Source organism: Thalassovita sp., assembly GCF_965218685.1.
Taxonomy (GTDB): domain Bacteria; phylum Pseudomonadota; class Alphaproteobacteria; order Rhodobacterales; family Rhodobacteraceae; genus Thalassobius.
In genome coordinates this window covers 1646153-1703536 of the sequence record NZ_OZ244657.1, presented here as the reverse complement: position 1 = coordinate 1703536, position 57384 = coordinate 1646153, and the positions used below count along the sequence as shown (strand labels likewise).

Here is a 57384-nt window from a genome sequence, read left to right as displayed (position 1 = left end):
TGATCGAAACCGCCCGGCATGGCCTTGTCAGCGCCGATTTCGTCCGCAACACCGCGCCCGATCTGCTTAGTGCGTCGCAAAACGGGCTGCCAGTGGCCTTGCGAGATTCAGACCTGTTGATTGATCTTGTGCCCGACGCGCCCGACGGCACCGCGCTGATCCTCCGTACCGACAGGCGTCTGGGCTTTGATCCTGCCTCGAAGTGGGAATTGCACCTCAGCGCCACCCGCGCGCATGGGATCTTTCAGCCACAGATCGGCACGCAAACCATCACCATTCCCCATCAGGCGCCCGAAAGGTTTTATGCCCGTCCGCACGTGCCCAAACCCGCACCCCCGTGGCTTGAGGCTCTGCGCAGCCGCCAAACCGACATGATCGTGCTTGGCGTGCTTCTGGTCGGGATGCTTGCCGCGCTGCTGCTGCGTCAAAGCCAGATGGCAGGCCGCCGTGTGCTGACACCCGTGCGTCTGGCCACGCTGGCGATTGTTCTGGGCTTTGTGGGCTGGTGGGGTCAGGGGCAGCTGTCCATCGTCACCGTCCTGGGCACCCTGCGCACCGCGCTCGAGGGCGGCAGCTTTGCCTTCCTGCTGTATGATCCGTTCTCGCTGGCCGTTTGGGCGGCGGCGATCGTGGGCTTTGTCCTCTGGGGGCGCGGGCTGTTTTGTGGCTGGCTGTGCCCGTTCGGTGCCTTGCAGGAATTCGCCCACCATCTGGGCCGTCTGCTGCGCCTTCCGCAGATCCGTTTGTCCAAACGCTGGGACGGTGCCCTGAAAAAGGTGAAGTACGTCGTGCTGGCCGGACTGATCGGCGTCACCTTCCTGGTCCCCGACCAGATCGACAAGGCGGCCGAGGTTGAGCCCTTCAAAACCGCCATCACCACCTATTTTGTCCGCGAATGGTACTATGTCGCCTATGCCGCGTTCTGGCTGTTGTCAGCCACGGTTCTGTTCAAGGGCTTCTGCCGCTATGTCTGCCCTCTGGGCGCCGTTATGGCGATCGGAGGTCTGATCCGAGGCCGGGACTGGATCGCCCGCCGGTCCGAATGCGGCTCGCCCTGCCAGCTGTGCCGGGTCAAATGCCAGTACCAGGCGATCACCCCCAAGGGCGACATCCAGTATTCCGAGTGTTTCCAATGCCTTGACTGCGTCTCGATCCACGATGACGCCACCCGCTGCGTCCCCCTGATCATCGCCGCCCGCCGCGCAGAAAAGGTCTGAACCGCCCTTTTCTGAAGCGGCAGTAGCCGGGCCGGGCATTAACGGATACCAACCCCGGAGTTGCGCTCTGCCATGTCATCTGGACGCGGACGCTTCCGCCGTTTGCTGTCGGTTTTGACAGCCTGAATGTTCACGGCCATTTCACCACGTTTCACATCAAAAAAGGCCCCCTGACTTTGGGGGCCTTTTGTTTTGGGGTTTATGTTTGGTTGTTGTCTCAGCAGGCCTCGACGGCGCGTTTGGTGAGAACCTTTGCGATGTGGGCGCGGTAGGCGCCGGTGCCGTGCATGTCGGTGATCATGTCATCGGCTGGCAACGACAGGCCTTCAATCGCAGCGGGGCTGAAGTTGGCCGACAGCGCTTCTTCGGCCTCGGACCAGCGGAACACGCCGTCATTGCCGGCCCCGGTCACGGCCACGCGCACGCCGCCAGCATATTTGGCCACGAAGACGCCGCACAGCGCAAAGCGCGAGGCGGGTTGCTCGAACTTCTGATAGCTGGCCGCCTGCGGGATCGGGAAGCGGACGGCGGTGATGATCTCGCCCTCCTCCAGCGCGGTGCCGAACATGCCGTCAAAATAATCATCCGCCGCGATCTCGCGCGCGGATGTCACAACCGTCGCCCCCGAGGCCAGCACCGCCGAAGGATAACACGCCGCCGGGTCATTATTGGCGACCGAGCCACCGATGGTGCCGCGATTGCGCACCGCCGGATCGCCGATCCCGCCCGCCAGCGCCGCCAGCGCAGGGTAATCCCCCGCACCCGCAGCCACGGCGGCATGGGTGGTCGCGCCGCCCACGGTCAGGGTGCCGCCCGCGGACGTCACCCCCTGCATCTCGGCAATGCCCGACAGGCTGACCAGGGACGTGGGCATCGCCAAGCGCTGCTTCATCGTTGGCAGCAGGGTCTGACCGCCGCCCAGGGGCTGGGCATCCTCTGATTTCAGGGCCTCCACGGCCTCGCCCACCGACGCAGGCTTCACGAAGTCGAAGTTATACATCTCTTTTCTCCTCCCAAAACGTCAGGGGCCGCGCCCCATTCCGCTTCTTTGTTCCATAAATACTCATGTCCCGGCCGCGCGGCACGCGCCACGCCGCCGGGGAAAAGAGCCTCAGCCCTGCTGCATCGCTTCCCAGACCCGCGCGGGGCTGACAGGCATGTCGATATGATCCACGTTGTAACCACCGCGCTGCAGCGCATCGATCACCGCGTTGACCACCGCAGGCGGGCTGCCGATAGCCCCCGCCTCGCCGCAGCCTTTCACACCAAGCGGGTTGTGCGTGCAGGGCGTCTGGCAGGAATGATCCACGTCATAGAACGGCACATCCGACGCGCGCGGCATGGCGTAATCCATGAAGGACCCGGTCAGAAGCTGGCCGTTTTCATCGTAGACGGTGTTCTCCAGCATGGCCTGGCCGATACCTTGCGCAACACCGCCATGGACTTGTCCGGCCACGATCATCGGATTGATCACGTTGCCAAAGTCATCCGCCGCGGTGAAGCCCAGGATCTCAACCTTGCCGGTATCGGGGTCCACCTCGACCTCGCAGACATAGGCACCCGAGGGATAGGTGAAGTTCGACGGATCGTAAAATGCCGTCTCCTCCAGCCCCGGCTCCAGGTTCTCCAGCGGGTAGTTATGCGGCACGTAAGCGGCCAGGGTCACATCGCCCCAGGCCACGGATTTATCGGTGCCCGCCACGCTGAACTGGCCATCCTTCAGCTCGATATCCGCCTCCGAGGCCTCCAGCAGGTGGGCCGCGATGGTCTTGGCCTTGTTGATGATCTTCTCGGTCGCGCGGACCATGGCGCTGCCGCCCACCGCGATGGACCGGGACCCGTAAGTACCCATGCCCATCGGCGTTTTGGAGGTATCGCCATGCACGATGTCGATCTGGCTGACATCAATGCCGATCATTTCCGACACGACCTGCGCAAAGGTCGTCTCGTGCCCCTGACCGTGGCTGTGAGAGCCGGTAAAGACGCTGATGGATCCGGTCGCATTCACCCGCACGGTGGCAGATTCATACAGGCCCGCACGCGCGCCCAGCTGACCCACAAGGTTCGACGGCGCGATGCCGCAAGCCTCGATGAAGTGCGCCAGGCCATAGCCGCGCAGCTTGCCGCGCGCTTTGCTTTCCGCCGCCCGCGCCTCAAAGTTCGCATAGTCGGTCATCTCCAGCGCCTTATCCAGCGTCGCGTGGTAGTTGCCGGTGTCATAGGTCACCGCCACGGGCGTGTCATAGGGGAACTGCTCGGGCTTGATGAAGTTCAGACGCCGCAGCTCGGCCGGGTCCATCCCGATCTCGCGCGCGGCCTTGTCCACCACACGCTCCAGCTGGAAGGTCGCCTCGGGGCGGCCCGCGCCGCGATAGGCATCCACCGGCACCGTGTTGGTAAACACCGCCTTCACGTTCACATAGATCAGCGGCGTGGTGTAATTCCCCGCCATCAGCGTGCCATGCAGCCAGGTCGGGATCGAGGGCGCAAAGGTCGACAGATAGGCGCCCATATTGGCATAGGTGTCGGTGCGCACGGCGGTGAACTTGTAATCCTTGTCCATCGCCAGTTCGATCTTGGTCACGTGATCGCGCCCATGAGCGTCCGAGATGAAGGCCTCGGACCGGCTGCAGGTCCATTTGACCGGACGGTTGATCACCTTCGAGGCATGGGTCACAAAGGCCTCTTCGGCATAGTGATAGATCTTGGACCCAAAGCCGCCGCCCACATCCGGGGCCACGACGCGCAGCTTATGTTCCGGAATGGACAGCACAAAGGCCCCCATCAGCAGCCGGATCACATGCGGGTTCTGGCTGGTGGTATAGAGCGTGTATTCGTCGTTCGCGCGGGAATAATCGCCCACCGCCACGCGCGGCTCCATCGGGTTGGGGACCAGGCGGTTATTGACCAGCTCCAGCGTGGTGACGTGATGCGCGTTCTTGATCGCCTCGTCCACGGCCTCGCGGTTCTCTTCGACAAAACCCCAGTCATAACAGAGGTTTGACGTCAGATCGTCATGCACCTTGGTGGCGCCGTCCTTCAGCGCATCCTTCATGTTCAGGACCGGTTCCAGCTCTTCGATGTCCAGCTCGATCGCCTCGGCCGCATCGCGCGCCTGTTCCAGCGTTTCGGCCACCACCACAGCAATCGGATCGCCCACGTGGCGCACCTTGCCCTCGGCCAGGATCGGGTGCTTGGGTTCCTGCATGGGCTCGCCATGCCGGTCCGTCACCTGCCAGCCGCACGGAATGCCGCCCGCCGCCTCAAAGTCAGCCGAGGTGAAGATCTTCACCACGCCCTCCATCGCCTCAGCCGCGGCCGTGTCGATGCTGTTGATCTTGCCATGCGCCACTTCCGAGCGCAAAAAATACGCATGCGTCTGGCCGTTGATATTGATGTCGTCGGTGTAATTGCCCGCTCCGGTCAAGAAGCGGATATCCTCGCGGCGTTTCGTGCTGTCGCCGATGCCACCTTCTCTGGGCATGTCCTTGGGCATGTCATTTCCTCCCTGAAATGTCTTATTCGGCCGCCACGGCGCCAACGTCCTGACCGGACGCCGCCATGATCGCCTTGACGATGTTGTGATACCCGGTGCAGCGGCAGATATTGCCCTCAAGGTAATCGCGGATCTCGCCCTCGGTCGGCTGGGGGTTCTCTTTCAGAAGGGCCGCCGCAGACATCACCATGCCCGGCGTGCAAAACCCGCACTGAAGACCGTGATGATCCTGAAACGCCTGCTGGATCGCGTTCAGCGTCCCGTCAGGCGCCGCCTGACCCTCGATCGTCGAGACCTCGGCACCATCCGCCTCGGCCGCCAAAATCGTGCACGCCTTAACTGCAACACCATCAACATGCACAACACAGGCTCCGCACTGAGACGTGTCACAACCAACATGCGTCCCAGTCAAACCCAATCCATCCCGCAAAAAATCAACCAACAACGTACGGCCCTCAACACTGCCGCGACGTGTCGTGCCATTCACGACCATAGTTATTTCACTCATTGTATCCTCCCTGATGCAAATTCTGTTAGCCGCCGAACAACCGTTTCAGCAGGCCCTTTTTCTTGGGGGCCGCTTCCTGGGTGGCCTCTTGGACCACTTCGGCAACCGCTTCGGCCACGGCCGCGGCGGGTGTTTCTTCTGCGGGGGCGTCGCCCTCGACCGCGCCCTGGAACCGTTCAAAGAACTGGTCGGCCATCTTTTTGGCAAAACTGTCGATGATGCGGCTGCCCAGCTGGGCCAGCTTGCCGCCGACTTTGGCATCGACCTCGTAGGACAGCAGGGTACCTGCGCCGTTGTCGGCCAGATGCACCTTGGCACCGCCCTTGGCAAAGCCGGCAGCGCCACCCTTGCCTTCACCGGTTAAGGTCAGGCTTTCGCCCTCGACAATGTCCGAGAGGGTCACCGCCCCCTTGAAGGTAGCCTTCACCGGGCCGACCTTTTGCACGACCGTGGCCTCGAACCCGTCAGCGGGCGAGCCGGTCATTTCCTGGCAGCCCGGTACGCATTCCTTCAGCACGTCGGCTGACAAAAGCGCGGTCCACACATCGGCGCGGGGGGCTGCGATCTCTTTAGTATCCTTCAGTTCCATAGCGGGTCTCCATCGTCTCTGACTTCTATCAGGCAGCGGAAATGGATTTTGCGCTATTCGACCAAAGGCGTAGATCAGCGAAGTTCGGGCGCTGACAGGCTTATACCAAAGTCCGAGAATATGCGGGCCATCCGGCCATCCTGCAGAGCAGCGAAAATCGCGTCATCCACCGCATAGGCCAGCGGACGATACGAGAAATGCACGCCCACGCCGATGGTCCATTTGCCCTTGGCAAAGCCCGGCAGGGGCGGTGTGTGCACAGCCGTTTCAGGGGTCAGGCCGAATTCAAGCTGCGCCAGCGTGCCCATCGCGGCCTTGCTGTCGCCGCGCGCCAGGGCCCCCATCGCCTGCGCAGGAGAGGCATAGCGTTGAACGTGCTGGCCAAGCTGCCCACCCGGAAAGGCGGACAGGTAGAAATCGGCGATCGAGTCATTTTCGACCGCGACACTGTCAAAACGGAAATAAGCAGGGATGGGCGGATCGTCGGGATAGGCGTCCTTGCGATAGGCGATCGCGATTTCCTCGACATGGTATTGCCCGGTAAAGACCACCTGTTCGACCCGGCAGGCGAAATCGCTGTCATAGGGGACATGCAACATCACGTTGGCGACCGAGCCCCCCACAATGGGGCCCTTCCACAGCCAGTTGCGCAGGTCTGCATCCAGGGTTTCGCCCGCGGCGACCAGTTTGAACCGCGCCTCGACCCCCAGATCAGCGGCGATCAGGCGGCCGATCTCGATATCCACGCCAGTGATCTTACCGTTCTCTTCATAGGACCAAGGGGGGAAATCCTCGTAAGCAGCGAAGGTGATAAACCCACGCTGCTGAATCGTGTCCAGATCCTGCCCCACGATATCACGCGAGGCATTCTGGGGTTTGAGTTGGGGCACATGATCAGCGCATCTGGCCAGGGATGGGGTTCCGGCCAGGAGGGTCAGACAAAGCCCGAGCCCGAGGGAGAGGAGTGGCTTGATCATGTGCCCCTTTCTTCCGCCTAATGTGCTGCGGAAAGTCCGATTGTCAGTGCCTCGGCGGCGGCCAGATAATCGGGGCTATCGCCCGCGATCAGCTTGGCAGCGCGATAAGCGACGCTGTCCGCCAGCGGCGCACCCGAGCCGGTTTCGATCTGCTCGGCGATGCCTTGCAGCTCGGCCAGCAGCGCGTCACGGTCACCCGAGGCGCCCGCACCCATGCCTTGCAGCTCGTCACGGATCGCTTTCAGGCGGTCCGAGAATTCGTCCAGCTCGCCGTCATCCGGACGGGTTTCGATATAGGTCCGGATGGCCCAGGCCGCTTTTTGGCCCAGCAGCTCGCCAAAAGCGGGCATCTTGGTGATTCCGTTCTGAGTATAGCCGGTGCGGAACCGTTCGACATACCATTCATCGCCGAATTCCTCGGCCTCAAGATAGCGCAGGTCGGGGGCCAAGCCACCGGACACAGCACCCAGACCGTGGCAGCGTGCACAGTTCTGGTTATAGCCACTGTCACCGATTTCGACTGCGGCGCCCCAGACCTCGTCGCCTTGCGAGCGATAGGGGTTTTCGGTCAGCCACTCTTCGCCCACGTCGGGCAGGGCATCGGTGTTCATCGGCTGCGGCGCCACATCACCATGGGCATGGGCCATCGAAGCCGACAGAATCAGACCAAGTGCGGTCAGCTTAAGGGTTTTCATCGGGGTCATCCTCCCGTTCGTTTTGCGTCTGCAGCATAGATACTCGTCAATGATGCGACGTGGATATTCGACCTTGGTTTAACCTCGGGGCAAAGCGCGACCTTGGTCTAATGGTCCGCCAACCGGCGTTTGGCTACCTTTGACTCACTTGGGAGGACACATGAAAGCGCCACTGTTTTTGTCCGCTGCCATTTGGGCGGCTTCAACGCTTTCGGCTACCGCCGAACTGGCGTTGGACATGGTTTATTTGCGTTTGGAACAGGATCGCCCACCGGTTCTGTCGAACCTTGACCCAATCCCCGAGGATCTGGGAATCAAGGGCGCAACCCTGGCGGTGTCCGACAGCTTGACCACCGGAAAATTCCTGGGACATTCATATGAGTTAGACGTGATCTCGGTCCCTGTTGGGGGCGACATTCTTTCGGCTGCGAAAACCGCGTTCGACGCGTCCAAGCTGGTCCTTCTGGACATGCCTGGCGCGCAGATGCAGCAGGTGGCAGACCTGCCCGGCGCGCAGGACGCGATCTTGTTCAACGTTACCGATCCGGCCTCGGATCTGCGGGATAAGGGGTGCCGCGCCAACCTGTTGCACACCCTGCCCAGCCAGGCGATGCGGGCCGATGCGCTGATGCAATTCGTGACCAAGAAACGCTGGACCAAACTGGCGATGATTGTTGGTGAACACCCTTCGGACGTGGCCTTTGCAAACGCGCTGGACCGCAGCGCGCGGAAATTCGGACAGAAGATCAAGGCGCAGAAAACCTGGGCCTTTGACGCCGATATGCGTCGCAATGCAGCGCAAGAGGTGCCGCTGTTCACGCAGGATTTCGGTGACTATGATTTGCTGCTGATCGCGGACGAGCTGAACGATTTCGGCCGCTACATCCCCTTCAATACATGGCGCCCGCGCCCGGTGGCGGGCTCGGTCAATCTGGTGCCCGTGGCTTGGGACCGGGTGGTTGAACAATGGGGCGCGGTGCAGATGCAGAACCGTTTCCGCGAGCTTGCGGGCCGGGACATGCGCCCCGTGGACTATGCCGCCTGGGCCGCCGTCCGCTCGATCTCCGAGGCCGCGACGCGCACAAAATCCGATGATGCCGCCCGCCTGCGCGCCTATATCCTGTCGGACGACTTCCAACTGGCCGGTTTCAAAGGCCGGCCTCTGTCCTATCGCGGCTGGAACGGCCAGCTGCGCCAGACGATCCCCCTTGTCAGCGGCGGCGCGATGGTCGCGCAGGCTCCGCTTGAGGGGTTCCTGCATCAACGCACCGAACTGGACACGCTGGGGCTGGACCGCCCCGAAAGCAAATGCGAGGCCTTCGAATGAAACGCTATCTTCTCCCCCTTCTGCTGGCAGGTGCCCTGCCCGCCACGGCCGAGGAAATCTGGGTCACCAATGAAAAGGACGACACGGTCAGCGTGATCGACGTCGCTACGCTGGAGGTGATCCGCACCATCCCCACGGGCGAACGCCCGCGCGGAGTGACCTTTTCCAAGGATTATTCGCGGGTCTATATCTGCGCCAGTGACAGCGACACGGTGCAAGTGATGGACCCAGACACGGGGGAAATCCTGCACAACCTGCCCTCGGGCGAGGATCCGGAACAATTCGTGCTGCATCCCAACGACCGGCACCTGTATATCGCGAACGAAGATGACGCGATCACCACCGTTGTGGACACCGAAACCCGCAGCGTGATCGCCCAGATCGACGTGGGCATCGAACCCGAGGGCATGGCCGTCAGCCCAGATGGCAAGATCGCCATTACCACCTCGGAAACCACCAACATGGCGCATTGGATCGACACGGAATCGCAGCAGCTGTTCGCCAACACGCTGGTCGACGCCCGCCCCCGCCACGCTGAATTCGTGAAACATGGCCAGGAACTGTGGGTCAGCGCGGAAATCGGCGGCACCATTAGTGTCTTCGACGTCGCGACACAGGCCGAAAAGGCCAAGATACGCTTTGAGGTCAAAGGCGTGCACCCCGACCGTGTGCAGCCCGTTGGCTTTGAACTGACGGGCGATGAAAAAACCGCCTTTGTTGCCCTTGGGCCCTCGAACCACGTGGCCGTGGTGAATGCCGACACCTACCAGGTCGAGGATTACATCCTGGTCGGTCGCCGCGTCTGGCACATGGCCTTTAACACCGACAAATCGCTGCTGTTCACCACGAACGGCGTGTCCGGGGATGTCACGGTGATCGACGTCGCCAAACGCAAACCCATCAAAACCATCAAGGTCGGCCGCTTCCCCTGGGGCGCGGCGCTGCGACCGTAAAATTTGGGAGTATTCTCATGCGTATTTCTGCAATCGTGACCGTAATGGCCGCCCTGGCCCTGCCCACTGGTGCGATGGCCGGTGACGACGATGATGACGACATGAAGTTCGGCATGGCCGGCATTCTGTCCGCCAAGAACAAAGAGGACCTGCCCCCCATTATCCTGTCCGCCGGAATGCCTTTGACCGACGCGCCTTGGGTGCTGAAATCGGGCACTTACTACGAATTCGAAATCCAGGGCGACGGCAGCCAGGAACTGGCGCTGGTCGGACCCGAATTCTTCCGGGCGATCTGGGTGGATGAGATCGTTGTCGAGGGGCTGGAGATTCGCCCCTTGGGCGTAGATTCCGTGGAATTCGACGAGGCCGGCGAGATGGAGATAGGATTTGTCGCGATCAAACCCGGCAGCTACTATCTGAAGGTGCCCGGCTCGACCGGGGAAACCCAACGGCTGGAGATCACCATTAAGTGACGGGACTTAGCGCGCAGGATGTCCGCTTTGCATACGGGCCGAAACTGGCTTTGAAGGGGGTCAGTTTCAGCGTCCAACCGGGCGAGTTCTGCGCGCTTCTGGGGCCGAACGGGGCAGGCAAATCCACTCTGATGGGCCTGCTTACACGGCTGTTTACCACATCTGATGGCACAATCACCGTCGCGGGCCACGACATCGCTCGCGAACCCCGCAAGGCGCTGGCGGAAATCGGCGTCGTGTTCCAGCAGACCACACTGGATCTGGACCTGACGGTCCACCGCAACCTCAGTTATTTCGCCGCTCTGCACGGTCTTTCTGGGCGCGACGCGCGCAAACGGATCGACGCTGCGCTGGAACGTCTGGGCATGGCCGAGCGCGCCCATGAACGTGCGCGCGATCTGAACGGAGGCCACCGCCGACGCACAGAAATCGCCCGCGCCCTGATCCATTCGCCCAGCGTTTTGCTGCTGGACGAACCCACCGTGGGGCTGGACGCCGAGGCACGGCGCAGCATCACCGACCACGTCCATGATCTGGCCAATGACCAAAATCTGACCGTCCTGTGGACCACCCACCTGACGGACGAGGTGCGCGATGCGGATCGGCTGATCGTGCTGCATCAAGGCGAGATTCTGGCCGACGGGCATTGCGGCGCTCTTAGGGGACAACGGGCATTGGCCGACTATTTCCTGACGCTGACGGGGGCCGACGCATGAGCTGGCTGATCGCCCTGCGCGCCATCCTGATCCGCGAGGCTTTGCGGTTCACCCGCCAACGCGGCCGGTTTATCGCCGCGCTGGTACGTCCGCTGGTCTGGCTTGTCGTCTTCGCCGCCGGGTTCCGAGCCGCCCTGGGCCTGTCGATCACCCCGCCGTACGAGACCTATATCACCTATGACATCTACATCGTCCCCGGCCTGTGCGGGATGATCGTGCTGTTCAACGGGATGCAAAGCAGCCTGAGCCTTGTCTATGATCGCGAGATGGGCTCGATGCGGCTGCTGCTGACCAGCCCCCTGCCGCGATGGTGGTTGCTGATGTGCCGCCTGATCTCCTCGACCGTTATTTCATGCTTTCAGGTCTATACCTTCCTTGTCATCGCCGCGATTTACGGCATCACCTTTCCGCCCATGGGCTATGTGCTTGTGCTGCCCGCACTTCTGATCGCCGGAGTGATGCTGGGCGCGCTGGGGCTGGCACTCAGTTCAACCATCTCGCAGCTAGAGAATTTCGCAGGCGTGATGAACTTTGTCATCTTCCCGATGTTTTTCCTGTCCTCGGCCCTGTACCCGCTGTGGAAAATGGCCGAAAGCTCGGAGATCCTGCATGATATCTGCGCGGTGAACCCCTTTACCCACGCGGTCGAGCTGATCCGCTTTGCTCTGTACGGCCAGCTTAACCTGCCCGCGCTTGGCTGGACCTGCCTGGCGGGCGTGGTCCTGATCGCGCTGGCACTGTGGGGCTATGATCCGGCGCGCGGGTTGCTGCGCCGCAAATCCTGACGCCTACGACCAAGGTCGTACGACCACGACAGCCTTAAGCGAAAGCGCCGCGTGCGGTACAATCCGCGCCAGGAGGATGACACATGAAACGCACCGTACTGATTGCCGCCCTCGTTCTGGGCACCGCCGCCAGCGCCCAAGAGGACGACCCCGGGGGCATTCTGAACCCGCAGGACACCGGTTTTGGCCGGGTGATGCGCAACGTGGATGAAGGCGTGTTGGATATGACCACCTGCGCCACCGGATACTACATCACCAAGTCTGGCCGCCACGAGCTGGCCCGCCGCCTGTTCGAAGCCTGCGCCAACGCGGGCTATACCGGTGCGATGACCTGGATGAGCCAGCTGGACAACAATGGTCTGGGCGCCGAATACGACCCGGATTCCGCGGCCAATTGGGATAAGCAAGCCGCCGATGCGGGCGATCCGGTGGGCAAGTTCAACTATGGCCTGGACCTGATGCGCGGCCACGGTGTGACCAAGAACGAAACACTGGGTCGCCAGTATGTAGATCAGGCCGCAACCGAAGGTCTTCAGATCGCCAAACGCCTTCAGGGCGCGGGCTATGATCTGGACGAGGTCACGCCCGACGCTGACAACTGGAAATACGCTCCGCTGTTCTAATCAAAGGATACACGTATGAAATGGCTTTTGACCGCGCTGTTGCTGGCGTCTCCGGCTGCGGCCGATGACCTGGGAACGGTAAACCCAGACGAAGGCGGGATCACCATGCTCAGACAAGAACTGGCCCGTCGTCCCGACATGGCCGGGTTCCGGTGCTGGGTGGTCTACGAGACGCAAAAAGGCGGGCTGCACAGCGATGCTTTCGAAGCCCTGCTGGACTGCGCCCGATCGGGGAACGCGCCTTCGATGATCCTAACGGCGCATGCCTATGAAAACGGTTTGGGCGTCCCGGTTGATGCTGAACTGGCCGCCTATTGGGTCAAACAGGCCGCGCTTCAGGGCTATGCGGTGGGGATGCTTCACTATGGTATGGCGCTGCTGGATGGTGCGGGCGTTCCGCAAGACACCGGGCAGGCGCGTTTCTGGCTGGAGCGCGCCGCGAAAGCGGGGGACACCGACGCCAGGCGTGCGCTGATGCGGATGCAAATTTCATAACGCGGACGATAAATCAAAAAAGGGCCGGATGCGGCCCTTTTCTACGACTAAAGTAGTAGATAACTATCTGCTTTTATTGATCTTTATCAAGAAAACCAAACCTTGACCAGACGTATCCTCGGGCCATCCCAACCCTGGAGGATATGATGACTACTCCCCACCCCGCCCGCCTGATTTCGGTGCTTGCGCTGTGCCTGATGCCACTGCCCGCACTGGCCAGCGACGCCACCTTTGAATCTGTGAAAGTCAAAGCCGGAGAAGAGCTGTACGACGCGGAATGCCGCCGCTGCCATGCCTCGGATTCCGAACACGAAAGCTATGGCCCGCCCCTGGAAAACGTGATTGGCCGCGCGGCCGGCACCTATCCTGACTATGACTACTCGATCGCATTAGAGGCGTCCGGCATCGTCTGGACCGAACCCGCCCTGCGCGCCTGGATGGAAGACAACCAAGGCTTCATGCCCGGCACCAAGATGCGCCATGTTGGCATCAAGGATCACACCGTGCAGGAGTTCATCCTGTCCTATCTGCGCACAATCACGACCCGCGACGGGGCCAAGATCTCGGACTGATCCGCCGCAAATCTATTCGATCACAAGACGCGGCAACCAATGGCTTGCCGCGTCTGCCTCGTGCAGATCATCCGCAGAAATCGGGCGAAAATTCCCTTCGTCCGGGGGCGCTGACAGCACCTCCATATCCATTTCCCGCAGCGTGCCGACGATTCGATCACCGTCGATTTCCAGCTGGTAATAAACGCCGTTCCACATGTTGATTCCGTACTCGGTGGCGCCCTTCCACAGGAACAGAAGGTCGTATTCCAGATCGGTCAAATCGCTTGCGCTGACCTGCCTGCGATTGGCGTAGGGATAGGGGACGTGACACCAGTGCTTCTGGGCGCCTTCCAGACATTTGAATGGCCGCATCGACAAGAAGTGATCAGCGAATTTCACCTCGTCGAATTGCAGTGTGTATCGGCTGCCTTGTGCTTCTTTTTCGAACCGGACTGATCCGACTTTAATCCGACTATCCCCTTCGGAAACAAGGTAAATTTCTTTCTCCCCGACCACAGGATCAGCCGCCAAGCTTCCTGCAAAACTGGCCGCGAGCACCCCCGCGAAAACCGCTGGCACGTTCGTTGCTTTCATAGCGGAAACCTCCTTCTGTCTGGTCAGATAGTGGGAGCGACAAGTCGTGCGTCAAGGGTCGTACGACCATTGTGCAATACCGTCCCAACCGTGCGTGTTTGATACTGAATTCGTCCGGTGCCACTGCTGTGCGCCGAACCAATCGAGACATACGGGAGGAAGACCCAATGAACCGTTTTATCGCGACCGTGGTCGCTGGCGCCATGTCGGTGGGCATGGCCCATGCCGGCGTCACCGAGGACGATCTGAAGAACGATCAGACTATCACCGATCAGGTGGTTACCAACGGTATGGGGCGTCACTTGCAGCGCTACAGCCCGCTGGACACCCTGAATAAAGAAAACGTCCAGAACCTGGTGCCCGCCTGGGCCTTCAGCTTTGGTGGCGAAAAGCAGCGCGGCCAAGAAGCTCAGCCGATCGTCTATGATGGCATCATGTATGTGACCGGCTCGTATAGCCGTGTTTATGCCATCGACGTAATGACCGGCAAAGAGCTGTGGCAGTACGATGCACGTCTGCCCGAAGGCATCCTGCCCTGCTGTGACGTGATCAACCGCGGTGCCGCAATCTATGGCGACAACATTTATTTCGGCACTCTGGACGCCCGCATCGTCGCGCTGGACCGCAAGACCGGTGATGTTGTCTGGCGCAAGAAAATCGCAGACTACAAGGCTGGCTACAGCTACACCGCAGCCCCGCTGATCGTTGACGGCAAAGTCATCGTCGGCAACTCGGGTGGTGAGTTTGGCATCGTTGGCATGGTTTATGCCTATGACGCCAACAACGGTGATCTGGTCTGGACCCGTCCGATGATCGAAGGCCACATGGGCACCTACATGGGCAAAGAAAGCACCATGACCGGCGAGCTGAACGCAACCTGGCCCGGTGACATGTGGAAAACCGGCGGCGGCGCGACCTGGCTGGGTGGCTCGTACGACGCGGACACCGACACTCTGGTGTTTGGCGCTGGCAACCCTGCCCCCTGGAACTCGCACCTGCGTAACGCCGGCACCCCGGTCGAAGGCAACAAGGGTGACAACCTGTACGCAGCAAGCCGTGTTGGTATCGACCCCGAAAACGGCGAGATCAAGTGGCACTTCCAGACCACCCCGCGTGAAGGCTGGGACTATGACGGCGTGAACGAAGTCGTCGCCTATACCGACCGCGACGGCAACAAGCGTTTCGCCACTGCCGACCGTAACGGTTTCTTCTATGTTCTGAACCGCGAAGACGGTGCCTTTGTTTCGGCCAACCCCTTCGTCAAGGACATCAGCTGGGCCAGCGGCGTTGACGAGACCGGTCGTCCGATCTTTGTCGAGGAAAACCGCCCCGGTAACCCTGCTGCCTCCTCGGATGGCAAAAAGGGTGAAGTGATCTTTGCCTCGCCGTCCTTCCTGGGTGGTAAGAACTGGATGCCGATGGCGTTCAGCCAGAAGACCGGCAACTTCTATGTGCCTTCGAACGAATGGGGCATGGACATCTGGAACGAGCCGATCACCTACAAGAAAGGCGCAGCCTATCTGGGTGCTGGCTTCACCATCAAGCCGAACTATGAAGATCATATCGGTTCGCTGAAAGCCATCGACCCCGACACCGGCGAGTGGAAGTGGGAATACAAGAACGACGCACCCCTGTGGGGCGGCGTGATGACCACCGCAGGCGGTCTGGTGTTCTTTGGCACTCCCGAGGGCGAGTTCATCGCTCTGGATGACGAAACCGGCGAAAAGCTGTGGTCGTTCCAGACCGGTTCGGGCATCGTCGGCCAGCCCATCACTTGGGAAATGGAAGGCGAGCAGTATGTCTCGATCGTATCCGGCTGGGGCGGCGCTGTGCCTCTGTGGGGCGGCGAAGTGGCCAAGAAGGTCAACTACCTGAACCAGGGCGGCCTGGTCTGGACCTTCAAACTGCCCAAGCAGCTGGCGATGAAGTAAGCCATCCTAATTGCTGAAAACAACGAACGCGCGTCCAGATTTGGGCGCGCGTTTTGCACTACGACTTTTAGGTATATAGTCGCAGGGCTATCCCCCTGTTAGCCTTTCTTCAAAGAACGGAGAGCATCCAGTGCAAGCAATCGGCAAACACGAGACCCCCGAGGACAAGTCATTCTCGACCGCGTTGATCGTGGACGATCACCCGCTGTTTTGTGACGCCTTGTCGATGACCCTGCGCTCGACCGTGGGAATTGCCGAGATCGCGACGGCGGACACTCTGGAAAACGCCATCGACCACATCGCCCGTCACGGCGGGCCCGACGTGGTGGTGTTGGACCTGAACCTGCCGGACGTGAATGGGCTGGACGGGCTGGTTCGCATCCGCAATGTGACAGACGCGCCGATCGTTGTGGTGTCCTCGATGGCCGACAACCGCGTCATCAGCGGCGTGATCCATGCCGGTGCCAACGGCTTTGTGCCCAAGCACAGCCAGCGCGACGTGTTCCAGTCAGCCTTTGATGCGCTGCGCCGGTCCGAGATTTTCGTGCCCGCCGGGTATGTTCTGCTGGATCGCAACACCAGCACCGATCAATCCGATGTGCTGGAGCGGCTTGCCTCGCTGACCAATCAGCAGGCCCGCATCCTTCAGCTGATCTGCGAAGGCAAACTGAACAAGCAGATCGCCTATGACCTGTCGATCGCGGAAACAACGGTCAAGGCTCACGTCACCGCGATCATGCGCAAGCTGGGTGTTCAAAGTCGTACCCAGGCCGTTCTGATCGCCAAAGAGGCGAGTTTTACCAACGTCTTGCAAGATCGGACCTAAGGCGCGTAACATCTTCAGGTTACGAATGGGGAGGAGAACCTGATGCAACGGAGCGGCGACCTTTCGGGCGCGCTTGGGGGCGTGTCCGAATATGTCCGCACCGGCTTTGCCGAGGCGCGCGATCCTGACGCTGTTGCCAAGCTTGCGACCGTTCTGGATCCTGACCAGTTGGAACTGGTGATCCTTTTCGTCTCGCCCACAGCTGATATCCACAAAGTCGCCGCCCAGGCCAAACGGGCCTTTGCACCCGCGCTTGTGATCGGAAGCACCACCGCAGGCGAGCTGACCAATGATGGCTATACCGACGACAAGATCGTCGCCATCGGCCTGCCCCGCGCCCATTTCTGCGCCGGGGTTACGCTGGTGCCCAACCTGGACGACTACGAGCATCAATCCCTTATCGGCGAGCTGATCCGGTCGCGCCACGACATCGCCCGGCAAACGCCCGAGTGGCCCTCGGAATGCGCGATGCTTCTGGTGGATGGGCTGACCATGCACGAGGACGAACTGACCTCGCATCTGGCCCTGGGCGTCGGCCCGGTGCCCCTGTTCGGTGGCAGCGCAGGCGACGGTGATCGGTTCGAGGAAACCTTCGTCTTGCATGACGGTTCAGCCATTACCAACGCGGCCATCATCGTGCAGCTGCGCACCCGGTGCCAGATCGAGGTGTTCAATTCGGATCACTTGCTGCCCACCGACGACCGCATGGTGGTGACCGGCGCCGACCCGGCCCATCGCATCGTCCACGAGATCAACGCCGAACCCGCTGCCTTGGAATACGCTCGTTTGCTGGGAAAGGACCCCGAACAGCTGACCTCGTTCACCTTTGCGGCTCATCCGGTTGTGGTGCGGATCGGGGGGCAACACCATGTTCGCTCGATCCAGAAGGTCGAGGACAACGGCGACCTGGTGTTCTTTTCCGCCATTGATGAAGGCGTCGTTCTCACGCTGGCCGAAAGCACGGATATGGTCACCCATCTGGAAGGCGAGCTTGCCAAACTGACAGAACGTGGCCAACCGGACACGATCATTGCCTTTGACTGCATTTTCCGCCGGATGGAAGCCGAGCAGAAACAGCTCAAGGGGCAGCTGTCCGAGGTTCTGTCCCACTATAACGTGGTGGGGCTGTCGACTTATGGCGAACAGATAAACTCGCGCCACGTGAACCAGACGCTGACCGGCGTCGCGATCTATCCCCCCAAAGAGGACTAGGCCATGCTGAACGGCCTGATCAACCAGCAAGACTCGCTGGAGCGCCAGAACGAAAAGCTGCAAAAGATTGTCGAGACGCTGATGAAGCGGGTCGAACAGGACACGGGCTCGTCCGGGGTGGCCTATGCGCAGTTCCAACGCGCCGTCCTGCTGGAAGAAGAGGTCCGCGCCCGGACCCGCGATCTGGGCCGCGCGCTGGACCTGCTGAACGAATCCAACGCCAAGCTGGCAATCGCCAACCAGGAAACCGAGGCCGCCCGCGCAGATCTGGCCAATGCAATCGAAACCGTGCAAGAGGGCTTTGCCCTGTTCAACGCCGACGAAAAGCTGGTGATGTGCAACAGCCGTTTCGGCATGCATATGGGCGACATCAAGCCCGATCTGAAACCCGGCCTGACCTTTGGAGACTATGTCCATCGCGTCAGCCGCAGTCGCTATCTGTCCCTGCCCCGCGGCGAAACAGCCGAGCAATGGGAACAGCGCCGCCTGGATCGCCACAAGGACACCAGCGTGATTTTCAACGTCCGCCTGACCGGCCGGCGCTGGATCCAGGTTAGCGAGCACCGGACGCCCTCGGGGGGGACGGTGATCCTGCAGACGGACGTGACCGACATTGTCCGGCTGGAACGACAGGAACGCGAGCGGCTGATCGACGACCAGGCCCGCCTGATCCGCGCCACGCTGGAGCACCTCAAACAAGGCGTGTGCATCTTTGACAGTTTTGGCCGCCTTGTGGGCTGGAACCATCGTGTGTCGGAACTTCTGTCTTTGGGCGTGCGCCGTTTTCAGCTGGGCAGCAAATTCTCGACCATCTGCGATTTCTTCCGCTCAAGCTATACGTTCTCAGCGGGCGTCACCCCTGACGGGATCGTGGACTGGGCCGAGAACAAGACCGAACGCGCGCCTCTGTCTTTTGAAATGCAGCGCGGACTGGACATGACGCTGGCTGTATTCATGCAGGAAATGCCGGACCGGGGTTTCGTGATCAGCTTTACCGACATCACCGCCGAACGCGCCGCTATCCGCGCCATGACCGAGGCGAAAGAGACCCTGGAACACCGGGTTTTCGAACGCACGCTGGAACTGGAAGACGCCCTGTCCGAGGCGGAACGGGCCAATGCCTCGAAATCACGCTTTGTGGCAGCGGCCAGCCACGATCTGCTGCAACCTTTGTCCGCGGCCAAACTATATGTGGCGTCGCTGGAGCATGACATCACCGAACCCGAGCCACATTCGCTTTTGACCAAGGCCGCCAGTGCGCTGCAATCTGTGGAAAACATCCTGGGGGCGCTGCTGGACATCTCGAAGCTGGATTCAGGGCTGGCGCACACGCATATCTCGACCGTTGACCTAGGCACGATGGTGCGACAGCTGGGCGACGAGCTGGGCCCGCTGGGCGCTGCCAAGGGGTTGGATTTCCGCATCGTTCATACAGAGGCGAAGGTTTCGTCAGATGCCACATACCTGCGCCGCATCCTGCAGAACCTGCTGTCCAATGCCATCCGCTATACCACCACGGGCAAGGTCCTGATTGGTGTGCGCCATCAGCAAAACTCGGTCCGGGTCGAGGTCTGGGACACAGGCCCCGGCATCCCCGAAGAGGAACAGTTTCGGATTTTCGGCGAGTTCCAACGCATCAACGCCACCGCCAGCGCCACCGACGGAATGGGCCTTGGGCTGGCCATCGTCGAGCGCGCCTGCGCCCTGCTGCAACACCCGCTTGAACTGAAATCGCGCGTGGGTGTCGGCACGCTTTTCTCGGTCGAGCTGCCCCGTGCGCATCCCCAACCCATTCAGGCGCATCAGGCCGTCTTTCGCCATCACAGCCAGCCCGGTGACGTCAGCAACATGGTTGTACTGCTGATCGAGAACGATGATGAGCTGCGCAACGCCATGGCCATTACAATGGAGCAATGGAGCGTGGACGTTCTGACCTGCGCCGGCGGCAGCGAGGCAATGGACCTGCTTGACGAAATCGACATCACGCCGGACGCGATCGTCGCCGATTATCAACTGGACGACGGCGAAGACGGTCTGACAGCAATCCGTCAGCTGCGCGCTGCGCATGGTAAGATACCGGCCTGCGTGATCTCGGCCAATCGCAGCACCGATCTGGTAATGGCCTGCGAAGCCGTCGGCATTCCGCTGCTCTACAAGCCTTTGGACCCGCCGATGCTGCGCGAATTCCTGCAACGCAGCTCGGCCCCGCCCAAGCCTATTGTCATTGGCACCACCCGGCGCAACGTGGCCGAGTAGGTCAGTCTTCTTTTCGGTCCTCTTTGCCGAACAGCCCCGTCAGTGCGCGCTTGACCAATCCGGTGACCGAGGGGCGTTGCGCGCGCACGAATGGCAGAGGGCGGCAGACCTCCATCGCGGCCACGCCGACGCGGGCCGTCAGGGCGCCGTTCACCACGCCTTCGCCAAAGCGACGCGACAGTTTGGACAGGACACCTCCGCCCGCGATCGAGCTGATCAGGTCGTCGCCCACTGCTACTGCCCCTGTCGCCACAAGGTGGGTCATCACAGCCCGCGCCAGACGCCAGCTGCCCAGGGTGCCTGCGCGCCCGCCGTAGATCTCGGCCACGCGGCGGATCATCCGCAGGTTCGCGGTCAGCGCCGCAAACACATCCGCCAAGGCCAGCGGCACGATGGCCGTCACCGTGGCAACCTGTCGGGCGGCGGCCTCGATCTCGCGCATGGCGGCCTGATCAAGCGGCGCCAGATACTCGGCCTCGGCTAGATCCAACAGGGCATCAGCATCGAATTGTTCGTCTTTACGTTCGTCAAACCGGGCGCGGGCCCAGTCCAGCTCGGCCCGGCCGCGATACAGGGCCCCGATCTGCGCCACCACTTTGCGCGCCTTGCCCAGATCCTGATCGGCCCGCGCCTCGGAACCCGCGCGGTGCAGCTTGTCTAGGCGGGACAAGCGGCCAAAAGCGGCAAGTTCGCGCACTGCAGCGATCAGCAGGACCAAAAGGAAACTGACCGTCAGCACCGCCACGCCATAGCCCAGCAAGGGCACGCGGGCGATTAGCCCCATCACGAAATCCCACGCCGCGACCGAGACCACGGCCCCCAGCAGCGACAGCCCCAGCGCCCATATCCACTTGGCCAATCCCGAGCCGCCCGGCGCCCGCGCCGCAAGCGTTACCGCTCGCGTCATCGCGGCGCCACTGGGTTGCGCCAGATCGGGCACGGGCGGCGCATTGTCCGGCCCCTCGGCCTGCGGCTGGTCTTCGAGGTCAATAAGGATCGGGCCCTTGCTCATGCGCTGCTCTTTCTGGTCCAGGTCAGTTGAATGTCGGGCTGGTGTTCGTCGTTTCCCTCACCGTTGGTGCGAACCCCTTCGGTGAACCCCTGCGCCTGATAGAAAGCCCGTGCGGTGTGATTGTCCTGCAAGGTCCACAGCTCCAGCTTGGCGCATGTGGCCTTGGCCTCGTTCAGCAGGGCCCGGCCGACGCCGCCCCCCTGCGCACGCGGATGGACATACAAGGCATGCACCCGTTCGTCATCGCGCACAATGAAACCGGCAATGCCGCGCTGATCGGTGATCATGCGAACCCAGCCCTGCAGCACCACCCGCGCCATCAGCCGCGCGTCAGTCCACCAGTTGCGCCCTTCACCACCATTGGTACGCGTGTGCAGCCACAGGATGCTGAGCAGCCAGGGGACATGATAGAAACGAGCGGGTCTGGGCTCCATCACAGGCGGTCTCCGATCAGGAACTGGGCCGCGCGGTCCAGCCGGATATGAGGCGGACCCTCGCCCGGCTTCAGGGTCAGCGGCGCGGGGGCGAAGCTCATGATCTTATAGTCAGCCTCCAGCCATTTGTGCGCCCCCGACCGGGCCGGAGACAACAGATGCGCCGGGTCATCGGGCAAGGCGCCAGGATAAAAGGCCGCGCGTTTGCCGGTGTCCAGCAATGTCCCGCGCACCACGTCCAGCGCGGTGCCGTCATGCGTCAGCCGGTCCTCGGTCGTGGCCCGCAGCGAGGCCAGCGCCATCGCCCGCGTTTCCGCCCCGGCGAAATCGGCGCGATCACGGGCGTCGCGCGTCAGCGCCTCCATGATGGCGCTAAGCTTGGCGTGCTGGGAATGATGAAGATGATCGGCCTTGGTTGCGGCGAACAGGATTTTCTCGACCCGTTTGCCCAGCAAAAGACGGGTCAGAAAGGCGTTTCGACCGGGACGGAAAGCCGACAGGATATCGGCCATGGCGCGACGCAGATCCTCGACCGCCTGCGGTCCGTTGTGGATCGCCCCCAGCGCATCGACCAATACCACCTGCCGGTCAATCCGGGAGAAATGATCACGGAAAAACGGTTTCACGACCTTGGATTTATACGCCTCAAAGCGGCGTTCCATCTCGCGCAGAAGCGTGCCGCGCTTGGACGGGCCGGACAGCGGGGCGAAGGTCAGCGCGGGACTTCCTGCCAGATCGCCGGGCAGCAGAAACCGCCCCGGCGTACAGTCAGAGTACCCGTTGTCCCGCGCCGCCGTCAGATACGCGGTGAACGCGGCGGCCAGCGCCTGCGCGGTGGGCTCGTCATGCTGGGCCTGAGTGTCTGTATCGGTCAACAAATCGCGATATGCGGCGGCCTCGGGGCGGTCCGCGATCCGCTCCAGCACATCAGCGGACCAGTCGGCAAAGCTCTTGTCCAAAAGGCCCAGGTCCAGCAGCCATTCTCCGGGATAATCCACAATGTCCAGATGGATTGTGCGCGGACCCGACAGGCCAGACAGCAGCCCCGTGGGCCGCACCCGCAGCGACAGGCGCAGCTCGCTGACCGAACGGGTCGACGCCGGCCAATAAGGTGCAGGCGAGGTCAGCGCTGCCAAGTGGTTCTCAAAGTCAAAGCGGGGGATCGTGTCATCGGGTTGGGGCTGCAGATAGGCAGCCTCGATCCGCCCCTCGGCACCGGCCAGAAGCCCGGGCATCCGGCCCCGGTCCAGCAGGTTGGCAACCAACGAGGTGATGAATACCGTCTTGCCGGAACGCGCCAGCCCGGTGACGCCCAGACGGATGACCGGCTCGAACAAAGCTTCCGAAATGTTGTCGCCGACCGCCTCGACCCCGCGGGTCAGGCCATCGGCCAGATCGGTCAATCCCAATTGCTCTACCTCTGTTTGTCTGCTCATCCCCAAGATAGGCATGGTTTGGCGTTCGTGAAAGCGTTGGGGGCACGGATCGCATGAATTTCCCCCAAGGTGCGGTCTGAAAAGTGCACGGCAGCGCTTTTCCCGGACGGGTTTTCGCGCTAGGACCGCGCCCATGCCCAGATACGCGCTTAAAATCGAATACCACGGAGCCCCATTCGTAGGATGGCAACGGCAGACCGACCAGCCCTCGGTTCAGGGGGCGATCGAGGCTGCGCTGACCAAGCTTGAGCCTGGCCCCCACTCGGTCACCGCCGCCGGACGGACCGATGCGGGCGTGCATGCCCGGGCGCAGGTGGCCCATTGCGACATGCAAAAAGACTGGGACCCCTTCCGCCTGTCCGAAGCGTTGAACTTTCATCTAAAGCCTCAGCCCGTGGCCATCGTGGCTGCCGCAAAGGTGGATGACGACTGGCATGCGAGGTTCTCGGCGATCGAACGGCAGTACACCTTCCGCCTGCTGATGCGCCGCGCGCCCGCAACCCACGATGCGGGGCTGGTGTGGCAAGTTTCGCGCGAGCTGGCGTTGGAACCGATGCAGGAAGCCGCCGAACACCTGCTTGGACGGCATGATTTCACGACCTTCCGGTCCACGATCTGTCAGGCCGCCAGCCCGGTAAAAACCCTGGACGAACTGACTATCACCCGCGTCGATGGGTGGTCCGGCCCCGAGATCCGGTTTTTCCTGCGCGCGCGCTCGTTCCTGCACAACCAGGTGCGCAGCTTTGTCGGAACGTTAGAGCGCGTGGGCGCGGGCAGTTGGCCCCCTAGCCAGGTCAAACAGGCACTAGAGGCATGCGACCGCGCGGCCTGCGGGCCGGTATGCCCGCCCCAGGGGCTGTACCTGTCTGGCGTCGGTTATCCCGAAGACCCCTTCACCTAGGCGCGCTGGAACCGGCCCGGATCATAGGGCGCAAGATCGATATTGGGGGTCTGTCCGTTGGCCAACTGCGCCAGAAGACGGCCCGTTTTTGCACCGCCGGTCAGGCCCACATGGTGATGCCCCACCCCCATGAAGACACCTTTGACGCCAGGCACTTCGCCGATCATGGGCAGCGAATCCGTCAGCACGGGGCGATGCCCCATCCACTCGGTTTTTTCGTCCCAGGTCAGGTCCGGCATCGCCGCCCGGATCGAGGACATCAGCAACTTGAATGGCCCGCGTGAAGGACCGGCTTTCAGCCCTCCGAATTCGACGATCCCGGCCAGGCGCAGACGACCTTCCATGGGGGTTACGACAAACTGACCTTCATTCACCAGGATCGGGTGACGCGGCATGACCGAGGGGTTCCACAGCTCGACATGGTAACCACGCTCTGACTCAAGCGGCATCGAAACGCCCAAAGCGCGGGCCAGCGGGCCGCTCCAGGCTCCGGTGGTGATGACCGCAGCATCACAGCCCAGCGTTTCCCCATCCAGACGCAGCCCCGTGACATGGCCGTTTTGGCGGATAATATCGGTGACATCGGCGCGGATGACACGGCCACCGTTTGCCTCCAGATGGGCCGCCAGAGATTTGACGTAAGCCCCCGGGTCAGATATCCGGCCATGCTGGGGAAAGGCTGCGCCGAACCCCATACTGCCATTCAGCGCCGGGTCATAGCGGCGCAGGGCCTCGCCCTCAAGCTCGGTCCACTCAAAGCCGTTTTCCCTTTTTAAATCATAGGTATACCCATCCGCCTGAAAGGCCGCACGATCGCGGTAGATATAGGTGAAATCGCACTCGTGAAGGTAATTTTCGGCCGGGGTGCCCTCGGCAAGCGCCCGGTGGTCGGCCAGGCTGTCCTTGATCAACGCGCTAAGGGCGCGGGCGGTGGCGCGCGCGTCACGATCATTGGCACGCGCCACGTAACGCAACAACCAAGGTGCCAGTTTGGGCAAGTAGCCCCATTTCAGGAACAAGGGTTTCTTGGGGTTGAACACATAATTGGGGGCCTGCCCGATCAGACCGGGCACCGGAACGGGGACCACCGCACACGAGGCCAGCACACCACCGTTCCCGAAAGACGCCCCTTCGGCCGGACCGATCCGATCAATCAGCGTGACCTTCATACCGGCGCGCTGCGCCCAAACGGCTGTGGCGGTGCCGACGATACCGGCTCCGACAATGGCAATTTGTTGGCCCACCCGACTCAACCCTTTTTTCTATGTTTCGCGTCGCCATGATGGGCGGAGCCATGCCCCATGCCAAGCAGGAAAGCAACTTTCCATCAGGCTTGGACAAAATGACCCAAGCCTCACCAAAAGATGATTCCTATCTGTGCGGCCCCGGTGTAAGTTTCGAGGAAACCAAGCAAAAGAGACCCTTGCCATGAAACCCTTTGTCCTTGCCCTGGCGACCGCGCTGCTGACCTCGACCCCGGCGTGGGCCGAAAGCGCTTTGAAACAGTTGACGCTGGCCCAGGATGTCTTTGCCTATGGCTTGGAAATGCAGGACCCGCTGGCGGTTCTGACGGCGGACGAGATGACGGCGGCCGTGCATGTCACCGATGTGGCGCGCGACACCCAGACCCGTCCCGGCGCGAATGCAAGCGAGGGCGAAGACGCAGCGGACGAGATGATCGTTGATGCCGCGGACATGTACGCCATTGCCGTGGAATTCGCAGGCGGAGACGACTATCTGATCGGTTTGATCGAGGACGCCGAAGCCGAAGGCAGCCGCGGCCGTTTGGGTGGGGCCACTCGGACACTGAACCGGCTTCAGTCGGGCTATGTCGACATGGTCAAGCTAGAGTTCGAGGGCGGAAAACTGGCCGAGCTGGCCATTCTGGGCGCCGAAGGGGCCAACCTGGACCTGAAGGTCACTGACGCCATGGGCAACACGATCTGCAACGAACAAGGCGTGTCGGACAAGCTTTATTGCGCATGGACACCAGACGCCAACGGCATCTATTTCGCCGAGGTCGAGAACGTCAGCAGCCGCCGCAACAGCTATTACGTGCTGACGAATTAGGGCAGTGGAGCGCGCGACTGATTTGATGCCCCGACTGATCCGGCTCGAGCTGATCGGAGCCGCATTCATGATCGCGCTGGGGTCGGCGCTACATTTTCTTTTTGGGTGGTCTGGCAACTGGCCGCCTGTCGCGCTGATCGCGGCAGTGAACGAATCCATTTGGGAACATCTGAAGATTGCCTTTTGGCCCGGTGTTGTATGGGCCTTGCTTGCCCCCTATCCGCAGGCAATACGCGGTTGGCCTCTATTCGCGGCCAAAGGCGTGGGGCTGATGGTTTGTGCGACCACAATTGTTTTGGTGTTTCAAAGCTATACCACGATCCTGGGCAAGAACCTTTTGGCCTTGGATATCGGGACATTCGCCTTTTCGATCCTCGTGGGGCAGTTGATTTCAGCATGGCTTCTGGCGCGTCAGCCCAGACTCCTACCCCTTGGCATTCCGGTTTTGGTCTTGCTGTTCCTGGCGTTCAGCTTGTTGACCTATGCGCCACCCGATCACTGGTTATTCACCGATGCCCGCACCGGAACACAGGGCATACCTGTCCGGTAACTTGGAAACAAAAAACCCCGCCACGTGGCGGGGTTTTCTTTTGCATCAGACCTGATCAGTTCTGGCTGATTGTTTGCTCCAACCAAGGCAGGAACTTAGACACCTTGGTGTAGGCCGAGAAAATCGCATCCTCGGCGCAGGATTTGGTGGCCGCGTTGCTAAGGCCCCAGCTGACGATACCGGCCTGAATATAGCTGCCATCGTCCAGCGGAACGACCAGCGGTCCCCCGCTGTCACCCTGGCACGAGGTTTTGCCACCCTCGAACGAGCCCGAACAGATCATGTTCTCGGTCAGGGGCATGGGCGCGCGGCGGACCAGTTCAGCCCATGCGCCTTCCATTTCGCTGTCGTTCAGGCGGAAGATCGACGCTGCCTCGACGAAGGGACGCGCCGCGACCTGAGCCCGGGCTTTCATCATCGACTCGTTACACATGTCACGCGACAGCATCTGGATTTCTGCCTGGTACATGCGGTCCGGATGCTTACCGCCATTCACCAGCCCCCAGCCAGTCACGACCGTGGGAACACCGGCCTGGTCCAGCACATCACCGAAATCCTGGTCCGGCACCTTGATGGTGCGATAATTGGCGTTCGGGCGGCGGGCCAGCTTGATCAGCGCCACGTCACCGTCCCAGCCATCGGGGTTATAGTTGGGATAGCGGAAAATACCCGCCACTGGCACGTTATCGCCCTGACCGGGCGCGATCTTGTTCGTACCAACCAGAATGGTCAGCTGGCTGGGGTGCAGGTCGAAATAACTGCCGTCGCGATCCTGCATGTGGATGCAGTGCGCTGCGGTCAGAACCCATTGATCCAGCACAAGCGAACCGCCGCAGAAATGCGCGTTGGGCGACACCGGCTGACCTGCAATCATCAGGCCGACTTGCCAGGGCCAGGCACCATTGGCGGCCAGCTCGCCGCCGATCACCTTAGAGCCGCTGCCATCTTCGGCCATTTTCGCCGAACGCTCGGCCTTCTTTTTGCTTTCGGCGAAGCTGAAGGGCGAGGCATTCTCGGGCTCGACTTTGGGCGCCACCAGGTCCTGAGCGCTTATGGGTGCGGCCAACAGGGCCGCAGCCAGCGCAAGGCTGCCAAGCTTGAAGACTTTCATCTTTGGTCCTTTCATTAAGTTCTGTTTGAAATTGCTGGTCTTTATCACGCCCTACTCCTCCGCTTGCAGATGAACAGTGTAGCGAGTGACATCGAGTTTGGGCAAACCGTCATCGCCCCCCAAAGGCAGGGTGCGCGAGGATTCTTCGGGGCTGAGCGCGCGGCTGAAATAGCTTGCCAGCGCGCCACCGTCCTGGGCCATATCGCGAGTTTGCGCGGGATCGGCCAGCGCGGTCAGATCGGTGCGCGGCGCCCCGTCACGGGCGGACGAGGAAATCACGATGATCTCTTCAACGCCGGGCAGGCCTGCGGGGTTCTGGATCAACATCCCGATCTCCTGGCGCTCGCCAAAGGGGACACGATTTGAATAACCCGGCTCGGGCCAGATTGCCGAGACCTGGAAATCGCGATCCACATACAGAACCGTGACGTCCTGCGCCTTCAGGTCTGCATTCGAGATCGTCAGCCAGATCTGGTCGCAATGGCTGACGTCCAAGGTTTTGCCCGCCTGTTTAAGCGGGTCTGCGTCAGGCTCGGCGCAGCCATCATCCGCGGCCAAGGCTGGCGCCAAGGCAATCGACTGACCGACCGCGGTGCTGAACAGGCTGAACCCGCCTGCACTACTTGCGGCCATGGCAAGGGCCTGGCGCATTCTGTGCGTACGCGCGGCGCGTTCAAGGAAATCGGCCAGGGCGACGGCGGGATAGGCCGCGCCCTCCAACAACAACCGTGGACTTGATCCCGTTCCGTTAGGATCCAGAACGCCATCGCGCCCAGCCAGCGCCAATGCCCCATCGACCAAATAGGGTTGCAGATCGAAGTTGGCGGCATTGAGCCGCACGCCTTCCAGCGCATCGGCCTGGGCGAAACTTTCCAGAAGCTCTAGAACGGCCGCGTAATCATGGCCATCACCCGCATCCGCTCGGATGGGGGCGGCCAGCCCCACCACGGCAGGTGCGCCCGGCTGCAGCACCTTGGCATATCCCGTCGCGGGCAAGGCGGCATCACTGCGCAGTCGGGCCGAATTGGCATCCAGACGATCAACCGTTGCCGTCGCCAGCACTTCGGCAGAGGTCAACGAGGTATGAATGGCGACATGCGCGCCCTCGGTCAGGCCAGACAGCAGCCCCGCCAGCAGATGATCGCCCTTGGTTTCGAACATCTCGGTCGCCTTTGCGGCCCCGAACACACCAGCCTGCAACAACGATCCCTCACCATCAGGGGACTGTGCAGCCGGGCCATTGCGGGACATGCTGTCAGTGGTCGCCTGCAGCGCCTGCTGCCAGCTGAGCGTGGATTCGCGCGACAAAACCTGCGTCAGCGCACGAGTGAAATCTCCGTACCAGTTACCGGGATCCGAAGCCTCACCCACGGGATATTCGAATGACCGCTGATTGGACTGCGAGGAATAGAGGAACACATACTCCCCGCTCAGAGGCGGCATCGGTGCGCCTGTCGTTTCTGGGGCTGCGGCGTCGGTGGGAATACCCAATGAAACCGGATCAACATATCGCGCGGCCGAGACCTGCCCGTCCAACACCCCATCCAAAGCCCGAAATCCTGTGGCCGAGTGGCAGGCGTCCAGTACCGCCACCATCTGTGCGCCCGTGTCCAGGATCGCCTGGAATTGCAGCGCCAACTCGTCATCTACGATAGCATTGTCCACCGCCCCGATCGCTCCGCGCCAACCGCTGGCATCGGCGGGAAGCAAAATCTCGTCATAGCCACCGGCCTCGTCGCCGTTCTGGTCCGGGGCCTGACTGCCATGGCCTGAGAAGTAAAAGAACACCGTGTCGTCGGGCCCTGCGATGGTTTTCAGGCGGTCCAAGGCCCCCATGATGGCGGCCCGAGTGGGCGCGCCAGCAATTTCAACATCATCGGCATGGCGCGCATCAGGGGCGGCCAGCAGGTGGATATTCGCGCTTGGCACACCGCGATCCGACAGCATCCGCGTCACCAGGCCCACATCATTGGCAGGCCCCCGCAGATCGGCATCAAGGTGCAGATAATCGGACACGCCGATGACCAGCGCGTGGGTCTCGGCCCGTACGGGCGTCGCCCAAGCAAGGCTTGCTGCCACACCAAGGATCGCGATCGGTTTCACCATAACCCATTGATTACAGCCCCATCGCGCACGATCAAGCTTTGGCTGATCCGTAACCGAATTTGTCATCAATTCTGAACCGGACTGATCCGCCGAGGCTTGGCCCCGCCCGCCCGCAGCCGCGCCAACGGATCGCGCCCGCCGCTTGCACGCAGGAAACCGTTCAGTTCGGGGTTCAGGCGCGCGGCCATGCGTCCGGCCTCGATCGCCATGTCCACCTGCTCGGTCTTCAGCTTCAACCGGGTCGGGATCTCGTTCAGTTTGGCCTGCTGATCCTCGTCCAGCGCATCAAAGCTGACCAGCCCGACAAAGAACTTCAGATCACGGCAATTCCACCCGCTGGTGGTCCCGCGATAGCGCCGTACCTGCGCCGAGGACAAAGAGCAGCGGAACTCAACCAGGTCGGCCTCCCATTTTTCAAGCTGCAGCCGCATCGCGTCATACCCGGTGCGCGACGCCGACCCCATCGAGGCGCCGGCAATACCCATCGCCAAGTTCAGCCCGCCAGGCCCGCCCAGTTTGTTTGACCAACGATAGGTCTTCTCGGTGCCCGCGTCGGCCACAAGGAACAAGAACCGCTTTAGCCGCACCGCCTGTTCGACCGTCATCGGCGCGTGGGCATTGCGGGCACGGGCGCGCTCGATCGCCAAGCCGGTTGTGCCGAAATTGTCGGTGATGCCGCCATCCAACAGCTTGACATATTTCACCTTTTCCGGATCCCCATAGCTTTCCAATGCCGCAGCATGCGCTCGCATGGCCGAGCTGGCCTCGGGGTTATAACGCGCAGCGGTCAGCCAGTCGGGCTCTTGATAATCGCATTTGCCTTGATGAGCCTCCAAAACGATCGGAGAGAACACAAGCGGGAATGCGGCAGAGGCCGCAACAGCGTCCGAAATGGGGAAAGACGACAGATCCGAGCACAGCGCATCAAAGGTTTCGGGGCTGAACAAGAATGTCGACTGGTTGGCCATGTCGGCTGCGTTAATCCAGGTGGTGATCTGGCTGCGGGCACGCAAATCGCCGAATGTGGCGCCGTGGAACAGCTTTTCATCCAGGTAGCGGCCAAAGGTTTTGCGCCCGTTCGCCCCGCCCGATACCCCGCGCGCAATGGTCAGCGGGTTGAACGGAGAATTGGCCATATAGCGTTCGGCATTGGTGATCAGGTAATGTTCGCGGTAGCCGTCCAGCGCCTTGGGGCCGTTCAGCCCGAAATAAGCCGCCGTGACCGAGCCCCCCGACACCCCTGTCACAAGCCGCACATCGGACAGAATGCCGTCTGGGTCCTTTGGATTGGCCGTTTGGGCGCGCAATTCTTCCAGCAGTCCGTAAGAAAACGCCGAGGCCCGCATCCCCCCACCCGAAAAGGCAAGCCCCACAAAGACTTCGCCATCAGCGGGGGCGTCCAGCGTCACCTCGGCCAACGATGGGTTTTTCCCTTCAATCAAGGGCTGGTTCAGCGGCTTGTTCACGGCGCCGCACCCCGTCAGCAATAGGGCGGCCGCCAGCGCTTTAATCACGTTCATACTTTCCCCCCCAAGGGCCCCTGAAATATCAGGCTTTGGGGTCAAGTTTAGGCAAGCTGACCTGGATCGCAAACCCTTTTGCGGTCTCGGGCAGCACAAGTTTTGCCCCGTGGCGCGCTGCGATCGCCTGAACCAGTGCCAGTCCCAGCCCATGACCTGCCCTATCGCGATCACGTTCGGCGCGGGTGAACCGGTCGAACATCTGCTCGCGCATATCAGGGGGGATGCCCGGACCGGTGTCGGTGACACTCAACACATGGCGGGCGCCGTCCTCGTGAAGGGTCAGCGTCACGGCGTCCCCCACACGGCAATATTTGATCGCATTCTCCAGCAAGTTGGTCAGCATCTGCGCCAACAGGCTCTGTTCGCCCAAAACCCACAGGTCCGGGGTGATGTCGATCTGGGCATTCAGCCCCGCATCGTCAGCCAAGGGTTCATAAAGATCAAAGACATCCTCGGCCAGCTCCGAAAGGTTCACCGGCACCAGGCCAGGGCGCTGACCCCGCGCGGCCTCGGCGGCAGAAATATCCAGAAGCGCGTCGAATATCCGGATGGTCGAGCGGATCTCGGCCCGGATTTCATCGGCCCTGTCATCGGCCGTATCAAGGGCGCCAAGCCGCTGCTGAATTCGGTTCAGGGGCGTGCGCAGCTCGTGCGCGATGGCGTCAGACAAACGGTGCGTGGCGCGGTTCAGCGCCTCAATCCGGTCCAGCATGTTGTGGACATGGTCTTGCAGAACGGCGAATTCGTCTTTCCCGCGCGGGGCTGGCAGCCGGGCGCTCAGATTGCCCTCGGCGACCTCGTCGGCCAACGCGTTCAGCCGCCCGATCCGGCCCAGTACCGCGCGGCTGACACCCCACCCCGCCGCCAGGGCCAGCGCGATCAGCGCGACCGCGACCCAACCGATCAGGGCGCGCAGCTCGGCCAGGGTGGCCAGCGTGTCAGCCTGCGAGCGCGCGACAAGGAAAGGGAACCCGCCCGGCAACTCGCGCGCAACGCCAAGGTAGGGCGCGCCGTCATGGGTGAAACCCTGCGCGTCCTCGGTCGAGAACAACGCCCCCATCAGGGTCAGGCCTGCGGGCCAATCGCTAATATTTCCGGCCAGCTTGGTGCCTCGATCCATCAACAGATAGATCACCCGGTCCGGCGGGGTCGAGGCCACGCGGAACTCGATCGCTTCGCGCAGCGCGACGATCCGGCGCTGTTCGTACAGGGCGGCGAATGCCTCAAGGTCAGCTTGCAAAAGCTGGGCCTGACGCGCCTGAAGCGACTGGGCAGTGACGCGGTATTGCAACCCCATCGCGGTCAGCGACAACAGGATGATGCCCGAGGCCACCAACAGCATCACCCGCAGGCTGGCCGAGCGCGTCGGGCGGGCCGTCATTCAGCGGCCTTCACGGGATCAAAGACATAGCCTTCACCGCGAGCGGTATGGATGATGGGGCGGCCAGCGGCGTTCTCCAGTTTGCGGCGCAAGCGTCCCACATGCACGTCCACCACGTTGGTTTGCGGGTCGAAATGCAGGTTCCAGACATTCTCCAAAAGTTGCATCCGGGTGACCACATCGCCAGCGTTGGATGCAAAAAAACTAAGCAGTTTGAATTCTTTAGGAGAGATCGCCACATGCGCCCTGCCGACATGAACGGTGCGGGCCTTCATCCGGATTTCCAGATCGCCAAAGACAATCACGTCATTATCCAGCGCTACCATGTTCTGGCGCCGCAGCAGGGCGCGCAGGCGGGCGCGCAACTCTTCGGCGTCATAGGGTTTGGCCAAGTAATCGTCGGCGCCTTTCTCTAGCCCTTCGATCTTGTTCTGGGCACGCCCAAGCGCCGAGATCACCATGATCAGTGCAGTCGAGCCCGCCGCACGCACCTTGGCGATGGCGTCCACGCCGTCGCCTCCGGGCAGCATCCGGTCGAACAGAATCACAGCGTATTCGCCCTCTGCTGCCGCCTGAAGCCCGGTGTCATAGGTGCCGCAGATGTCTGGTGCGGCGCCCACATCGCGCACGGCCTGGGCCATACCTTCGGCGATGACGGCATCATCCTCGACGATCAGGATACGGGGTGGCTGGGGCGTGGTCATGGTTAACTCCTTGGGCACAGATCAAAAGATTACGACTTCGGGGTCAAGGACATTTCCGCCCTTGATAGGCCGCGTGCCCTTGCCGTTGCTCCAGGGATCCACCGCGATGTGCGTTGTGCGACCGTCCGGGCGGCGCACCAGCAGCACGATCGGGCGCGAGATTTTCAGCGTTTCAAGCAGCTCTTTCGTGGCAGGTTGACCGTTGACTGACAAGACCCTGTCGCCCTTGTTCAGACCGGCCAGAAAAGCGGGGCTGACGGGGCTGATGATGTCAACCGTGACGCCGTCGTCGGCCATTTGCAGGCCCAGACGACCCAGATCATAGGCGCGGATAATCGCAATCGAGCGGTCAGCCCCATCGTCATCAATCAGCGCAGTTTGGGTGCCAAAGGTCAGGGTAATGGTGATTTCTTCGCCTTCGCGCAGAACAATCAAGGCAACCGGGCCGGTCCGCTCGTCCAGAACAAACGCCAGCTCGCCGGGGGTGGTCAGAATACGGCCCGCGGCCGCTAGGATCACGTCGCCCGCTTGCAGACCCGCCTGATCGGCCAGACCCGAAGGGTCAACATTGTCGATCAGCAGGCCCTTGCCTTGCTCAAGCCCCAACGCACCCGCAAGACGGCGATTGATTGGGCGCATGGACAGACCCAGGGCGGGAACGGGCAGCAGATCGCCTGCAATGGCGCGCTCAATCAGCCAGGCAGGGATGGCGTAAGAGATACCGACAAACAGGCGCGAGCCATCGGCCATGCGGGTGTTGATCCCGATCAGGCGTCCCTTGGCATCGATCAGCGCCCCACCCGAGCTGCCGGGGTTGATCGCGGCGTCATGCTGAATATAGCGCACGGGAACCGAGGCAAGCACTTGCCGCCCAAGGGCCGAGACAATGCCGCGCGTCGCGGACGAAGCGGTTTCCAGCGGCGCGCCCAGCGCATAGATTTCCTGACCCAATGTCAGCTCATCCGAAGGCTCAAGCCCCGCGCCAAGCACGGCGCCCGGCAGTTCCAGCACGGCGATGTCTCGTTTGTCATCGCGCAGGATCACACGAGCGACCACGACATCACCAGCCCGGTTGCGCAGGATCACCCGCGTGTTGGCCTTGACGACATGAGCGTTGGTCACCGCCAGCCGCCCATCGCGCCACAGAACGGCCGAGCCAAGGAACTTTTCATCGCTGTCGTCGGTATACACGACCAGCGTCGCGTCCAGCCCGCGATCCAGTATCTGAGCAGCCTCGGCCTTGTCTGTCCACGCGGACACAAGCGTGACGCAAAGCGCCGCCAGCGGCACCAGTCGCAACAAGGGGCGGTTGCTGAGGGGCGCGAAAAACCCGCGCAATACGGGCAGCTTCAGAAGGATCGCAATGGCATGGGTCATTTGGTTATTCCTGGTCGTTCCGGTTGCCTGAACGCTATCAAGGGGGGGCGGGGAACTCACATGACAAGTCCGTTCATGTTTGAAAACACGCCAGAAAAGTTTTGAATAATGGGGTTTTCACCCGCATTATCAGGGCAATTCCAAAGCGGAGATTAAAGATGTTTTCCAAATCCATTTGCCTGAGTGCCGGTCTGTTTCTGGGGGCCATTTTCCCCCTTGCGCCGGCCGTTCATGCTGACACCGTCACGCCGTTGCAGGCCGCGCAGATGTCGGCGAACCTTTACCTGACGGGGCTTGAGCAATCCGATCCGATCCTGATCATGGCCGCCGCCAAGCTGCGCAAGTCCCTTAGCCTGAGCGAAACCGACCGTGCGCCCGAACGTGACGGCGATGCAGGCGAATCTGACGCACAAGCGCCAATCACGTGGGAGCAGATGCTGGACGCCGCGGAAGAGCTGTCGCTGGGCGATGAAACCTTGCTGGGCCTGATCGAAGATATCCGTGTTGAACGCTCAAAAGGCGTGGCCACGGGACAGGTTTACTCGATCACGTCGATCCGTGCGGGCGGCACTGACACCTATCCCCCCCTTCCTTACACGGGCGGTGAATACGCCGAGGTGTATGTAGAGGGGCAGGCCAGCACCGATCTCAACCTGTTTGTCCATGACGCCAAGGGGCGGCTGGTGTGTTCGGATACCGATATCAGCGCGATCGCCTATTGCGGATGGCGCCCGGCACAGACGGGCGGCTTTACCATCATCGTCATGAACCAGGGCGGCGCGGCCTCGTCCTATTCGCTGATCACCAACTAACGAGGCATCCATGTCCCTTCTGCGCAGCACTGCCCTGGCGGGCCTTTTGTCCTTGACGGCACTGGGGGCCGAAGCGCGTGAAAACCACGCGCTGCTGATCGGCGCCTCGACCTATCCCAACCTTGACGAACGGTTTCACCTGCGCGGTCCGGCCAATGACATTGATCTGGTGGCGACCTATCTGCAATCCAACCCGGTCGCCCAGTTTGCCCCCGGCAACATCACCCTTCTGGCTGACGGGGTTTCGGGCGGCATTGCCCCCACGCTGGCGGCCATCCGTCAGGGCTTTGCCGATCTGGCGGCCAGGGTAGAGCCCGGCGATTTTGTCTATTTGCATTTTTCCGGCCACGGCTCTCAGGCGCCTGCGCAAGATGCCAGCACCGAGGCAGATGGTCTGGACGAGCTGTTTCTGCCCGTCGACATCGGCCCGTGGGATGACACCGTGGGCACCGTGGAAAACGCCTTGGTCGATGACGAGATCGGCCAGATGATCGATGCAATCCGCGCCAAGGGGGCAAATGTGTGGGTGGTTTTCGATAGCTGTCATTCCGGCACCGCCACCCGCGCCGCTGCCGGTCTGGAGGACGAGGTGCGCGAGCGCAAGCTGGGCCCTGCGGCCCTTGGTATCCCCGCCCAGCGGATGATCGAGGCCGAGGGCACCTCACGCGCCCTGCCCGATCCGCGCAGCGCCCCGGCCCCGGCAATCGAAGCCACTGAAGCGACAGCAGGAATGGGCAGCCTGACCGCTTTTTTCGCGGCCCAGACCAATGAGACCACCCCCGAGAAAAACATGCCCAAGGGCAAGGCGGGCCGGCGCCTGCAGGGCGTCTTTACCTATACCCTGTTCGAGACTATGGCCGAACGGCCCGGCATCACCTACCGCCAGTTGGCCCAAGAGGTGCTGCGCAAATACTCGGTCCTGAACCTTGCCCGCTCAACCCCTCTGTTCGAGGGCGCGCTGGATGATCCCATCTTTGGCACCGGAGCGGCGGGGCGGATCCTGCAATGGCCTGCCCAGACCAAGGGCAAAACCGCCACATTGCCCGCCGGCCGCCTGCATGGCCTGACCGAGGGCGAAGAACTGATCCTGCTGCGCTCGCCGGTGGATACGGATGATGCCGCGCTGGCTACCTATACCGTGGACAGTCTTGGCACCTTCGAGGCCACGCTGAAACCCGCCGGCGAGCCTTTCGACATTCCCAAAGGCGCGGTGATGCGCAAGGTCTCGGCAGCCATAGATCTGACGCTCAGCATCGCCCTGCCCGCCCCCGGCTCTGTCCCCGCAGACGCTTTGGATGCCGCGATCAAATGGGCACGTGATCAGGCGCTGATCGGCCCGCGAGTGCAGTTCGTCCCCGCTGGAGCCCCAGCCGATCTGCGCCTGGCCGTCATCCCCGACAGCCCACGCCCCGATGCGATCTGGTTCCTGCCAGCCTCGGGACTGACCGAGGTGGATGAATACGACCGGCTCTTCTCGATCTCGACTGCGGACAAGGACGCCAAGACCCTAGCTTATACCTTCACCGACAATATCGCGGCCATGTCCAAGGTACTGAACCTGATGAAGATGGGTCAGGCCCAGAACCCCAAGGCGCTTGAGGTTACTGCCAGCCTGACCCGAGCCCGCTTCGACATGGATCAGGAGGATATCGTGGCTGGCAGTCATGCAGCTGTTACTGCCACGGGTGTGGTGCGCATGGTGCCTGACGACGTGATCGGGCTTAGCCTGTCGAACCCCAACAAGACACCGGTGGATTTCAACGTGCTGTACGTGGGTTCGGATTACTCAGTCACCTTCATGGGAAATGGCCGGCTGCATCCGGGCGACACCCTGACCGAGGATTTCGTGCTGGTCACGGACGAGGCCTTTGGGCGCGACCGCCTGCTGGTGATCGTGTCCCCCGCGGGAAAGCAGGAAGAGGTCGAGGATCTGTCCTTCCTGTCGCAACCCCCATTGGAACGCTCGCGCGATCTGTCCGCCCCACCGCCCAAAGGTCTGGGCGAATTGCTGGACGAGGCCGGTTTCGGCCAGACCACGCGCGCCGCTGTCAGCCTGTCCAGCCGCAAGAAAAAGCCCCAGCCCGCCCCGCGTTTCCTGCAGTTCGAGATTGACACAGTTCCGGCGAACTAACGCCCAAGCGGGCACGACAAACAGCAAAGGCCAGCCCCTGACGGCTGGTTTTTTTTCGTTGTATTGGCGGTTTTCCGAACATGACGGCTTTCGTCATTTGAGCACCGACCAGCCAGCAGGTAATATCATAGTATGTTGAAACAAAGGGACTTTTCCATGACCAAATCATTTTCCCTTTCCGTTTTGGTCGCTGTCCTGCCGGTTGTGGCGGCTTGCGCTCCACTTGCTGTATGGCTGGCTTTCGACACACCTGGCCGGCAGGGGGTGAGTGCCCTGCCGGCCCTTGTTCCAACGCTGCTGTTGGGCTGGCCGTTGGCCCGCGCCGTGCGGCTGCACTTGCCGGTCGTCTCGGTGATCTGGGCCATGCTTGGGCTGTTGTGGCAGGGCGTGTTGTGGGTCGTCGCGGTGACACCGTCTCCCGCGCAAACCTTCGCCGAGGCCTTTGCCCGCGCCCTGTCTGAATGGCTCTATGCAGCCTCGCCCGTACTGTTGATCGGTGTCGCCGGGTCGCTGGCCACGCTTGGTTTGATGATGTCCAATTCTCCGGTTCGGGGGTCCCAAGACTAGTCCCCATCTGTCCTGCCCCCGGGACATCATCACCTGACCGGCCCACCCAGAGCAGGGGTGGGCCGGTTTCTTATTCCCCCGCGCCCGCCGCCTATCGGAAACTTAGCCCTTCTCCGCGCGCGCGCTTTCCCGCATTTTAGGCCCAAAGCGTCGCATTCGGCCATTGAGGGCAGAATTTTCGCAATTATACCGGCCAAGTAACCCATGAATACCAAAGGCCCCCATGAACAGCTTCGCCCTGACCGTCAAATGCAAATCCACGCGCGGCATCGTCGCGACCATCGCTGCTTTCCTGGCAAAACAGGGCTGCAACATTACTGACTCGGCCCAGTTCGATGACGCCGAGACCCAGAATTTCTTCATGCGCATCAGCTTTCGCAGCGAAAAGGGCGCGGGCATCGACGCGCTGACCCAGGCCTTCGCCCAGACCGCCGAAGACTTCGACATGAGCTACGCCTTCCACGACGAAAGCCACAAGATGAAGGTCATCCTGATGGTCTCGCGGTTCGGGCACTGCCTGAACGATCTGTTGTATCGCTGGCGCATCGGCGCTCTGCCAATCGATATCGTCGGCGTGATTTCGAACCATATGGAGTATCAAAAGGTCGTCGTGAATCACGACATCCCCTTCCACTACATCAAGGTCACTAAGGAAAACAAAGCCCAGGCCGAAGCGCAGCAAATGGCCATCATCGAGGATACCGGCGCCGAACTGGTCGTTCTGGCCCGTTACATGCAGGTGCTGTCGGATGAAATGTGCACAAAGATGTCCGGCCGGATCATCAACATCCACCACTCGTTCCTGCCAAGTTTCAAGGGCGCAAACCCGTATAAACAGGCCTACCAACGCGGTGTTAAGCTGATCGGTGCCACTGCCCACTACGTCACCGCCGACCTGGACGAGGGCCCCATCATCGAACAGGACATCGTCCGCGTCACCCACGCCCAATCCCCCGAGGATTACGTCAGCCTTGGCCGCGATGTCGAAGCCTCGGTGCTGGCCCGCGCAATCCACGCCCATATCCACCACCGCAGCTTCCTCAATGGCAACAAGACCATCGTCTTCCCGGCCTCGCCGGGCTCCTATGCCTCTGAGCGGATGGGCTGACAGCGCCGCACGCGCCATCCCCGAGGCCGCAAGGCCGAGATATCCAGCGCGCGCGCAGCGCGCTCCGCTTAATTGCGCCGCCGTTCGTCCAGCCCAAGGCCGCGGCCGATGATCTCGCGCATGATTTCGGATGTGCCTGCGTAAATCCGACTGATGCGCGCGTCGCTATACAGGCGCGAGATTTCGTACTCGTCCATATACCCCGCCCCGCCATGCAGTTGGACGCATTCATCCACCACGCGCCCCTCTACTTCCGAGGTGAAAAGCTTGGCTTCGGCCGCCATTTCCGCGCTCAGCTGGCCTTGCAGATGTTCGCGCACCAAGTGGTCCGTCAGGGCCCAGCCCGCATCCAGTTCGGTCCGCATCGAGGCCATTTTGAACCTGGAGTTCTGGAAAGTGCCGATCGGCTGGCCAAAGGCGCGACGCTCGGTGATATAGTCCATCGTGATGTCAAAGGCGTATTCTGCCCGCGCCATAAAGCCTAGCGCGCCCATGATGCGTTCCTCGGCCAGGTTCATCATCATCGCCCTGAAGCCCTCGTGAGGATCACCCAGCACGTTTTCCTTGGGCACTTTCACATCATCGAAAAACAGCTCGGCCGTATCCTGCGACGCCAGCCCCATTTTCTTCAGGTTCCGCCCGCGCGAAAACCCCTCCATCCCGTCTTCGACCAGGAACAGACCGATCTGATGGCCGTCCCCGGTGCGCGCGGCAACGACGACCAGCCCGGCCAGTTTGCCATTCGAGATAAAGGTTTTCGAACCGTTCAGAACCCAATGATCCCCCATGTCCACCGCACGGGTTTTCACGGCGCCAAGGTCTGATCCGGTGCCCGGTTCGGTCATCGCGATGGCCAGAACCGTGTCGCCCGAAATCACGCCGGGCAGGAAGCGTTTCTTCTGCTCATCCGTACCCATCTTGTGTAGGTACGGCCCCACGATCCGGTTATGCAGCGCGATGAAAAATCCCGGCTCGCGCGGGTTAATTTCCTCGGCCAGAATCATATCATAGCGGAAATCATCCAGTCCCAGACCGCCATATTCCTCGTCTGCATACATGCACAGGAACCCTTGGTCCCCGGCCTTTTTCCAGGCTTCCCGGCTGACGCATCCTTGCTCGCGCCAGGCCTCGCCATGGGGGAAAACCTCGGCCTCGGCCCATTTGCGGACGGTTTGGCGGAAAATCTCGTGTTCTTCGTCATAAATCGTTCGTTTCAGCACGGGGAGCCTCCGGTCCGATCTGGCGTTTAAAATGTTGGGGAAGCAAGCAGGCGGGGCGATAGATCACCGCCCCGCCGTTGAAAGATCACTCGATGGTGGTCATGAGTTTCCAGCTGCCGTTTTCCACGGCCGAGATGTAGATCTGCGTCGCCGCGACATGGTTGTCGGCGGACATGTTGACCTTATTGCCAGCAACTTCATCGTCATATTGCAGCCCTTCCATGGCCGCGATGAACCCTTCGCGGGTCAGGTCAGGGCCAGCGGCCTCAAGACCTTTGACGATCAGCTCGGCGGCCGAGCGGCCCAGCAGGGCACCGGTGCCGGGGAACTTTTCGCCCGTGGCGTCGGTATAGGATTTCACCCAGCCCGCGACGGTGGCGTTGCCCATGCGGGCCTCTAGGTCCTGCCAACCGGCAGCGGCATAGACACCGCCCATGACACCCTGTGCCGCCAGACCCTTGGCCACAACGGTGTGGAACCCGGCCGAGCTGAGCAGGAAGTCAACGTCAACGCCCAGCTTGTTGGCCGTGGCGATCACGTTGATGGTTTGGCTGACGCCCAGTGCCAGGCCAACAGTGGTGCAGCCTGCGCTTTTGATCTTACCCAATGCGCCCGAGAAATCGGTTTCATCCGGCTTGTGCTGCGTTTCGATACCGAAGGCCGCACCGGTTTCCGCAGCCCCGTCTTTCACCGCCATTTCGATTTCCTTACCGAAATCTGTCGGCAGGTACATCAGGCAGAAAGTTTCGGGATCACCGTCGTTGGCCATGGACACTGTCGCGGCCTTCACCGCGTCATAATACGAGGCCGTCCCCGCAAATTTCCACGGCGCCGGCGGATCGACCATCTGGCGTGCGGCGGTCAGCGGGCTGACATTCGGAATGCCCTTAGGCTCCATCAGCTTGAACATGGCGATGTTGGTGGGGGTGCCCAGGTTCAGCAACATGGCGAAAACCTTGTCACGGTTGACCAGCTTATTGGCTGACTGCACCGCTTTGGGCACCTGATAGCCGTGATCCTCGACGATATAGGAAATCTTGCGCCCGTGGACGCCGCCTGCTGCGTTGACCTCGTCGAAATACAGCTGTGCAGCCTTCACCGCAGGCACCGAGAAGGGCGCAAAAATGCCCGACAGGTCATGCGCCCCGCCCAGTTTGATTTCGGTGTCCGAGACACCGTCCTCGGCCATCGCAGGGGCGCCAAGGCCCACCGACAGCGCCGCCGCGGCGGCAAACGTTTTGAATAGTTTCATTGGTGTCGTTCCTCCCATTGGTACGATTAACGTTCTGGCCGCGCCCCTCCTCAAAGGCGCGATCAGTACATGCTTTCGATCAAGCCGGCGTGACGCTGGTTCACGTGGTTCCGCTTGAGCTTCATGGTGGGGGTCAGCTCCTCGTCCTCGGCGGTCAGCAGGATGTCGATCAGACGAAAATCCTTGATCTGTTCCACCTGTGCGAAGTCCTTGTTGGTCTCGCTTACGACCTGGCCGATCAGGTCCACCACCTCCTTTGCGCGCGTCAGGGACGCGAAGTCTGCATAAGGAATTTGACGTTCTTGCGCGAACCTTTCAACATTTTCCTGATCAATCATCACCAGGCATGTCAGGTATTTACGCCCGTCCCCGATCACCACCGCGTCAGATACATATGGCGAGAACTTGAGTTTGCTCTCAATTTCAGCGGGCGTGATGTTCTTGCCCCCGGCGGTGATGATGATGTCTTTCATCCGGCCGGTGATGGTCAGATTGCCCTCGTTATCAAGGCGTCCGACGTCACCGGTACGCAGCCAGCCATCCTCGGTCATGGTTTCGGCGGTTTTTTCCGGCTTCTTCCAGTAACCGCCAAACACAGCCGGGCCACCCACCAGGATTTCCCCTTCGGGTGAGATCTTGATCTGCGTGCCGGGCGTTGCCTGCCCCACGGTGCTGATCTTGTTATGCGCCAGCGTGTTCACCGTGGCCACGCCTGAGGTTTCGGTCATCCCGAAGCCTTCCAACAGGTGCACGCCGATCGCCTCGAACCAGCGCAACAAATCGGGCGAGATCGGCGCAGCCCCAGTGGTACAGCGCCGCGTGCGTTGCAGGCCCAGCAATTGGCGCAGGTTCCGCAGAACCAGCAGATCGGCCAGGAACAGGTTCAGCTTGGCGCCCGGGGACAGGTGTTTGCCCGCCTCCTTGGCCTCGACCTTTTTCATGCCGGCTGCCACGGCCCAATCCAGAAAAGTGCGGCCAACCCAGCCCGCCTCGGACCGCATGATGCTGATGCGGCTGTAAATCTTTTCCCAGATCCGAGGCACCCCGGTGAAGGAATGCGGGCTGACCTCGCGCAGGTTGTCGAACACGGTTTCCGGGCTTTCGGCAAAGTTCACCTTACAGCCCGCAAGTATCGGGAATTCCACAGAGATCAGACGCTCCAGAACGTGACACAGCGGCAGGAAGCACAGCAGCTCGTCCGTCTGTTCAAACTCGATCGTCTGCTCGCCTGCGAACATCTGAAAGACGATGTTGCGATGCGTGATGATCGCGCCTTTCGGTGGCCCTGTGGTGCCCGATGTATAGATCAGCATCCGCGGATCTTCGGGCTTGGCTTTCTCCAACTCTTCCATGAAACGGTTGGGGTGGGCTTTGGCCTCAGCCTCGCCCAGCTCCATCAACTCGTCCCAGAACATCACCATCGGGTCATCGAATGTCGCCAGCCCATCGCGATCAAACACGATAACCTTTTTCAGGCCGGGCATCTGGTCGCGAACCTCAAGGAACTTGTCTAGCTGTTCATCATTTTCCACGAACAGGAAGGGCGCACCGGAATCGTTCACCAGATAAGCCAACTGGCTGGCCGCATCGGTGGTGTAAACACCCGAGGGAATGCCCCCAACAGCGGCCACGCCCAGGTCAACATAGAGCCATTCACGCCGATCCTCGGACAGGATCTGTACGGCTTGACCGCGCTCCAGTCCCATCGCCAACAGACCAAGAGCCGCATTGCGTGCACCGTTGAAATATTCCGTCCACGAATAAGATTGCCAGACGCCCAGCTCTTTTTCGCGGTGGGCGGTCTTATCGCCCAATTCGTGGCAGCGTTTGGCCCACAGCTTCACAACCGTATCGCAACCATCCATCGTAATCGGCGCGTCGGCCGGGATGAGCATATCCGTGTTCATCATCTCGTTACCTCCACGTCTTGCGCCGTTTCCAGCGTTTCTGCCCGCGCTGGTTTTCTTCCTGACGACCCAAGTAGAATTCCTGAATGTCGTCCGAGGCGCGCAGCTCTTCGCAGCTGCCCGCCATCACGATCCGGCCCATTTCCAGAACATAACCCTGGTGCGCCGTATGCAGCGCGACATTGGCGTTCTGTTCGACCAGCAGCATCGTGACTTTCTGCTCGGCGTTCAGACGTTTGATGATGGCAAAAATCTCCTGCGTCAGCAGCGGCGACAGACCCAGAGAGGGCTCGTCAAGCAGCATCAGTTTCGGCTTGGCCATCAGGCCGCGCCCGATCGCCAGCATCTGCTGCTGCCCGCCCGACAGGAACCCCGCCGACTGGCTGCGGCGTTCCTTGAGGATCGGGAAATACTCATAGACCAGAGCAATGTCGTCGCGCAGGTCCACGCCTTTGCGGGCATAGGCGCCCATCTTCAGGTTTTCCTCGATGGTCAGATAGGGAAACACCTCGCGCCCTTCGGGAACGTGGGCCAGACCCATGCGGACAATCTCGTCAGGTTGTTTGCCAACGATGTCCACGCCATTGAATTCGATGTTGCCCTTTTCGGGATCCATCAGACCGCTGATGGTCTTCATCAGGGTGGTTTTGCCCGCGCCGTTGGCGCCCAGGATGGTGACAATCTCGCCTTCGTTGACCTCAAGCGAGACCCCGCGCAACGCCATGATCGCGCCATAGAAGGTTTCGACGTTTCGGATATCCAGAACCTTGGTCATGCGTCCACCTCCGTTCCCAGATATGCCGCTTTGACCTGCGCGTCATCCTGCACTTCAGCTGGCGTTCCCATAGCCAGCGGTTGGCCATTGGCCACTGCAAGAACGCGATCGCTGACCTGGTTCACAAGTTTCATGTCATGTTCCACCATCAAAACGGTCAGCCCCATGTCGCGGCGCATGTCCTCGACCCAAAAGGCAACCTCCTGGCTTTCTTCGACGCTCAGCCCCGAGGCCGGTTCGTCCAGCAGGATCATCTTGGGGCCCATGGCCAGCGCACGGCCGATTTCCACCACCTTGCGCACGCCGTAAGGCAAGCCCGCGATCAGCTTCTCGCGGTAGGCTTCGAGCTCCAGAAACTCGATCACCTCTTCGACTTTCTGACGGTGTCCGCGTTCCTCGCGGCGGACTTTGGGCACAAAGAACATGTCTTCGTACCAGCGCGTCCGGCGATGCGTGTGGCGCCCCATCATCAGGTTGTCCAAAACGGTCGAATGATCGAACAGTTCGATATTCTGAAAGGTCCGCGCGATACCAAGCTGCCCAATATCATGCGCCATCAGGTCAGTAATATCCTGCCCGTCGAACCGGATCGTGCCGCGGGTCGGTTTGTAGAACCGCGAGATCAGATTGAAGATGGTGGACTTGCCCGCCCCGTTCGGCCCGATGATCGAGAAGACCTCGCCTTCTTCGACCTTGAAACTGACCCCGTCCACGGCTTTCACACCGCCGAAATGGATGGCCAGATCGTCAACTTCCAACAGGCTCATTTCATCCGCTCCGTTTTCAGATAGGTTTTCTGGCGGCGGAACATGTCACGCCGGGCCAGCGGAAACAGCTGGAACCACGCACGGATTTTCAGCCAGCGGCCATACAACCCGTTCGGTTCATAAATGATGAAAGTCACCAGAATGACCGAGAAGATCAATGTATCCAGACCGGGCATTGCCGACAGGTCGATCCCCACGCTGGACTTCAGCCCATCCCGCAGGATCGCGATCACCTGTGGTACGGCTGTGATCAGGATGGCTCCAAAGAACGCGCCCTGGATGAAGCCCAGCCCCCCGATGGTCACCACCAACAACAGGTTGATCGAGATGAAGATCGAGAAGAGCTCGTAGTTGAAGAAGCTGATATAGTGCCCCATCAATGCGCCCGCCAAGCCAGTCATCGCACAGCTCAGCCCAAAGGCCAGCGATCGGGTGCGCGTGACGTTGATGCCCAGCGCGCGGGCTGAAACCTCGGAATCACGCACGGCCAGAAAACTGCGGCCCGTGGGGCTGCGCATCAGGTTGGCATACATCCAAGTGACCCCAACAACGACCACCAGACACAGCCAGTAGAAGTTGTTCAAGCTGGAATAGCGGTCAAAATCCACACCCAGAATGGTGATCGAGGGCGCAAAGATGCCCCCCACTCCACCGGTAATGGGCTCGGCCACGATGATCAGTTCCTCGACGATGACGAACAGGGCCAGCGTCGCGATGGCCAGATAGATGCCCGACATGCGCACCGCCGGAATGGCGACGATGGCGCCAAACACACCGGCTGCGATCCCCGCCAGCGGGAAGGCGATCACCCACGGCACGCCAATATTCATCAGCGCCGCATCCGTGTAGGCCCCGATCGCCAGAAAGGCCGCATGGCCCAGGCTGGCCTGACCCGTGTGGCCCACCAGCAGCATCAACCCCATCCCGGCCAGCGACCAGATCAGTGTGTTGGTGATCTCGGCCAAGTAGTACTCGCCCGCAAAGAACGGCAGCACCGCCATAAAGGCCACCAACAGCGCGATCTTGCCGCGCGCCCAGCCGTCTTCGTGCAGGTCGATGTCGTTGTCATAGCTTGTCTTAAAGATAACTTTCATCGGCTCAGACCTTCTTGGCGTAGATCTGGGCAAACAGTCCGTTCGGACGAGTGACCAGCACAGCTAGCATGATGATATAGGGGCTCATCTGGCTGAACCCGGCGGGCAGATAACGGGCCGCGATTGGCTCGACCACACCGATCAGGATGCCACCAAGCAATGCGCCCGGCAGGCTGCCAAAACCGCCGATAACGGCCGCTGCAAAGGCCTTGATCCCCAGCAGGCCGATGTTCGGATCAATCGCCCCTTTCGAGGCATAAAGCACCCCGGCAATTGTCGAAACGACGCCCGACAGGGCCCAGATCATCGAGTTTACCCGGCGCACCGGAACACCGACGATATAGGCCGCCATCTGGTTCTGAGACGAGGCCTGTGCGGCCAGACCCAGCTTGGTGAACTGAAAGAACGCCCACAACGACAGGGTCAGGACAGCAGTGACGACAATGGCCGTCACGTCCTCGTAGCCGATGATCAGCCCGCCGAAATCAAACACCTTGCCCGCAAATGGCGTTTCCAACACCAGCGGGGTAAAGCCCCAAATGGCCCCGGCCACGAAACGGAATACGAACCCCATGGCAATCGTCAGAATCACCAGTGCAAAGTGCGGCTGGCCGAAAATCTGCCTGACCACAAAGCGATCAACGCCATATCCTACGCCGCCCATGATAGCGGCCGCCAGGATCACGCCGGGCACAAAGGCCAGCGCGCCATAGTCCGAGTTCACCAGCCCAAGCGCCACAAAGGCACCCAGCATCATCATATCGCCCTGGGCAAAGTTCACGCCCTCGGTCGCCTTGTAAATCAGCACAAAGCCCAACGCGACAAGGCCATAGATACACCCCGTCGCGATCCCTCCGATGATCAGCTGAATCAATTCCATGCGTTTGCCCTTTCTGTCGCCGGACGCATCTCACAAGCATCAGACAGGACAAACCAAACAGCCCGGGTGCGAACCGGGAACAACCCTGCGTAAGGGTCACTCATACACGCATCCATTCTGCCTCCTCCCATGACCGATGAACGCTATTGACTTCAAATAAACACACGTGTTCAATTTCTGTCAACACTGATCATGGAACCGCGCATGAAAGCCGTAAATGCTCGCATATTGCACGCCGCGTTGCGTGTCTTTGCCGACAAAGGCTCGATGCAGATCGCCGTCAGCGATCTGGCGAAAGAGGCCGGCCTGTCGCGTGGAACTATCTATAACAACGTGGAAAATCCGGACGAGCTGTTCAATCAAATTTGTGATCTTTTGTACTATGAACTGCGTCAGGCGATGCGTGAAAACACCGCCCATCTGGATGACCCGGCGCAACGCCTGGCGCTGGTGATGCGCCAGACCATCCGGCGCGTTCACGAAGAACATCACTGGGGGAAATTCATCGCTCAATTCGGGATGCTGGACCCGCGACTGGGAAAATTCTGGGGAAAATTGCCTCGTCGCTTGCTGATGGAAGGGCTGGAAAGCGGCCGTTTCAGCTTTGACGAAGAGCAGCTGCCCTCGATCACCGCCCTGGGTGGTGGGGCTGTGATGGGGGCGACCTCGATGGTCCTGAGCGGGCTGCTGACCTGGCGCCAATCCAGCGCCGACACCGCCGAACTTTACTTGCGCGCCATTGGCGTGCCCCGAGACGAGGCCCGTGCCATCTGCACTCGCCGTTTTGAACCGCTGCCGCGACTGGATTTCACAAGAATCGATTTGCCCAAGCCGGTCGAGGAGAGCGTGCCAAGCTGATTTGTCATTCGAAGGAGGAGCGAGATGACAGAGACCGCCTATATTTACGACGCAATCCGAACACCAAGGTCCAAGGGCAAGCCAGATGGCACCCTGCACGAGGTCAAACCGATCGACCTTGTGACCACCTTGCTGGAGGAGATGCAGTCGCGCCACGATCTGGACACGTCCCGCGTGGATGACCTGATGATGGGCTGCGTCGCCCCTGTGATGGAGCAGGGCGCGGTGCTGCCCAAGATCGCCCTGCAAAAGGCCGGGTGGGACCAAAAGGTCGCCGGCGCGCAGGTCAATCGGTTCTGCGCCTCGGGTCTGGACACGTTCAACACGGCCGCCGCCAAGATCGCCAGTGGGTGGGAAGATCTGGTCTGCGCAGGCGGTTATGAATCCATGTCTCGCGTGCCGATGGGCGCTGATGGCGGCCCCTTTGCCGAAGATCCGGCGACCGCAATCCAGACAGGTTTCGTGCCCCAAGGCATCGGCGCCGACCTGATCGCCACAATCGAAGGCTGGAGCCGCGATGACGTGGACGCTTTTGCCGTGGAATCGCAAAAACGCGCGGCTCATGCACGTGATTCAGGCTGGTTTGACCGCTCGGTTGTGCCTGTCAGGGACGAAACCGGCGTGGTCATTCTGGATCGCGATGATTTCATCAAGCCTGACACGGACATGCAGAAACTGGCGTCGCTAAAACCGTCCTTTGCCGCGATGGGGGGCTTTGGGTTCGACGCTGTCGCGCTGGCCAAATACCCCGAGGTCGCGCAGATCGACCACGTTCATACACCTGGCAACAGCTCGGGCATCGTGGATGGGGCATCCCTGATCATGCTGGGGAACGAACAGGTCGGCAAAGACTTGAACCTGACCCCGCGCGGGCGGGTGGTTTCGATTGCGCTGACCTCAACCGATCCGACGATCATGCTGACGGGCCCCGGCCCTGCCTCGGAAAAGGCGCTGGCCAAGGCGGGCCTGACCATCGACGACATTGATCTTGTGGAAATCAACGAGGCCTTTGCCTCGGTCGCGCTACGTCTGCAACGTGATCTGGATGTGCCGGACGAGAAACTGAACGTCGTGGGCGGAGCCATCGCCATGGGCCACCCGCTGGGCGCCACGGGCGGCTGTCTGGTGTCCACCATGCTGGACGAGCTGGAGCGGCGAAACCAAAAACGTGCGCTGATCTGCATGTGCGTGGGCGGCGGCATGGGCATTGCGTCGATCATCGAGCGGGTCTGAGGGGGACAGACATGACTGATTTCATTTACGAAAAAGACGCCGATGGCATTGTGACCGTCACCATGGACATGCAGGGCCAATCCGCCAACACCATGAACGAACGCTATGTGCCGGGCATGGACGCTGTGATGAATCGGCTGCGCGCCGAGGACGGGCTGACTGGTGTGGTTTTCGCCTCGGCCAAGAAAACGTTCTTTGCGGGGGGCGACCTGCGCGTCATTCTGGCGGTTGAAAAAGCGGACGCCGAAACCTTTCACTATATCGAGGAAAACAAGCGCGCTTATCGCGAGCTGGAACGGCTGCCGGTGCCCGTGGTCGCCGCCATCAACGGTGCGGCTTTGGGCGGCGGGTACGAATTGTGCCTGGCTTGCAATCACCGCATCATCGCGGATGTTCCCGGTGCCATCGTCGGCCTGCCCGAGGTGACGCTGGGCCTGCTGCCCGGTGCGGGCGGTGTGGTGCGGCTGACCAAACTTCTGGGGCTCGAGGCCGCCCTGCCCCACCTGACCGAAGGCAAGCCTGTCAAACCGCAGAAGGCGCTAAAAATTGGCATGGTGGACGAGGTCGTGGACGCCGTTGACGCCCTGATCCCCGCCGCTAAGGCCTGGATCAAAGCCAACCCCGACAGTCACACACAACCTTGGGACCAGCGCGGTTTCCGCTATCCCGGCGGGGACGTTTTGCACCCCAAGGTGCGGCAACTGATCGTCGGCTCGTCAGCGTTTCTGTATTCGAAAACCCGTGGGCTGTTGCCCGCGCCGGAAAAGATCCTGGATATCGCAGTGAACTCGATGCGGATCGACTATGACGCCGCGCTGCGCAGCGAAAGTCGGGGCCTGTGCGCCCTGATCATGACGCCCGAATGCAAGGCGGCGATCACCTCGTTCTTCTTTGGGATGCAGGCGATCAAAGGCGGACAGGTCAGGCCCAAGGGCGACCGGTGGAAGGCGCAGAACGCCGCCATTCTGGGTGCAGGCATGATGGGATCGGGCATTGCTTGGGCCCATGCAAATGCGGGTCTGCCCTCGGTTCTGAAGGACACAGACATGGAGCGCGCCGAAAAGGGCAAATCCTATACCGCCTTGCTGTGCGACAAACGGATCAAGCGTGGCCGGATGGACGAGGCGGGCAAACAACAACGTCTGGACCTGATCACCCCGGCCACGGACAACGCCGCGTTCAATGGCACCGATCTGATCATCGAAGCCGTGTTCGAAGACATCGACCTGAAGGAAAAGGTCATCCCCGAAACCTTTGCCCAGCTTGGGCCGGACGGGATTTACGGGTCCAACACCTCGACCCTGCCAATTTCCATTCTGGCCGAATTCTGCCCCGACCCGACCCGTTTCATCGGCCTGCATTTCTTTAGCCCCGTCGACAAGATGAAGGTGGTCGAGATCATCATGGGCGAAAAAACCAGCGAGGAAACCCTGCGCAAAGCCTATGATTACGTTCAACAAATCGGCTATATGCCCATCGTGGTGAATGACAGCCGTGGCTTTTTTACCAGCCGCGTGTTCGGGACCTTCATGGACGAGGGCATCGCGTTGATGGTGGACGGCATGTCGCCCGTCGCGGTGGAACGCGCGGGCTGGCTGGCGGGGATGCCCGTGGGGCCTCTGGCCGTGCATGACGAGGTGTCCTTGGTGCTGTCGCAGAAGGTCGAGAAGACACATAAGGCGCTGGACGAACGGCTGGGTGTGGACAGCGGCTTTGGCAAGCACAACACCGCGGCCAAGATGGTTTGCGACGCGATGATTGAACAGGGGCGCGGCGGGCGTCGCTATGGGGGCGGCTTTTATGACTATGCCGCCGACGGGTCGAAAACCCTGTGGGACGGGCTTGGCCAGTTCGCCAGGGGCAATGCCGACATCCCCATGCAGGACGCGATTGACCGGCTGCTGTATCGGCAAGCCATTGAGACCTTGCGCTGCCTGAACGAAGGCGTCTTGCGCACCGAGGTCGAAGCCAATCTGGGCGGCATCTTTGCCATCGGGTTCCCAGCCCACACGGGCGGCGCGATCCAGTTCATACGGGGCATCGGGATTGACACCTTTGCTGCTCGCGCAGCCGAACTGGCCGAGCGATATGGCGAACGCTTTGCGCTGGAACCGGGGGCCTTTGACATCCTGCGCGACGCACAGGATCAAGCGGCATGAGCGGGCCTTTGTCCGGTTTGACGGTCGTGGAAATGGCAGGGCTGGGCCCCGCCCCGCTGGCCGGGCAATTCCTGGCCGATCTGGGGGCCGAGGTCATCGTAATCACCCGCAAATCCGGCAAGGCAAATCCAGCAGACATCAACAACCGGGGCAAGCTCTCGGTTGCGCTAAACCTGAAAACGCCCGACGGGATCGAGACCGCCCTGGGCCTGATCGAACGCGCGGACGCGCTGATCGAGGGGTTCCGCCCCGGCGTGATGGAACGCATGGGGCTGGGGCCGGACACTTGCCTGGCCCGCAATCCCGGCCTTGTCTACGGGCGGATGACCGGCTGGGGGCAGGATGGCCCCATGGCGCAGATGGCCGGGCATGACATCAACTATCTGGGTTTGACGGGTGTGCTGCATGCGATCGGCAAAAAGGATGAACCGCCCATCCCCCCGATGAACATTGCCGCCGATTATGCCGGGGGAACGATGTTCCTGCTGTTGGGGGTTCTGTCCGCGATTTACGAGCGCCACCACTCGGGGCGCGGTCAGGTCGTTGACGCCGCGATGGTCGATGGCGCCCCCGCGCTGATGGCGCTGATCCATTCGCTGATTGCGATGGGCCGCTGGAGCGAACAACGCCAAAGCAACTGGCTTGACGGCGGCGCGCCGTTTTACCGGACATATGAGTGTTCGGATGGCAAGTATATCTCGGTCGGACCGCTGGAGCCTCAGTTCTTCGCGCAGCTGGTGGAATTGGCCGGACTGCCCCCCGAACACATGGCCAGCCAGAACGACGAAAGCGAATGGCCGCAGCGTCACGACTTGTATGCACAAGTTTTCCTGACCAAGACTAGGGACGCTTGGACACAGGTTTTTGACGGCACCGACGCCTGCGTTGCCCCCGTTCTGACCTGGTCCGAGGCCCCGCAGCACCCGCATATGCAGGCACGCGAGGTTTTCACGTCGGTCGGAGGCGTCACCCAGGTGAACCCGGCACCGAAGTTCAGTCGCTCGGTCCCCGATCCGGTGACCGCCCCGCCCGCGCCGGGCGCCGATACAGACAGCGTTCTGACCCGTTTGGGTTATGACGCCGAGACTATTGCCGGGATGCGCGCGCGCGGCATCCTGACCTGAGGAGGAAACACATGAGCGATCCGTACAACGGTGTGCTTACGGTCGAGACAGAGGGCGCCATCGCCACCGTGACCCTGACCCGCCCCGACGCGTTCAACGCCATCAATGACGACATGCGCATGGCCCTGATCCAGGCTGTGGCCGACATCGACGGCATGGCCGAAATCCGCGTGGTGATCCTGAAGGGCGAGGGCCCCGGATTCTGCGCAGGTGCGGATCTTAAGGGGGGTCTGGGTCCCATGCCCACCGACCATATGCTCGAGTCCGAGTATCGCCCTTCGCTGATGGGGATCGCCAATTCCTCGAAAATCTGGATCGCGCAGGTGCATGGCTCGGCCGCCGGAATCGGCGCGGCTTATGCGATGAACTGCGACATGGTGGTGATGGCGGAAAATGCCTCGCTCTATATGGCGTTTGCAGCGATTTCGCTGGTGCCGGATGGTGGCAATACCTGGTTGCTGCTAAAAGGGATGGGCTATCACCGCGCCCTGCAAGCCATCATCGAGGGCCGCAAAATCCCCGCCGAGGAATGTCTGCAACACGGGCTGGTGAACCAGTTGTCGCCCGTTGATCAGCTGGAGGCCGATACCCGCGCGCTGGCCGAACGCATCGCCGCCGCCGCCCCGCTGGCCGCCGCCAGTGCCAAGAAAATCCTGCGCAATATCAGCAATGTTTCCTTCTCGGATGCGTTCACCGCCGAGGCTCAGGCGCAGGCCCCACTGACCCAATCCGCCGATTTCCGAGAAGGCGTTCAGGCCTTTATCGAAAAACGCAAACCTGTCTTCAAAGGTAAATAAATGTCCCTGCCCCCTGTTCTGCAAAACCTGCGCATCCCGCTGATCGGCAGCCCGCTGTTCATCATCTCGAACCCAGATCTGGTGATTGCGCAATGTAAGGCTGGCATCGTCGGGTCCTTTCCCGCGCTGAACGCCCGCGAAAAAGAAGGTAACGATCTGGACGAATGGCTGGCCCGGATCACCGACACCCTTGCCGAGCATAACGCCGCAAATCCCGACCAACCCGCAGCGCCGTTTGCGGTGAACCAGATTGTCCATCGTTCCAACCCCCGGCTGGAACGCGACGTCGAGCTGTGCGTGAAACACAAGGTGCCCGTCTGGATCACGTCCCTTGGCGCGCAGGAATGGGTCTATGAGGCCGCGCATTCCGTCGGCGCCATCGTGCTGCATGACATCATCAACGACAAATTCGCCCGCAAGGCCATTCAGAAAGGCGCCGATGGTTTGATCGCCGTGGCCGCTGGCGCTGGTGGCCACGCAGGTGCCCTGTCGCCGCTGGCCTTGGTCCAAGAGATCCGCGAATGGTTCGACGGACCGCTGTTCCTGTCCGGCGCCATCGCGCGCGGAGATTCCATCCTGGCCGCGCAAGCAATGGGCGCGGATGGCGGCTATGCCGGGTCGGCCTTTATCGCCACGAACGAGGCCAACGCGGCCGACCGCTACAAGGAAATGATCACCGAAAGCGGAGCTTCGGACATTGTCTATTCGGACCTCTTCACCGGGGTCTGGGGGAACTACCTGAAGCCCTCGATTTCCGCCGCTGGGATGGACCCAGACAACCTGGAACGCTCGGACCCTTCCAACATGGACTTCGGATCCGAGAAACCCAAAAGCTGGAGCTCGATCTGGGGCTCGGGTCAGGGCATCGGCGCGGTCAAAGACGTGGTGCCCGCCGCGCAATTGGTGGACCGTCTGGCCGAGGAATATTTCGCCGCCGCCGACCGTCTGAGCGCCGAAGTGGCCCGCTATCGCTAAACATGCTGGCCGGTCAGGTTTTCGCAGCCAGATCGGCCAGGATCGGACAATCGGGCCGGTCATCACCCGCGCAGGCGTGCACCAACCCGGCCAGCGTCGCGCGCATCTGGTGCAGTTCGGCCAGCTTTTCGTCGATCCGGGCCAGATGGCCCTTGGCGATCTCTTTGACATCCGCGCTGGCGCGGCTGCGATCCTCGTACAGCGTCAGCAAGTGCCGGCAATCCTCGATACTAAACCCCAGCGCACGAGAGCGGCCCAGAAAAGCCAATTTGTGCAGGTCATTCTCGCTAAAACTGCGGTATCCGTTGGCCGAGCGATCCGGATGAATAAGCCCGATATCCTCGTAATACCGAATGGTTTTCGCAGGCAGGCCTGACCGGTCCGAAACTTCTCCGATATTCATGGGTTATCCTTTCGTTTCCAAGGGCATATCCGGGCGCACGGCGCGCAGACGCAGGGCGTTGGTCAGCACAAAAACGCTGCTGGTAGCCATGGCGCCGGCGGCCAGCATCGGCGAGAGTTGCCAGCCAAACAGGGGATAAAAAACACCTGCCGCAACGGGGATAAGCGCGGTGTTATACCCAAAGGCCCAGAACAGGTTTTGCCGGATATTGCGCATCACGCGGGCCGACAGACCAAAGGCATTCACTACCCCGCGCAGATCGCCAGACATCAGCACAACATCCGCGCTTTCGATGGCTACGTCCGTGCCCGAACCGATGGCGATCCCCACATCCGCATGGGCCAAGGCGGGCGCGTCGTTAATCCCGTCACCGACGAAGGCCAGTGTTTTGCCACCCGCGCGCAGGCTGTCCAGCGCCTCGACCTTGCCTTGGGGCAGTACCTCGGCGACCACGTGGTCGATGCCCAGTTCGGCAGCAATGGCCCGGGCCGTGGCAGCATTGTCACCCGTGATCATGGCCACCTGCAGGCCGCGTTCGTGCAGCGCGTCGATCACCCGTTTGCTGGCCGGTTTCACCGGGTCCGAGACCGCGATCACTGCCGCGATTTGCCCGTCGATGGCCGCGTACAGCGGGGTTTTACCGGCTTGCGCCAACGCTTTGCCGACGTTCTCCAATGCGCCCAATTCAACCTTGCGGCGGATCATCAACCTGTCGGCGCCGACCATCACCCGCGCGCCCTCGACCGTGCCAAGAACGCCATATCCGGTGACCGAGCCGAACTTTTCCACCTGCGGCAAAGGCGCGTCGGCAGCATCCACGATGGCTTGGGCGATGGGGTGTTCAGACAGCGCCTCGACCGCCGCAACCTTGCGTAGGACATCCGCGCGATCAAAGCCTTCGGCAACGGTGAAATCGGTCAGCGCCGGGGCGCCCATGGTCAGCGTGCCGGTCTTGTCCAGGGCCACCACGTCCACGCCCGACAGCGCCTGCAACGCGTCACCTTTGCGGAACAGCACGCCCATTTCAGCGGCACGCCCCGTTCCCACCATGATCGAGGTCGGCGTGGCCAGCCCCATCGCACAGGGACAGGCGATGATCAGCACGGCCACCCCGGCCACCAAAGCATGAGACAACACCGGGGACGGACCGAACACCAACCACGCCAGAACCGTCAGCAACGCCACGCCCATCACGGCGGGCACGAACCACAGGGTGATCCGGTCCACCACGCCCTGAATGGGCAGTTTCGCGCCCTGCGCCTGTTCAACCAGCCGGATGATCTGCGCCAGCATGGTGTCGTTGCCGACCTTGGTGGCGCGCAGTTGCAGCGCTCCGGTGCCGTTCACCGTGCCACCGACCACCTGAGCGCCGGGGGATTTGGCGACGGGAACAGGCTCGCCAGTGATCATGCTTTCATCCACATACGAGCTGCCCTCGGTCACCTCACCGTCGACAGGCAAACGCTCGCCAGGGCGGACAAGGACGGTGTCACCAGTAAGGATCTGTTCGGCCGGGATGTCCTGCGCAGTGCCGTCCCGCAGCACCCGCGCGGTTGAAACCCGCAGCCCCAGCAATTTACGGATGGCCTGGCCGGTCCGGCCCTTGGCCCGCGCCTCAAGATACCGGCCCAGCAGGATCAGCACCACGATCACCGCGGCTGATTCAAAATACACCGCCTGCGCGCCAGCGGGGAGCAGCCCCGGAGCAAACAGCGCCACCACCGAGAACCCATAGGCCGCCGCCGTACCCACCGCGACCAAGGCGTTCATGTCCGGCGCGCCCCGAAACAGCGCTGGGAATCCCTTGGCATAGAACTGGCGCCCCGGCCCGATCAGCACGGCCGTTGTCAGCACGAATTGCAGCAGCCAACTGGCTTGCTGTCCGATCGTCATGTGCACCCAGTGATGGAAGGACGGCACCAGATGCCCACCCATTTCCAGAATGAACACCGGCAAGGCCAAAGCCGCCGCCAGGATCAGCCGCCCGCGCTGTTGGCGGGCCTCCTCCTCCTTGCGGTTTTCGTGCAGCTTGGCGCCAGTATCGCGCGGCTTGGCCGGATAGCCCGCCGCCCCCATCGCCGCCTGCATCTGCGCCGTATCGCCCAAGCCCTGCACATAGGACACCTGCGCCGTTTCATTGGCCAGATTGACCGCCACTTCGGTCACACCGGGCAGATCGGCCAGGGCCTTTTCGACCCGGCCAACGCAGGACGCGCAGGTCATCCCTTCGACGTCAAAGATCACCTTTTCCACCTGCGCCGGATAGCCAGCCCGGGTCAGGCCAGACAGAATCAGGTCAACCCCGCCCGTTTCAAAGGTCACCATCGCGCTTTCGGTGGCCAGGTTCACGCTTGCCTCGGACACGCCCTGCGTTCCGAGCAGCGTTTTTTCCACCCGGCCCACGCAAGCGGCGCAGGTCATGCCTTCGATCTGGATTTGTGCGGTTTGCGTGCTCATTTCGGGGCCTTCCGTGCCGTGCAGGCCCTTCAG

Annotated in this window: 52 protein-coding genes (1 of these 52 running past the window's edge); 26 read left to right on the top strand and 26 right to left on the bottom strand. The window is 61.5% G+C overall.

The features are described 5' to 3' along the window. Positions 1-1217, top strand: partial view of a 4Fe-4S binding protein gene (locus ACOQOQ_RS08580; protein ID WP_420566575.1) — the 3' portion only. The gene continues 808 nt to the left of window position 1, outside the view; the window shows 1217 of its 2025 coding nt (coding positions 809-2025); the start codon falls outside the window, past its left edge; the stop codon is at positions 1215-1217. A 217-nt stretch (positions 1218-1434) separates the two neighbouring features. Here ACOQOQ_RS08580 and ACOQOQ_RS08575 read toward each other — a convergent pair whose 3' ends face one another. The 6 genes from ACOQOQ_RS08575 to pedF form a co-directional block, all read right to left on the bottom strand. Further along, positions 1435-2217 carry an FAD binding domain-containing protein gene (locus ACOQOQ_RS08575; RefSeq protein ID WP_420566574.1) on the bottom strand — a complete coding sequence of 261 codons (783 nt, stop codon included), beginning with the start codon at positions 2215-2217 and terminating at the stop codon, positions 1435-1437. A gap of 111 nt (positions 2218-2328) precedes the next feature. Beyond that, positions 2329-4701: a xanthine dehydrogenase family protein molybdopterin-binding subunit gene (locus ACOQOQ_RS08570; protein ID WP_420569750.1), complete on the bottom strand. Its 2373-nt coding sequence runs from the start codon at positions 4699-4701 to the stop codon at positions 2329-2331. Positions 4702-4735: 34 nt separating this feature from the next. Further along, positions 4736-5221, bottom strand: coding sequence for a (2Fe-2S)-binding protein (locus tag ACOQOQ_RS08565; protein WP_420566573.1), 486 nt, complete (start codon positions 5219-5221; stop codon positions 4736-4738). 25 nt (positions 5222-5246) lie between these two features. Beyond that, positions 5247-5810: a CoxG family protein gene (locus ACOQOQ_RS08560; protein WP_420566572.1), complete on the bottom strand. Its 564-nt coding sequence runs from the start codon at positions 5808-5810 to the stop codon at positions 5247-5249. A 74-nt stretch (positions 5811-5884) separates the two neighbouring features. After that, positions 5885-6787, bottom strand: coding sequence for a substrate-binding periplasmic protein (locus tag ACOQOQ_RS08555; protein ID WP_420566571.1), 903 nt, complete (start codon positions 6785-6787; stop codon positions 5885-5887). 17 nt (positions 6788-6804) lie between these two features. Further along, entirely contained in the window at positions 6805-7482 is a 678-nt protein-coding gene (gene pedF / locus ACOQOQ_RS08550) for a cytochrome c-550 PedF (RefSeq protein ID WP_420566570.1), read from the bottom strand. Between the two features lie 160 nt (positions 7483-7642). Between pedF and ACOQOQ_RS08545 the strand changes: the two genes are divergently transcribed. From ACOQOQ_RS08545 to ACOQOQ_RS08510, 8 genes are all read left to right on the top strand, one after another. Further along, complete coding sequence (locus ACOQOQ_RS08545) at positions 7643-8809, top strand: ABC transporter substrate-binding protein (RefSeq protein WP_420566569.1); 1167 nt, start codon at positions 7643-7645, stop codon at positions 8807-8809. Further along, complete coding sequence (locus tag ACOQOQ_RS08540) at positions 8806-9762, top strand: YVTN family beta-propeller repeat protein (protein WP_420566568.1); 957 nt, start codon at positions 8806-8808, stop codon at positions 9760-9762. Before ACOQOQ_RS08545 ends, ACOQOQ_RS08540 begins: the two co-directional genes overlap by 4 nt. A gap of 17 nt (positions 9763-9779) precedes the next feature. After that, positions 9780-10235, top strand: coding sequence for a hypothetical protein (locus ACOQOQ_RS08535; protein WP_420566567.1), 456 nt, complete (start codon positions 9780-9782; stop codon positions 10233-10235). Next, complete coding sequence (locus tag ACOQOQ_RS08530; protein ID WP_420566566.1) at positions 10232-10951, top strand: ABC transporter ATP-binding protein; 720 nt, start codon at positions 10232-10234, stop codon at positions 10949-10951. Before ACOQOQ_RS08535 ends, ACOQOQ_RS08530 begins: the two co-directional genes overlap by 4 nt. Beyond that, entirely contained in the window at positions 10948-11736 is a 789-nt protein-coding gene (locus ACOQOQ_RS08525) for an ABC transporter permease (protein ID WP_420566565.1), read from the top strand. Before ACOQOQ_RS08530 ends, ACOQOQ_RS08525 begins: the two co-directional genes overlap by 4 nt. An 83-nt stretch (positions 11737-11819) precedes the next feature. Next, positions 11820-12359 (top strand): tetratricopeptide repeat protein, encoded by a 540-nt coding sequence (locus ACOQOQ_RS08520; RefSeq protein WP_420566564.1) that lies wholly within the window; start codon positions 11820-11822, stop codon positions 12357-12359. A 15-nt stretch (positions 12360-12374) separates the two neighbouring features. Then, positions 12375-12854 carry a tetratricopeptide repeat protein gene (locus ACOQOQ_RS08515; RefSeq protein WP_420566563.1) on the top strand — a complete coding sequence of 160 codons (480 nt, stop codon included), beginning with the start codon at positions 12375-12377 and terminating at the stop codon, positions 12852-12854. Positions 12855-13000: 146 nt separating this feature from the next. Beyond that, on the top strand, positions 13001-13426 hold the full coding sequence (locus ACOQOQ_RS08510; RefSeq protein WP_420569703.1) for a c-type cytochrome: 426 nt from the start codon (positions 13001-13003) through the stop codon (positions 13424-13426). Between the two features lie 12 nt (positions 13427-13438). On the opposite strand, the gene ACOQOQ_RS08505 is transcribed toward ACOQOQ_RS08510, so the two are convergent. Continuing rightward, positions 13439-14002 (bottom strand): hypothetical protein, encoded by a 564-nt coding sequence (locus ACOQOQ_RS08505; RefSeq protein WP_420569702.1) that lies wholly within the window; start codon positions 14000-14002, stop codon positions 13439-13441. A 167-nt stretch (positions 14003-14169) separates the two neighbouring features. Here ACOQOQ_RS08505 and ACOQOQ_RS08500 point away from each other — a divergent pair, with 167 nt between their 5' ends. The 4 genes from ACOQOQ_RS08500 to ACOQOQ_RS08485 all read left to right on the top strand — a co-directional run bounded on the left by ACOQOQ_RS08500 (position 14170) and on the right by ACOQOQ_RS08485 (position 20227). Then, a complete protein-coding gene (locus ACOQOQ_RS08500; RefSeq protein ID WP_420569701.1) occupies positions 14170-15933 on the top strand; it encodes a PQQ-dependent methanol/ethanol family dehydrogenase in 1764 nt (587 codons plus the stop codon). Between the two features lie 226 nt (positions 15934-16159). After that, a complete protein-coding gene (locus ACOQOQ_RS08495) occupies positions 16160-16759 on the top strand; it encodes a LuxR C-terminal-related transcriptional regulator (protein WP_420569749.1) in 600 nt (199 codons plus the stop codon). A gap of 42 nt (positions 16760-16801) precedes the next feature. Next, positions 16802-17971 (top strand): FIST N-terminal domain-containing protein, encoded by a 1170-nt coding sequence (locus ACOQOQ_RS08490; RefSeq protein ID WP_420569700.1) that lies wholly within the window; start codon positions 16802-16804, stop codon positions 17969-17971. A 3-nt stretch (positions 17972-17974) separates the two neighbouring features. Next, positions 17975-20227, top strand: coding sequence for a PAS-domain containing protein (locus ACOQOQ_RS08485; RefSeq protein WP_420569699.1), 2253 nt, complete (start codon positions 17975-17977; stop codon positions 20225-20227). Between the two features lies 1 nt (position 20228). Here the strand turns inward: ACOQOQ_RS08485 and ACOQOQ_RS08480 are convergent, their stop codons facing one another. Genes ACOQOQ_RS08480 through ACOQOQ_RS08470 form a run of 3 tightly spaced genes read right to left on the bottom strand, consistent with a single transcriptional unit; the run spans position 20229 to position 23082 of the window. Then, on the bottom strand, positions 20229-21239 hold the full coding sequence (locus ACOQOQ_RS08480) for a YcjF family protein (RefSeq protein ID WP_420569698.1): 1011 nt from the start codon (positions 21237-21239) through the stop codon (positions 20229-20231). Next, the gene (locus ACOQOQ_RS08475; RefSeq protein WP_420569697.1) at positions 21236-21673 is read right to left on the bottom strand and encodes a GNAT family N-acetyltransferase; all 438 of its coding nucleotides are present in this window, start codon (positions 21671-21673) and stop codon (positions 21236-21238) included. Before ACOQOQ_RS08475 ends, ACOQOQ_RS08480 begins: the two co-directional genes overlap by 4 nt. Next, complete coding sequence (locus tag ACOQOQ_RS08470) at positions 21673-23082, bottom strand: YcjX family protein (RefSeq protein ID WP_420569696.1); 1410 nt, start codon at positions 23080-23082, stop codon at positions 21673-21675. The genes ACOQOQ_RS08475 and ACOQOQ_RS08470 overlap by 1 nt, the downstream gene beginning before the upstream one ends. Before the next feature lie 160 nt (positions 23083-23242). Between ACOQOQ_RS08470 and truA the strand changes: the two genes are divergently transcribed. Beyond that, on the top strand, positions 23243-24010 hold the full coding sequence (gene truA, locus ACOQOQ_RS08465; protein WP_420569695.1) for a tRNA pseudouridine(38-40) synthase TruA: 768 nt from the start codon (positions 23243-23245) through the stop codon (positions 24008-24010). On the opposite strand, the gene ACOQOQ_RS08460 is transcribed toward truA, so the two are convergent. Continuing rightward, a complete protein-coding gene (locus ACOQOQ_RS08460) occupies positions 24007-25254 on the bottom strand; it encodes an NAD(P)/FAD-dependent oxidoreductase (protein WP_420569694.1) in 1248 nt (415 codons plus the stop codon). The two genes, truA and ACOQOQ_RS08460, sit on opposite strands and share 4 nt — an antisense overlap. 184 nt (positions 25255-25438) lie before the next feature. Between ACOQOQ_RS08460 and ACOQOQ_RS08455 the strand changes: the two genes are divergently transcribed. Beyond that, positions 25439-26080, top strand: coding sequence for a hypothetical protein (locus tag ACOQOQ_RS08455; protein ID WP_420569693.1), 642 nt, complete (start codon positions 25439-25441; stop codon positions 26078-26080). Positions 26081-26105: 25 nt separating this feature from the next. Next, positions 26106-26630 carry a DUF6512 family protein gene (locus ACOQOQ_RS08450; protein WP_420569692.1) on the top strand — a complete coding sequence of 175 codons (525 nt, stop codon included), beginning with the start codon at positions 26106-26108 and terminating at the stop codon, positions 26628-26630. 55 nt (positions 26631-26685) lie between these two features. Here the strand turns inward: ACOQOQ_RS08450 and ACOQOQ_RS08445 are convergent, their stop codons facing one another. The 6 genes from ACOQOQ_RS08445 to ACOQOQ_RS08420 form a co-directional block, all read right to left on the bottom strand. After that, a complete protein-coding gene (locus tag ACOQOQ_RS08445) occupies positions 26686-27741 on the bottom strand; it encodes a serine protease (protein ID WP_420569691.1) in 1056 nt (351 codons plus the stop codon). 51 nt (positions 27742-27792) lie between these two features. Further along, on the bottom strand, positions 27793-29847 hold the full coding sequence (locus tag ACOQOQ_RS08440; RefSeq protein ID WP_420569690.1) for a caspase family protein: 2055 nt from the start codon (positions 29845-29847) through the stop codon (positions 27793-27795). A 65-nt stretch (positions 29848-29912) separates the two neighbouring features. Continuing rightward, on the bottom strand, positions 29913-31367 hold the full coding sequence (locus ACOQOQ_RS08435; protein WP_420569689.1) for a patatin-like phospholipase family protein: 1455 nt from the start codon (positions 31365-31367) through the stop codon (positions 29913-29915). Between the two features lie 28 nt (positions 31368-31395). Next, the gene (locus ACOQOQ_RS08430; protein ID WP_420569688.1) at positions 31396-32751 is read right to left on the bottom strand and encodes an ATP-binding protein; all 1356 of its coding nucleotides are present in this window, start codon (positions 32749-32751) and stop codon (positions 31396-31398) included. Then, positions 32748-33455 carry a response regulator transcription factor gene (locus tag ACOQOQ_RS08425; RefSeq protein WP_420569687.1) on the bottom strand — a complete coding sequence of 236 codons (708 nt, stop codon included), beginning with the start codon at positions 33453-33455 and terminating at the stop codon, positions 32748-32750. Before ACOQOQ_RS08425 ends, ACOQOQ_RS08430 begins: the two co-directional genes overlap by 4 nt. Positions 33456-33476: 21 nt before the next feature. Next, positions 33477-34832, bottom strand: coding sequence for a trypsin-like peptidase domain-containing protein (locus ACOQOQ_RS08420; RefSeq protein ID WP_420569686.1), 1356 nt, complete (start codon positions 34830-34832; stop codon positions 33477-33479). 158 nt (positions 34833-34990) lie between these two features. On the opposite strand from ACOQOQ_RS08420, the gene ACOQOQ_RS08415 reads away from it, so the two are divergent. From ACOQOQ_RS08415 to purU, 4 genes are all read left to right on the top strand, one after another. Continuing rightward, positions 34991-35644, top strand: coding sequence for a hypothetical protein (locus tag ACOQOQ_RS08415; RefSeq protein ID WP_420569685.1), 654 nt, complete (start codon positions 34991-34993; stop codon positions 35642-35644). Positions 35645-35654: 10 nt separating this feature from the next. Then, a complete protein-coding gene (locus ACOQOQ_RS08410; RefSeq protein ID WP_420569684.1) occupies positions 35655-37775 on the top strand; it encodes a caspase family protein in 2121 nt (706 codons plus the stop codon). A 156-nt stretch (positions 37776-37931) separates the two neighbouring features. After that, positions 37932-38342 carry a hypothetical protein gene (locus ACOQOQ_RS08405; protein ID WP_420569683.1) on the top strand — a complete coding sequence of 137 codons (411 nt, stop codon included), beginning with the start codon at positions 37932-37934 and terminating at the stop codon, positions 38340-38342. A gap of 223 nt (positions 38343-38565) precedes the next feature. Then, the gene (gene purU / locus ACOQOQ_RS08400) at positions 38566-39450 is read left to right on the top strand and encodes a formyltetrahydrofolate deformylase (RefSeq protein ID WP_420569682.1); all 885 of its coding nucleotides are present in this window, start codon (positions 38566-38568) and stop codon (positions 39448-39450) included. Positions 39451-39518: 68 nt separating this feature from the next. Here purU and ACOQOQ_RS08395 read toward each other — a convergent pair whose 3' ends face one another. From ACOQOQ_RS08395 to ACOQOQ_RS08365, 7 genes are all read right to left on the bottom strand, one after another. Then, positions 39519-40670: an acyl-CoA dehydrogenase family protein gene (locus tag ACOQOQ_RS08395; protein WP_420569681.1), complete on the bottom strand. Its 1152-nt coding sequence runs from the start codon at positions 40668-40670 to the stop codon at positions 39519-39521. An 85-nt stretch (positions 40671-40755) separates the two neighbouring features. Continuing rightward, the gene (locus ACOQOQ_RS08390) at positions 40756-41922 is read right to left on the bottom strand and encodes an ABC transporter substrate-binding protein (protein WP_420569680.1); all 1167 of its coding nucleotides are present in this window, start codon (positions 41920-41922) and stop codon (positions 40756-40758) included. A gap of 62 nt (positions 41923-41984) precedes the next feature. Beyond that, entirely contained in the window at positions 41985-43832 is a 1848-nt protein-coding gene (locus tag ACOQOQ_RS08385; RefSeq protein ID WP_420569679.1) for an AMP-dependent synthetase/ligase, read from the bottom strand. Positions 43833-43836: 4 nt separating this feature from the next. Further along, complete coding sequence (locus ACOQOQ_RS08380) at positions 43837-44604, bottom strand: ABC transporter ATP-binding protein (RefSeq protein WP_420569678.1); 768 nt, start codon at positions 44602-44604, stop codon at positions 43837-43839. Further along, positions 44601-45371, bottom strand: a complete 771-nt coding sequence (locus ACOQOQ_RS08375; RefSeq protein WP_420569677.1) for an ABC transporter ATP-binding protein — start codon at positions 45369-45371, stop codon at positions 44601-44603. The genes ACOQOQ_RS08380 and ACOQOQ_RS08375 overlap by 4 nt, the downstream gene beginning before the upstream one ends. Continuing rightward, on the bottom strand, positions 45368-46465 hold the full coding sequence (locus ACOQOQ_RS08370; protein WP_420569676.1) for a branched-chain amino acid ABC transporter permease: 1098 nt from the start codon (positions 46463-46465) through the stop codon (positions 45368-45370). Before ACOQOQ_RS08370 ends, ACOQOQ_RS08375 begins: the two co-directional genes overlap by 4 nt. A 4-nt stretch (positions 46466-46469) precedes the next feature. Further along, positions 46470-47345, bottom strand: coding sequence for a branched-chain amino acid ABC transporter permease (locus ACOQOQ_RS08365; RefSeq protein WP_420569675.1), 876 nt, complete (start codon positions 47343-47345; stop codon positions 46470-46472). Positions 47346-47549: 204 nt separating this feature from the next. Between ACOQOQ_RS08365 and ACOQOQ_RS08360 the strand changes: the two genes are divergently transcribed. From ACOQOQ_RS08360 to ACOQOQ_RS08335, 6 genes are read left to right on the top strand one after another with little or no spacing between them, the layout of a single operon-like run. Then, positions 47550-48203, top strand: coding sequence for a TetR/AcrR family transcriptional regulator (locus ACOQOQ_RS08360; protein WP_420569674.1), 654 nt, complete (start codon positions 47550-47552; stop codon positions 48201-48203). A gap of 24 nt (positions 48204-48227) precedes the next feature. Further along, positions 48228-49436: an acetyl-CoA C-acetyltransferase gene (locus ACOQOQ_RS08355; RefSeq protein WP_420569673.1), complete on the top strand. Its 1209-nt coding sequence runs from the start codon at positions 48228-48230 to the stop codon at positions 49434-49436. Positions 49437-49447: 11 nt separating this feature from the next. After that, the gene (locus ACOQOQ_RS08350; protein ID WP_420569672.1) at positions 49448-51595 is read left to right on the top strand and encodes a 3-hydroxyacyl-CoA dehydrogenase NAD-binding domain-containing protein; all 2148 of its coding nucleotides are present in this window, start codon (positions 49448-49450) and stop codon (positions 51593-51595) included. Next, entirely contained in the window at positions 51592-52719 is a 1128-nt protein-coding gene (locus ACOQOQ_RS08345) for a CaiB/BaiF CoA transferase family protein (protein ID WP_420569671.1), read from the top strand. The genes ACOQOQ_RS08350 and ACOQOQ_RS08345 overlap by 4 nt, the downstream gene beginning before the upstream one ends. Before the next feature lie 11 nt (positions 52720-52730). Next, the gene (locus tag ACOQOQ_RS08340) at positions 52731-53516 is read left to right on the top strand and encodes an enoyl-CoA hydratase/isomerase family protein (RefSeq protein ID WP_420569670.1); all 786 of its coding nucleotides are present in this window, start codon (positions 52731-52733) and stop codon (positions 53514-53516) included. Next, positions 53517-54491, top strand: coding sequence for an NAD(P)H-dependent flavin oxidoreductase (locus ACOQOQ_RS08335; protein WP_420569669.1), 975 nt, complete (start codon positions 53517-53519; stop codon positions 54489-54491). A gap of 13 nt (positions 54492-54504) precedes the next feature. Here ACOQOQ_RS08335 and cueR read toward each other — a convergent pair whose 3' ends face one another. Next, a complete protein-coding gene (cueR, locus tag ACOQOQ_RS08330; protein ID WP_420569668.1) occupies positions 54505-54894 on the bottom strand; it encodes a Cu(I)-responsive transcriptional regulator in 390 nt (129 codons plus the stop codon). Positions 54895-54897: 3 nt separating this feature from the next. Further along, complete coding sequence (locus tag ACOQOQ_RS08325; RefSeq protein ID WP_420569667.1) at positions 54898-57351, bottom strand: heavy metal translocating P-type ATPase; 2454 nt, start codon at positions 57349-57351, stop codon at positions 54898-54900. Positions 57352-57384: the final 33 nt, after the last annotated feature.

Excerpts from the sequence above, each read along its gene's own strand:
- ACOQOQ_RS08575 (WP_420566574.1), bottom strand. The coding sequence starts at position 2,217 with ATGTATAACTTCGACTTCGTGAAGCCTGCGTCGGTGGGCGAGGCCGTG.
- ACOQOQ_RS08570 (WP_420569750.1), bottom strand. The coding sequence starts at position 4,701 with ATGCCCAGAGAAGGTGGCATCGGCGACAGCACGAAACGCCGCGAGGAT.
- ACOQOQ_RS08565 (WP_420566573.1), bottom strand. The coding sequence starts at position 5,221 with ATGAGTGAAATAACTATGGTCGTGAATGGCACGACACGTCGCGGCAGT.
- ACOQOQ_RS08560 (WP_420566572.1), bottom strand. The coding sequence starts at position 5,810 with ATGGAACTGAAGGATACTAAAGAGATCGCAGCCCCCCGCGCCGATGTG.
- ACOQOQ_RS08555 (WP_420566571.1), bottom strand. The coding sequence starts at position 6,787 with ATGATCAAGCCACTCCTCTCCCTCGGGCTCGGGCTTTGTCTGACCCTC.
- pedF (WP_420566570.1), bottom strand. The coding sequence starts at position 7,482 with ATGAAAACCCTTAAGCTGACCGCACTTGGTCTGATTCTGTCGGCTTCG.
- ACOQOQ_RS08545 (WP_420566569.1), top strand. The coding sequence starts at position 7,643 with ATGAAAGCGCCACTGTTTTTGTCCGCTGCCATTTGGGCGGCTTCAACG.
- ACOQOQ_RS08540 (WP_420566568.1), top strand. The coding sequence starts at position 8,806 with ATGAAACGCTATCTTCTCCCCCTTCTGCTGGCAGGTGCCCTGCCCGCC.
- ACOQOQ_RS08535 (WP_420566567.1), top strand. The coding sequence starts at position 9,780 with ATGCGTATTTCTGCAATCGTGACCGTAATGGCCGCCCTGGCCCTGCCC.
- ACOQOQ_RS08525 (WP_420566565.1), top strand. The coding sequence starts at position 10,948 with ATGAGCTGGCTGATCGCCCTGCGCGCCATCCTGATCCGCGAGGCTTTG.
- ACOQOQ_RS08520 (WP_420566564.1), top strand. The coding sequence starts at position 11,820 with ATGAAACGCACCGTACTGATTGCCGCCCTCGTTCTGGGCACCGCCGCC.
- ACOQOQ_RS08515 (WP_420566563.1), top strand. The coding sequence starts at position 12,375 with ATGAAATGGCTTTTGACCGCGCTGTTGCTGGCGTCTCCGGCTGCGGCC.
- ACOQOQ_RS08510 (WP_420569703.1), top strand. The coding sequence starts at position 13,001 with ATGACTACTCCCCACCCCGCCCGCCTGATTTCGGTGCTTGCGCTGTGC.
- ACOQOQ_RS08505 (WP_420569702.1), bottom strand. The coding sequence starts at position 14,002 with ATGAAAGCAACGAACGTGCCAGCGGTTTTCGCGGGGGTGCTCGCGGCC.
- ACOQOQ_RS08500 (WP_420569701.1), top strand. The coding sequence starts at position 14,170 with ATGAACCGTTTTATCGCGACCGTGGTCGCTGGCGCCATGTCGGTGGGC.
- ACOQOQ_RS08495 (WP_420569749.1), top strand. The coding sequence starts at position 16,160 with ATGACCCTGCGCTCGACCGTGGGAATTGCCGAGATCGCGACGGCGGAC.
- ACOQOQ_RS08490 (WP_420569700.1), top strand. The coding sequence starts at position 16,802 with ATGCAACGGAGCGGCGACCTTTCGGGCGCGCTTGGGGGCGTGTCCGAA.
- ACOQOQ_RS08485 (WP_420569699.1), top strand. The coding sequence starts at position 17,975 with ATGCTGAACGGCCTGATCAACCAGCAAGACTCGCTGGAGCGCCAGAAC.
- ACOQOQ_RS08480 (WP_420569698.1), bottom strand. The coding sequence starts at position 21,239 with ATGAGCAAGGGCCCGATCCTTATTGACCTCGAAGACCAGCCGCAGGCC.
- ACOQOQ_RS08475 (WP_420569697.1), bottom strand. The coding sequence starts at position 21,673 with ATGGAGCCCAGACCCGCTCGTTTCTATCATGTCCCCTGGCTGCTCAGC.
- truA (WP_420569695.1), top strand. The coding sequence starts at position 23,243 with ATGCCCAGATACGCGCTTAAAATCGAATACCACGGAGCCCCATTCGTA.
- ACOQOQ_RS08455 (WP_420569693.1), top strand. The coding sequence starts at position 25,439 with ATGAAACCCTTTGTCCTTGCCCTGGCGACCGCGCTGCTGACCTCGACC.
- ACOQOQ_RS08450 (WP_420569692.1), top strand. The coding sequence starts at position 26,106 with ATGCCCCGACTGATCCGGCTCGAGCTGATCGGAGCCGCATTCATGATC.
- ACOQOQ_RS08445 (WP_420569691.1), bottom strand. The coding sequence starts at position 27,741 with ATGAAAGTCTTCAAGCTTGGCAGCCTTGCGCTGGCTGCGGCCCTGTTG.
- ACOQOQ_RS08440 (WP_420569690.1), bottom strand. The coding sequence starts at position 29,847 with ATGGTGAAACCGATCGCGATCCTTGGTGTGGCAGCAAGCCTTGCTTGG.
- ACOQOQ_RS08435 (WP_420569689.1), bottom strand. The coding sequence starts at position 31,367 with ATGAACGTGATTAAAGCGCTGGCGGCCGCCCTATTGCTGACGGGGTGC.
- ACOQOQ_RS08430 (WP_420569688.1), bottom strand. The coding sequence starts at position 32,751 with ATGACGGCCCGCCCGACGCGCTCGGCCAGCCTGCGGGTGATGCTGTTG.
- ACOQOQ_RS08425 (WP_420569687.1), bottom strand. The coding sequence starts at position 33,455 with ATGACCACGCCCCAGCCACCCCGTATCCTGATCGTCGAGGATGATGCC.
- ACOQOQ_RS08420 (WP_420569686.1), bottom strand. The coding sequence starts at position 34,832 with ATGACCCATGCCATTGCGATCCTTCTGAAGCTGCCCGTATTGCGCGGG.
- ACOQOQ_RS08415 (WP_420569685.1), top strand. The coding sequence starts at position 34,991 with ATGTTTTCCAAATCCATTTGCCTGAGTGCCGGTCTGTTTCTGGGGGCC.
- ACOQOQ_RS08410 (WP_420569684.1), top strand. The coding sequence starts at position 35,655 with ATGTCCCTTCTGCGCAGCACTGCCCTGGCGGGCCTTTTGTCCTTGACG.
- ACOQOQ_RS08405 (WP_420569683.1), top strand. The coding sequence starts at position 37,932 with ATGACCAAATCATTTTCCCTTTCCGTTTTGGTCGCTGTCCTGCCGGTT.
- purU (WP_420569682.1), top strand. The coding sequence starts at position 38,566 with ATGAACAGCTTCGCCCTGACCGTCAAATGCAAATCCACGCGCGGCATC.
- ACOQOQ_RS08390 (WP_420569680.1), bottom strand. The coding sequence starts at position 41,922 with ATGAAACTATTCAAAACGTTTGCCGCCGCGGCGGCGCTGTCGGTGGGC.
- ACOQOQ_RS08385 (WP_420569679.1), bottom strand. The coding sequence starts at position 43,832 with ATGATGAACACGGATATGCTCATCCCGGCCGACGCGCCGATTACGATG.
- ACOQOQ_RS08380 (WP_420569678.1), bottom strand. The coding sequence starts at position 44,604 with ATGACCAAGGTTCTGGATATCCGAAACGTCGAAACCTTCTATGGCGCG.
- ACOQOQ_RS08375 (WP_420569677.1), bottom strand. The coding sequence starts at position 45,371 with ATGAGCCTGTTGGAAGTTGACGATCTGGCCATCCATTTCGGCGGTGTG.
- ACOQOQ_RS08370 (WP_420569676.1), bottom strand. The coding sequence starts at position 46,465 with ATGAAAGTTATCTTTAAGACAAGCTATGACAACGACATCGACCTGCAC.
- ACOQOQ_RS08365 (WP_420569675.1), bottom strand. The coding sequence starts at position 47,345 with ATGGAATTGATTCAGCTGATCATCGGAGGGATCGCGACGGGGTGTATC.
- ACOQOQ_RS08360 (WP_420569674.1), top strand. The coding sequence starts at position 47,550 with ATGAAAGCCGTAAATGCTCGCATATTGCACGCCGCGTTGCGTGTCTTT.
- ACOQOQ_RS08355 (WP_420569673.1), top strand. The coding sequence starts at position 48,228 with ATGACAGAGACCGCCTATATTTACGACGCAATCCGAACACCAAGGTCC.
- ACOQOQ_RS08350 (WP_420569672.1), top strand. The coding sequence starts at position 49,448 with ATGACTGATTTCATTTACGAAAAAGACGCCGATGGCATTGTGACCGTC.
- ACOQOQ_RS08345 (WP_420569671.1), top strand. The coding sequence starts at position 51,592 with ATGAGCGGGCCTTTGTCCGGTTTGACGGTCGTGGAAATGGCAGGGCTG.
- ACOQOQ_RS08340 (WP_420569670.1), top strand. The coding sequence starts at position 52,731 with ATGAGCGATCCGTACAACGGTGTGCTTACGGTCGAGACAGAGGGCGCC.
- ACOQOQ_RS08335 (WP_420569669.1), top strand. The coding sequence starts at position 53,517 with ATGTCCCTGCCCCCTGTTCTGCAAAACCTGCGCATCCCGCTGATCGGC.
- cueR (WP_420569668.1), bottom strand. The coding sequence starts at position 54,894 with ATGAATATCGGAGAAGTTTCGGACCGGTCAGGCCTGCCTGCGAAAACC.
- ACOQOQ_RS08325 (WP_420569667.1), bottom strand. The coding sequence starts at position 57,351 with ATGAGCACGCAAACCGCACAAATCCAGATCGAAGGCATGACCTGCGCC.